This is a genomic window from Streptomyces polygonati, assembly GCF_042650325.1.
Classification (GTDB): Bacteria; Actinomycetota; Actinomycetes; order Streptomycetales; family Streptomycetaceae; genus Actinacidiphila; species Actinacidiphila polygonati.
Genome location: NZ_JBHSBB010000007.1, coordinates 484,278 through 540,900, shown reverse-complemented (window position 1 = coordinate 540,900; position 56,623 = coordinate 484,278). Strand labels below are relative to the sequence as shown.

Genomic DNA, 56,623 nt, shown 5'->3' with positions numbered 1-56,623 from the left:
ACGCTGCTGGACCACCCGGAGGTCCTGCGGACCCAGCTGAAGGCGCTGGCCGCGGCGTCCTCGGGGCTGCCGGCGCGTCTGGAGGTGATGGCGCCGATGGTGGCCGACCGCCAGGACGCCAAGGCGTTCGCCGATGCCTGCCGGGAGGCGGGCCTGTCGGCGAAGTTCGGGGTCATGGTGGAGATCCCGGCGGCGGCGCTGCGGGCGCGGGCGGTCCTGCAGGAGGTGGAGTTCCTGTCGCTGGGCACCAATGACCTGGCCCAGTACACCTTCGCGGCGGACCGGCAGGTCGGTGCGGTCTCCCGGTGGCAGGACCCGTGGCAGCCGGCGCTGCTCGACCTTGCGGCCTTCGCCGCGGACGGCGCGAAGGCGGAGGGCAAGAGCTGCGGGGTGTGCGGCGAGGCCGCCGCGGACCCGCTGCTGGCCTGTGTGCTGGTCGGTCTCGGCATCTCCAGTCTGTCGATGGGTTCGGCGTCGATCCCCTATGTACGCGCGACCTTGGCCCAGCACACGCTGGCCCAGTGCGAGCGTGCGGCCGCCGCGGCGCGGGCGACCGACAGCGCTCAGGAGGCGCGCCAGGCCGCCCAGGCCGCGCTGTCCGGCGAGTAGCCGCTTCCCGGAAACCGGCCAGGGCTGGCGGCCTGGGCGGATGTCCGGGGCTGCCGGCGGGGCGGGGGCTGCGATCCGACATGCTGAGGCGCGGGGGTGAGCCGCCGGGCTCGTACACCCGCGCCGCATCGGACGCCCGAACCGCCGGACCCAGCCCGTCCGGGCCCGAGACCCGCTATCTCCCCGGCGAGTCCCCCGGCAGCGGCGGCGGCAACGGCAGCCCCGCCCGGTACAGCACTCCGTGCTCCGGCGGTACGGGTTCCCCGGTCGCCGGGTCGGTGCAATAGGCGCTGAACACCTCGGCCTCGCTCAGCGGATGCGGCTCGCCCTCGCGCAGCGACCAGCCGCGCACCGTTTCGGTGCCGTCGGGGTCCGTGGTGCGGACGACCAGGCCACCGGAGTGCGCGGAGACCGTGCCGGCGGCCATGATCGTGCAGACCACCAGGGCGTCGGCTTCGGACAGGTTCAGTTCGCCGTCCGGGTCCGCGTCGATCTGCACGGCGGCCAGCAGCGGGGGCCCCTCGTCCGTGGGCAGGCTGCAGACGAGGTGGTGGCCGCCGGGGCCCACCGCTTCGACGATCCGCAGCAGTGTGTGCGAGGCGCGGTCGAAGGCGCAGTGCGCGAGGTCGTCGCCGCAGTCGGGGCAGGGGCCGGCGTCCATGAGGGCGTCGGTGGCGCGCTCCCAGGTGGCCCGCCGGTCGGCCTCACGGGCGAGTTGGGAGCGCAGCAGGGGCATCGGCTGCTGGGTGTAGTGGATCGCCGGGCCGGCCGCGGCGACCTCCGCGACGTAGCCGGTGCGGGTGGCCGGGGAGTCCGGCGGTCGGCGGGTGCTGTCGCAGTAGTGGTCGTATGCCTCGGGGTCGAAGAGCGTGACGGCAACATGGGTGCCCTTGGTGTGCAGGCTGCGCAGCAGGCCGTCCAGGTGGCGCAGATAGCTGTCGTAGTCCTCGAACGGGAAGCTGCGATAGCCGGTCATGCGGGCGAAGTCCTGGTCGTCGAGGATCAGTCCGATGAGGACGGGGGCTTCCCGGCGCAGGGCGCGCCGGTATCGCTCGCGCCCGGCAGTCCGCACCCGGCCCGCGTATCGGCCTCCCTCCCGCCCCGCTCCCGCGACGCCTTTCCGGCGACCGGCCGCGCCGCCGCGGCTGCCCCGCCCCTCCTCCGCCCGCCCGCGCCTGGCGCCCTGCTTCCTGGTGTGTGACATGGGTCCCCCTCTGGTCCGGGCGGCGCGGCACTCTGCCCCGCCGCTCCCCACTGCTCACTCACCGTAATCGGACCCACTGACAACGGGCTCGCGGCCGGGGCTCCCGGCCGTGCTCATGGACCGCAGCGGCCCGAAGCGGAAGGGCGTCGTGCGGCTGACCCGGCGTCAGAGGCGCGTGGCGGGCCTCTTGACGGCGGTACCGCAGGTCAAGTATCCAGATCCCGGGCGGCATTGGTACAGACCAAATGGGAGTCCGGTATGCGAAGAACCCTCACTCTTCTCCTCGCGCTCTTCGGCACACTCGTCCTGTTCTTCGCTCCTCCGGCCTCGGCGGCCGGCGGGGTCGGTGCCACCTTCGCCAAGACCTCGGACTGGGGCAGCGGCTACCAGGCCCAGTACACGATCGCGAACGGCAGCGGTGCCACCACCAGTTCGTGGAAGGTCGAGTTCGATCTGCCGGCCGGCAGCAGCGTCGGCAGCTACTGGGACGCGCTCCTCACCCAGAGCGGCACGCACTACACCTTCACCAACCGCGACTACAACGGCTCGCTGGCACCGGGCGCCTCCGCCGTCTTCGGCTGGGTCAACTCCGGGTCCGGCACGCCGGCCAACTGCAAGCTCAACGGCGGCTCCTGCGACGCGGGCGGCAGCACCGGTGGCGGCGGCGACACCACCGCCCCGTCGGTGCCCGGCGGCGTCACCGTGGGCTCGGCGACGAGTTCCGCACTGACCGTGCACTGGAACGCCTCCACCGACAACTCCGGTTCGGTGGCGGGTTACGAGGTCTCCCGGAACGGCGCGGCCCCCGTCGCCGTGACCGGCACCTCGTACACCGCGACCGGTCTGGCCGCCTCCACCTCCTACGCGTTCCAGGTGCGGGCCAAGGACGCGGCCGGCAACACCTCGGCGTACAGCGCGGCCGTCTCCGGCACCACGAGCGCCTCCACCGGTGGCGGCGGCAATCCGACGCCCGGCGTGATCCGCACCGCGCCGTATGTCGACATGGGCGCCTGGCCGACGCCCAGCCTGACCGCGATGTCCCAGGCCAGCGGTGTGAAGAGCTTCACGCTCGGCTTCGTCACCTCGGCCGGCTGCAAGGCGTCGTGGTTCAACGCCTATGACCCGCGTCAGGCATGGGCCAAGGACCAGATCGACGCGATCAGGGCGGCCGGCGGAGATGTGAAGGTCTCCTTCGGCGGTGCGAGCGGTATCGAACTGGCCCAGGCCTGCTCCTCGGTGGACGCGCTCTCCACCGAGTACGCGGCGGTGGTCGACGCCTACAGCCTCACCTATGTCGACTTCGACATCGAAGGCTCGGCCGTCGCCGAACCCGCCTCCATCGCCCTGCGCTCCCAGGCGCTGGCCAGGCTCCAGCAGACCCACCCGAGCCTGCGGATCTCGCTCACTCTCCCGGTGCTGCCCAACGGCCTGACCTCGGACGGGCTGAACGTCGTCACCTCGGCGAAGAACGCCGGCGTCAACCTCGACATGGTCAACGCGATGGCCATGGACTACTACCAGAGCGTCGACTACGGCGACGCGGCCGTCCAGGCGGCCAACAGCGTCTTCAGCCAGCTCAAGTCACTGTACCCGAGCAAGTCCGACGCCCAGGTGTGGGCGATGGTCGGGGTGACCCCGATGCTCGGCCAGAACGACGACGGGCACATCTACGACCAGGCCGACGCCCGCCAGCTCGTCTCCTTCGCGCAGGGCAAGCACCTGGGCATGCTGTCGTTCTGGGAGGAGGGCCGGGACGCCAACGCGTGCAGCGGCGCGCTGTACAAGTGCACCAACATCGCGCAGGCGCCGTACGAGTTCTCCAAGATCTTCGCGCCGTACAAGGGCTGACACCCGGCCGGCCCGGCTGAACGCAGCTGAGCAAGGCTTCTACGAGCGGCCGCCGGCCCGTTCCGCGGCGAGCCGCTCGTAGAAGCGCAGCACCGTGAGGTCGTCCACCGAACCGGGGTTGACGGCCTTGTCCAGCGGGACGCCCTGCAGCAGCCGCTTGACCGGGATCTCGATGCGCTTGCCGGTGAGGGTGTGCGGGACGCCGGGGGCGGCGATGATCTCGTCCGGTACGTGGCGCGGTGAGAGCTGGGTGCGGATGGCGGCGCGGATCCGGTCCCGGAGCGGCTCGTCCAGCTCCGCGCCCTCGGAGAGGCGGACGAACAGCGGCATCCAGTAGCCGCCGTCGGGCTGTTCGATGCCGATGACGAGCGATTCGCGGATCTCCGGGAGGCGTTCGACGACCTCGTAGATGTCCGAGGAGCCCATCCTGACGCCTTGCCGGTTGAGGGTGGAGTCCGAGCGGCCGTGGATGACGACGGTGCCGCGCGAGGTGAGGGTGATCCAGTCGCCGTGCCGCCAGACTCCGGGGAACATCTCGAAGTAGCTCTCGCGGTAGCGGGCGTCACCGGGGTCGTTCCAGAAGCGGATCGGCATCGAGGGCATCGGGTTGGTGACGACGAGTTCGCCGACCTCGTCGACGACGGGCCGGCCCTGCGCGTCCCATGCCTGCAAGTCGGTGCCCAGGCAGGGGGCCTGGAGTTCGCCGATGTGGACCGGCAGGGTCGGCACGCCTCCGGCGAAGCAGCTGCAGACGTCGGTTCCGCCGCTGACCGAGGCGATCCACAGGTCCTCCTTCACCTCGTCGTGCAGCCAGCGGAAGCCGTCGGGCGGCAGCGGGGAGCCGGTGGTGGCGACGCAGCCGACGGCGGCGAGGCCGAAGTCGCGGCCGGGGTGGACGTCGGCGTTGCGGCAGGCCACGACATAGGCGGCGGAGGTGCCGAAGACGGTGGTGCCGGTCTGTTCGGCCACCTGCCACTGGGCGGTGATGTCGGGGAAGCCGGGACTGCCGTCGTAGAGCACCAGGGTGGCGCCGGCCAGCAGCCCGGAGACCAGGAAGTTCCACATCATCCAGCCGGTGGAGGTGTACCAGAAGAAGCGGTCGCCGGGGCCCAGGTCGAGGTGGAGTCCGGTCTGCTTGAGGTGTTCCAGCAGGATGCCGCCCTGCGACTGGACGATGGCCTTGGGCAGTCCGGTGGTGCCAGAGGAGTACAGGACCCACAGCGGATGGTCGAACTCCACCTGCTCATAGGCGGGTTCGCGGTCGGTGGTGGTCAGTTCGGCCCAGTCGAGGGCGCCTTCGGGGGCCGGGGTGTCCAGGAGCGGGATGTGCACGGTGGCCCGCAACGACGGGAGCCCGGCGCGCAGTTCGGCGACGACGCCGGTGCGGTCGTGGGTCTTGCCGCCGTAGCGGTAGCCGTCCACCGCGATCAGTACGACCGGTTCGACCTGCTGGAAGCGGTCCAGAACGCTGCGGGCGCCGAAGTCGGGGGCGCAGGAGGTCCATACGCCGCCGACGGCCGCGGTGGCGAGCAACGCGACGACGGCCTGCGGGATGTTGGGCAGATAGCCGCTGACCCGGTCGCCCGGGGTGACTCCGAGATCGCGGAGGACGGCGGCCAAGGACGCGACCTGCGCCGCGAGTTCGGCCCAGGTGACGGTACCGGTCTGCTGCCGCTCATCCAGGTGAAGCAGCGCGGGGGACGCGGCCCGCGCCGGGTCGAGGGCCGGACGCAGGGCGTGTTCTGCGTAGTTGAGCCGGGCGCCGGGGAACCAGCGGGCGCCGGGCATGGCACTGTCGGCGAGCACGGTCTCGTACGGCGCGCTGAAGCGGACGTCGTACCACTCGCCGATCGCCTGCCAGAAGACTTCGGGTTCGCGGATCGACCAGGAGTGCAGCACGGCGTAGTCCTCGCCGGGGCGCCCGGACGGGGCGGCGGGTCCGCCGTGCCGGCCGGCCGCCCAGCGGTGGAAGCGGGTGAGCTGCGCGCGGGCGACGCGCTCGGGGCCCGGCGTCCACAGCGGCTGCGGCTCGGCGGCCGGCCGCGGGGTGGCGGCGGGCTCGGGCGTGGTGCTCATCAGGCGGCTCCCGGACGGTACGCGTCGTTGCGTGGCTGCTGGGTCCCGGGCGGGGGTCTCCTGCCGCGGGGGCTGGGCAGGACGATGCCATGTGATCGTCGTACGCGCCAGGGCGGGTCCTGCGTGTCCCCGGCCGGCCGGGGACCGGCTCGGACCACGGCCGGAGAACGGCCGGCGGAAGGCGGGCGGAAGGCCACCGCGGGCCCGCGCGCCGGCGGTGCGACGCGCGTCGATGATCCTGGCGGCCCCCTGGAGGTGAACGCTGGCTGAACGGGCGGCGCCGACGGCGGTTTTGGTGTCAAGGTTGGGGCATGGATGCTCGGGACCTGCTGCGATCGGTTCGGATGGCGGGTTCCGCCAGTGGCCGGCTGGCCGCCCGCTCGGCCTGGCGACGGCAGCGGATCGACACACGTGATCTTCCCCGGCACGGTCCGGAGCGGGCCAGGGTGCCGGGGGCCGCGCTGGACGCCGATCCGGCGCCGGGCGGCGGCACGGTCCGTTTCAGCCGCTCGACTCTGCGGATACGGGTGGCGGTCGGCGGCGCGGTGTTCTGCGGCTGGGACGGCGCGGGCCCGGAGCCGTCCTACGCGCTGGCCGGTGACGGTCCGGCGGCCGACGCCCGCGCGGTGCTGGAGCCGGACAAGGACGGCTGGCGGGTGGTCTCCGAGCGGGTCACCGTGCTGGTCTCCCGGCAGGGCGCCGTGGAGATCCGTACGCCCGGCGGCCTGCTGCTGCGCCGGGAGCTGCCGCCGCGCTGGTGGGACCCGACGGGCCAGGCGGACGGCTGCGCGACGCGCTGGGTCCAGCGCTCCGAGACCCCGGCCGACGCGCGGGTGTACGGGCTGGGCGGCCGGGCGGCCGGTCCCCGGCTGCCGGCCGGCGGCTACCGGCTGTGGAACACCGACCCGGGCGGCTCCTTCGTCCCGGGCGACGACCCGCTGTACATCACCATGCCCGTCCAGTTGGTCGTCGCCGACGCCGGCTGTCATCTGGTCTTCCACGACAGCACCTGGGACGGTCAGGTGACGCTGCGGGACGGCCAGGAGGGCGCCGGCTCGGGCCATGACCGGCCGGGCGGCTGCGAATTGCGGATGGCCGGCGGCCCACTGCGCTACTGGGTGATCGCGGGGACTCCCGCCCGGATACTGTCCGGCTGGACGGCACTGACCGGGCGGCCCGCGCTGCCGCCGCGCTGGGCGCTCGGCCACCAGCACTCCCGGTGGGGCTTCGGCAGCGAGGCGGAGGTCCGGCGGGTGGCGGCCGGCTACCGGGAGCGCGGCCTGCCGCTGTCGGTGCTCCATCTGGACATCGACCATCTCGACGGCAATCGCGTGTTCACCGTCGACCGGCGGAACTTCCCCGATCTGCCGGGCATGGCGAGGGAGCTGGCCGAGCAGGGGGTGCGGCTGGTGTCGATCGTCGACCCGGCGGTGAAGGCGGAGCCGGGCCTGGCCGCCTACGACGGGGGGACGGCCGCCGACGCCTTCGTGCGCGACGCGCACGGCGGGCAGGTGCGGGGAGTGGTGTGGCCGGGTGAGACGGTCTTCCCCGACTTCACTGATCCCCGGGCCCGTGCCTGGTGGGGCGGTCTGTACGCGGAGCGCCTCGCGCAGGGCTTCGCCGGGGTGTGGCACGACATGAACGAGCCGGTGTCCTTCGCGGCGTTCGGGGACGCGACCCTGCCCCGCTCCGCCCGGCACGCGCTGGAGGGCCGCGGCGGCGACCACCGCGAGGCGCACAATGTGTACGCGCTGACGATGGCCAGGGCGGGTTACGAGGGGCTGCTCCGGCTGCAGCCCGAGCAGCGGCCGTTCCTGTTCTCCCGCTCCGGCTGGGCCGGCATGCAGCGCTACGGGGGCAGCTGGTCGGGTGATGTGGCCACCGGCTGGGAGGGGCTGCGGGCCTCACTGGCGCTGGTGCTGGGGCTGGGCCTGTGCGGAGTGCCGTACTCGGGCCCGGATGTGGGCGGCTTCACCGGTACGCCGTCGCCGGAGCTGTATCTGCGGTGGTTCCAGCTGGGCGCGTATCTGCCGTTCTTCCGCACCCATTCGGCGATCGGCGCCGGGCGGCGCGAGCCGTGGGAGTTCGGTGAGGAGGTGCTGGCGCACGCCCGTGCGGCACTGGCCGAGCGGGTGCGGCTGCTGCCGTATCTGGAGACGCTGTCGCATATCGCGCGCGGCACCGGCGCCCCCTACGTACGGCCGCTGTGGTGGTCCTCGCCGGGCGACCGGGCGCTGCGGGAGTGCGGTGACGCGTTTCTGCTCGGTGACGCCCTGCTGGTGGCACCGGTGCTGGAGCCGGGGGTGGTGTCGCGCACGGTGCGGCTGCCGCGCGGTCGGTGGTACGACACGGTGACGGGGGCGGCCTACGGCGGCCGGGGGCAGGTGGTGCTGGACGCGTCGCCGGGCCGGATACCGGTGCTGGCCAAGGCGGGGTCGGTGCTGCCGGTCGCGGGGGCGGACGGTGCGGTGGAGCTGGAGGCGTGGGCGCCGCGGCAGGGCCGTACCGGCAGCGGCGTGGTGTTCAGCGGGGATCCGGAAGGGTGGGGCGCTCCCCGGATGGAGCGCTTCGTCTCCCGGTGGGTGGACGGCGAGGTGGTGGTGGAGCGCGACGGCGGCGGTGCGCCCGGTTACCGGGTGCGGGTGCGCGGCGACGCGTCGTAGTCCCCGGCGAACCAGCGGCGTACCGCCTGGCTGTGCAACTCGAAGCCCAACTCGACCGGCGCGCGAAGCAGTTGATAACCGTCGGTTTCGTCGGTGGGCCGGGAGGGCGGCAGCGCCGCCGCTTCGCGCTCCGGGAGCAGCCCGAACAGCAGCAGATAGCCGCCGGGTTCGTCGGTGAGGGCCTCGGCGAGGGAGACGTCGCCGGCCGGCGCGAGGATGCCGGTCTCCTCGGCCAGCTCGCGGACGACGGCGTGCTCCCAGCTCTCCCCGTGGTCGATGAAGCCGCCGGGCAGGGCGAGTCGGCCGAGCCGGGGCTCGATGGTGCGGCGGATGACGACCAGCGCGGTCCCCGCCGCGTCCCTCACCGGCAGCAGGGCGACGGCGACCGGCAGCGGGTTGCGGTAGGTGACCGTTCCGCAGGTGGAGCAGGTGCGCGGCCAGCCCGCGCCGGCCGGGAACGGAGTTCCGCAGGAGGAGCAGTGGGAGTCCTTCAGCACGGGGTGGACCCTATCCGATCGGGGACGGGCCGACCGGTGTGCGCGGCCGTCCTGAGCCGCTGGCGGGCGGGCCCGGACGACTCCATGAGCACGGGAGCGCCGAGCAGTCGGGAGACGGCGTCGGTCCATTGCCGGGGGTCGCGGCCGGGGGTGTCCCAACGGGCGGGCCGCGCCTCGGACAGCCGCCGGGTGAGTCCGGCCTGGCGCGCGAGGTCGCCGGGCGGGCCCGCCGGGAGCCGTTCCACCAGCCGTCCGTCCATGGCGTAGGCGCGGCAGAGCCGCAGTTCCGGGCAGCGGCCGGGGGCGTCGAGATGGGTGACGGCCAGGGCGTCCACTCCCCCGCACACCTCGACCGCGTAGCGGTGCGCCACCGCGTCGAAGTGGCCGGTGCGGAAGGCTCCTTGCCAGCGGCCGTGCCCGTTGTGGGCTTCCGGCAGCAGGGGTCCGAGTCCGGGGTCCTCGGTGACGAGCGGACCCGGGCCGTGCCGGGTGGTGTAGGTGCGGACGACGCCGAGCCGCAGTGCGCCGTCGGGCGCGCCCGCCTCCGCGAGCAGCGTCTCGGCGTTGGCGAAGGTGGTGGTCGACCAGGTGGTGTACGGGTGGAAGCCGTGCCATTCGTCGAGCAGCACACCCTGGGCTCCCTCGAAGACCAGCGGGCCCTGCCGGGTCAGGCGCCGCGTCACGGCCTCGTCGGTCAGGGTGACGGTCCGCGCGAAGGCGGCGTAGGCATCCGCGCAGGCTTCGACGGGCGGTGCGCCCAGCGGTCCCAGTTCGTCGGTCAGCCGGTCCCGCAGCAGCGTCAGCCGGCGCAGCAGCCGGGGCCGGGAGGCGCAGTCGCCCGCGGTGGGCGCGTCCTCGGGGTGGGCGAGGGCGTAGGCGGCGCTCTCACCGACCCCCATGCCGCAGGAGCCGTGCCGGTCGGCGCCGCGGGCCCGCTCGCGCAGCCGGTTGGCGGCGGCGTGGTACGGGGTGGTGAGCCGGGCCCGGCGGTCGACGCTCAGCAGGGCGTACGGGTCGGGTACGCCGAGGCTCCGCAGATGCTCGGCCTCCGCGCTGAGGGCGAGCGGGTCGACGGACATGAAGCGGGACAGCAGGGTGGGGACGCCCTGGAGGGTGGCGGCGCCGAACTGGGCGAAGGTGTGGTGGCGGCCGTCGGGGGTGACGACGTTGTGGGCGGCCTGGGGGCCGCCGTTGAAGCGGACCACGGCGGTGACCTCGCGGTCGGCCGCGGCGCAGAGGTGGCTCACGGTGGCGCCCTTACCGGCGTCGCCGAAGCCGAGGTCCACGACCAGGGTGTGCACAGGTGCTCCTTCGCCGGGCGCCGGGTGGCGGAGTTCCGCGCGGTCAGCGGTCGTACGCGCGCAGAGCGCGGGCGACGCTGGGAGCGGCTGGGGAGCCGATGTCCGCCAGGTCGGCGAGGCCGGTGGCCAGGTCGATCGCCTCTTCGCCCAGGCCGACGGTGAGGGCGATCGTTTCGCAGACCGCGTCGAGGTCGTCGAGTTCGATCACGTTCTGGCCGAGCAGCGCGCGCCACAGGCTGAGGACTTCGGGGTTGCCGGCGTAGGAGGTGCCGGCCGGGAGGATGTAGAAGACGTGGAAGGTCCGCCGGAGTTCGGCCAGGATGTCCTGGACGGGGATGTCCTGGGAGACGCTCTCGCCGAGGACGGCCCGTATCTCGCGGGCCTTGACCTTGCCGTAGGGCATCTCGTCGCCGATGAGGAAGAGGTAGCCGCGCCGGCCGCGCTTCTCGTAGCAGTCGAGGGCGGTGTGCCGGGCCATGGCGTAGAGCGCGAGTTCGTAGGACTCCGTCATCTGGCCGCCGCCTCCGCCCTCCAGCAGGATGTTGCCGAGGTGGTCGTCCATCCGGTTGTCGGACTCGAACTGGCCGAGTTGCAGCGGCACCCGGTCGCAGGTGGCGTCGCCGACCGCGCCGAACAGGATCTGCGGGTGCTCGGTGTAGCCCTTGCGCAGCAGCAGCCCGAACAGGTCGGGGAGTTTGGTCTGCAGCGTCCGCGGTACGCCGCCCATCGAGCCGGTCACGTCGAACAGCACCGAGATGGCGAGTGAGGTGGGGTGCTCCTCGCTGTCGCGGCTCTCCCGTGTGGTCAGGCCGAAGGGATCGAGGGTCTGATGGGCGCGCCAGTCGCTGCGCGGCGCCGAGGTGGTGACGCGGTCGCTGTAGGCGAAGGCGTCGGTGCCGGAAGCGGCGCGGTAGCGCGCGGCGGCGGCGTAGACATCGGTGGACCAGTTTCCGCTTCCCATGGTGGATTCCCCCTGAAGGCCGGTGGGTTCGGGCGGTGCGTTCGAGCGGGTCGTTCGGGCAGGTCGTTCGGGCAGGTCGTTCGGAGGAGGCGTTCAGACGGTCGGTGCGGTCGGCATGCCGAACGGGCGGAAGGTACGCGGCCCGTAGAGCCGTTCGAGGATCTCGTCGAGTTCGGCGAGGAGCAGCCAGGCGTCCCTCGGCCGGGCCTCGGGCGCGGGCAGCAGGCAGCCGCGCAGGAACGCCCGGAGCGGCGCCGGGGTCTGATGGCCCATCAGTTCCCGGACGCAGGAGGAGGCGAGATGGATGTCGGTGGCCGGCGTGGCCGGTGACCGTTCCAGCGCCTCCTGCGGGTAGCGGTCCCGGTGGCGGTCGACCAGGACGGGCAGGTGGGTGCCGATCGCGGTCGCGTAGCACCAGTCGACCAGGACCAGGCCGTGCGACGGGGGCTGGATGAGGACGTGTTCGGGCAGGACCGCGCCGTGCACCAGTCCGGCGCGGTGGACCCAGCCGAGGCCGGCCAGCAGACGGCGCCACATCCAGGCGGCGTCGCGCGGGTCGAGTCCGTCGGGGTGGACGGCGGCGACTTCGGCGAGGGTGTGGAAGCCCGTGAGCGGCTCCAGGGCGTTGATCACGCGTTCGGCGCCGTCGGCGGCGCGGTCCCGGAAGCTTTCGAGCAGGATGGGGGCGTAGGCGCGGTGGCGCGGTTCGCCGACCGTGTCGAGCCGGGTGAGGACGGCGGCTTCGTGGGCCATCAGGTCGTTGTCGCGGGGCCGGAGCGGGATTTTGAGTACGGCTTCGCGGTGCTCGCCGTCCTGCTCGTAGTGGGCGCCGCGGAGGGTCGCGAGGTCGCCGGTGGCCAGGGCGGGCCCGAGGACGTAGGCGCGGCGCGGGGAGTTCAGGACGGGCAGGTCGGCGGACCGGGAGCGCCAGGCGCGGGTGAGCCGGGCGAAGGCGGCGGCGGCCTCGCCGCGGCGGCCGGGCGGCGCGGCGTCGGGGCGCAGCAGGTGGGCGAGGCACCGGTAGTGCCCGGCCGCGGCGTCGGCGTCGGCCGGGAAGCCGGCCGCGAGTGCGGCGAGCGCGTCGTCGAAGGTGCGGACCGGCTCGTGGACCGGGGTCATCGTACGGTCGCCTCCCGGTCGGGGCGCAGCAGCGCGGGGTGCAGCAAGGTGGCGTCCCCCGCCCGGTAGAGCCGGGCCCGTGGGCCGCCGCGGCTGCCGGGGCGGGTGTCGCTGGCGCCGGTGGACTCCACGAAGCCGGGGACGGAGAGCACTTTGCGGTGGAAGTTGCCGGCGTGCAGCGGCGTGCCCCAGACGGTCTCGTAGACGGTCCGCAACTCGCTGATGGTGAAGCTCTCGCCGAGGAAGGCGGTGGCCAGCGGGGTGTACTCGATCTTGGCCCGGGCCCGCTCCAGCCCGTCGGCGAGGATGTCCCCGTGGTCGAAGGCCAAGGGGGCCCCGTCCGGTGGGGAGGACCGGGGTCGGCGGCCGGCACCACCCCCGTGGGCCCCGGGCCGCCGACCCTGCTCGAAGGGACGCGGGGATGCCGTCTCCGGTTGCCGTACCGAACACACCGCGTCCACCGGGAGCCAGTCGGCGCCGGCCGCGTCGCTGCCCGCCCGCGCGTCGGGCAGCCCCGGGGCGAAGGCGAGATAGGCCACCGAGACGACATGCATCCTCGGGTCGCGGTCGGGGCGGCCGTAGGAACCGAGCTGTTCGAGGTGGACCCGGCCGAGCGAGGCGGCGTCCAGGCCCGTCTCCTCGGCGAGTTCGCGGCCGGCCGCCTCGTCCAGCGACTCGCGGCCGGCCTGTACGAACCCGCCGGGCAGTGCCCACTCCCCCGCGTACGGCGGCCCGCCGCGCCGCACCGCCAGGACGTGCAGCCGGTCGGCGCGCAGCGTCAGGGCCACCACGTCCACGGTGACGGCGACAGGGTCGAAGGCGCGCGGGTCGTACCCGGCGAGGAACTCCGGCTCCGTCTGCTGTGCTTCCATCGCGGCCTCCCCCGGCCCAAGTCTTTCTCACCTTGAGTATTTCTCAGAACGAGAAGAACTTAGCACGCACCCCTGACAACGTCCAGCGGCGGCGCTACGGTGCGGACATGACAGAGCAGACCTTCGGCTCCTTCGAGGAGTTCTGGCCGTACTACGTGGCGATGCACTCCAAGGCAGCGACCCGCTGGGTCCATCTGGCCGGCACGCTCACCGGACTGACCGTCACCGCCTACGGGCTCGCCCGGGGCCGCAAGCGGTACGCGGCGGCCCTGCCGCTGATCGGCTACGGCACCGCCTGGCCCGCGCACTTCCTGATCGAGGGGAACAACCCGGCCTCGTTCGGACACCCGGCGTGGTCACTGCGCGGCGACGTCCGGATGATCACCACCATGCTGGCGGGCCGGGACGAGGAGTTGGCCGAGACCGCCGCCAAGTGGCTCGCGGAGCACGGCGGTTCGAGCGTGCGGGGCCGTACGGCTCCTTGACACGCTTTCTGACATCCCGTCAACCGCGAGAGAACATCAGCTCAGTTGGCGGCGGGCTCGCGATTCTCCGCGGCCAGCTGCGCCGCGTGCTCGACCACGCTGATCAGTACGTTCTTGGCCGACTCGCGCTCCCGCGCGTCGCACATCACCACCGGCACCCCGCTGTCCAGGTCCAGCGCCTCGCGGACATTGTCCGGGTCGTGCAGCTCGGCGCCGTCGAAGCAGTTGACCGCGACGGTGAAGGGGATGCCGCGCCGCTCGAAGTAGTCGACCGCCGCGAAGCAGTCCTCCAGCCGCCGGGTGTCGGCCAGCACCACCGCGCCCAGCGCGCCCTGGGCCAGCTCGTCCCACAGGAACCAGAAGCGGTCCTGCCCGGGAGTGCCGAACAGGTACAGCACCAGGTTGTCGCGCAGGGTGATCCGCCCGAAGTCCATCGCCACCGTCGTGGTGCGCTTGGACTCCACTCCGTCGGTGAGGTCCACCGGGCGGCCCAGCTCGCTCAGCGACTCCTCGGTGCGCAGCGGCCTGATCTCGCTGACCGCGCCGACCAGGGTGGTCTTGCCGGCGCCGAAGCCGCCCGCCACCAGCAGCTTGAGCGCCACCGGCTCGGCGGCGGACAACGTGGAGCGGCGTTCGGAGCGGACGACGGCCATGGTCTCTTCTCTGCTTCTCTAGCGGATACATCGCTGACGGGTGGGGGGGAAACGTCATGACGGCCCGGTGGCGTCCGTCATGACGGCGGCCGGCGCGCTACAGGGCGCGCAGGCCGTTGATCACCTCTCGCAGGATTCTCTCGTCCGGCAGTTCGGCCGGTGGCACCGGCTTGTGGATGTGCACATGCTCGCCCTCCAGCAGATCGCCGACGAGCACCCTCACCACCCCGACCGGCAGGTCGAGGTCCGCGGCGAGTTCGGCCACCGAGGTGGCCTGCAGCTGGCAGCGCTCCACGATGTCCAGATGTTCCGGCGACAGGGAGTGGTCGTCGAGCGCGTTGTCGTCGCCGACCATGCTCCCGCTCACCACCAGGGCGATCAGGTCGATCTTCGCCTCGGCCGCGTGGCTGGTACGTCCGCGCGTCATCGCGTAGGGCCGTACCACCGGCCCTGCCGCGTCGTCGTACCACCGGTCCGATTCAGAAGTCATGACACCCCGTCACCCCGTCACCCCGTCCGTCAGCTCATCGGTGGTCAGCCACTGAGCGCGGTGCCGCCGTCGTGCCGCGGTACGGAGCCCAGGTGGGCTCCCACCCGCTTGACCAGCAGAGCCATCTCGTAGGCGACCTGCCCGACGTCGGAATCCGCGTCGCTGAGGACGGCCAGGCAGCTGCCGTCCCCGGCCGAGGTCACGAACAGGAAGGCCTCGTCCAGTTCCACCATGGTCTGCCGGACACCACCCGCGCCGAAGTGCCGTCCGACGCCCTTGGCCAGGCTGTGGAAGCCGGAGGCGACGGCGGCCAGATGCTCGGAGTCCTCACGGGTGAGGCCCTCGGAGGCGCCGATGGCCAAGCCGTCCCCGGACAGGACCAGGGCCTTGCGGATGCTGGCCACTCGGGCGACCAGATCATCGAGGAGCCAGCTCAGCTCGCGTGTCGGGCTCGATGGTGTGGTCATCGACCGTTCCCCTCAGGTGTCGTTCTCGGTACGGATGTCGAGGTGTCGTCGGAGTCCGCCTCGGCGAGCTCCCGACCGCGCTGCCAGCCGCGCTGGAGTGACGCCATCCGGTCGCGCACCTCGTCCGCGGACCGCTCCCTGACCTCTTCGGCCGGCTGGGCCGGGGGGCTCTGCTGCTGGAGCTGGGGGGCGAGGTTGGCCTGCCGGACCCGGCGCGGAAGCACGGTCCCGCCGCCCGCGGGCTTGCCGCCGGCCTGCGGGGCCGCGGGCCGCGCGGGCGCCGCGGGCCGGGCCGTCGGTCCGGACTGCACCGGCTGGACCGGGGGCAGCGGCTGCGGTGTGGTGTCGACCCGCGGTTCCGGCTCCGGGTCCGGATGGTCCTTGGAGTCGCCCACCGGCCTGCCGTGGTCGGAGACGAGCACCGGGGAGCTGCGGCGGCGCCGGGGCAGCGGCACCGGCTCCTCCAGCTCCGGGTCCTCCTCCAGCAGGGCGGCCGGCTCGTCCGGGTGCGCGGCGTGCTCCTTGTGGGTCTCGCCGCCGGCCCCGTCCAGGCCCCACTGGCGGAAGGTGTGCTCGGTGTCGCCGGCGTGCTTGCCGGACCGCGGCTCGGCGGCGTCGCCGATCCGTACCGACCCGGTGTCGTCGCCGGTCTCGGTGAGCAGCGCGGCCGGGACGAGCACCACGGCGGTGGTGCCGCCGTAGGGCGACTGCCGCAGCGAGACCCGGACGCCGTGCCGCTGGGCGAGCCGGCTGACCACGAACAGGCCGAGGCGGTCGGTGTCGGACAGCTCGAACTCGGGGGTCTCGGCCAGCCGCAGATTCGCTTCGAGCAGCGCGTCCGGTGTCAGCCCGAGACCGCGGTCGTCGATCTCCAGCACGAAGCCGTTGGCCACGGGTTCGCCGTGCAGCCGCACTTGGGTGTGCGGAGGGGAGAAGACCGCGGCGTTCTCGATGAGTTCGGCGAGCAGGTGGGTGAGGTCGGCGACCGCGGCGCCGCTGACCGCCAGCCGGGGCAGGCGGCGTACCTCGATCCGCTCGTAGTCCTCGACCTCGGCGACGGCGGCGCGGACCACGTCCATCAGCTGGACCGGGCGGCGCCACTGCCGGGAGGGCGCGGCGCCGGACAGGATGACCAGGCCCTCGGCGTGCCGCCGCATACGGGTGGTCATGTGGTCCAGCCGGAAGAGGTCGGCGAGTTCCTCGGCGTTCTCGGTACGGCGTTCCATCGCGTCCAGCAAGGTGAGCTGGCGGTGCAGCAGGACCTGGCTGCGGCGGGCGAGGTTCACGAAGACGTCGGAGACGCCCTTGCGCATGTCGGACTGGCGGACGGCGGCCTCGACCGCGGTGCGCTGCAAGGTGTTGAGCGCCTTGCCGACCTGGCCGATCTCGTCGTCCGCGTACTGGAGCCTGGGCACCTCGGTCTCGACGTCGACCTGCTCGCCAGCCGCCAGCCGGCGCATGACGCGCGGCAGCCGGGTGCCGGAGACCTCCTGGGCCTCGCGGCGCAGTCCGGTCAGGTCGCGGATGAGGCTGCGGCCGATCCGCACCGAGACGATGATCGAGGCGATCACCGCGATCAGCCCGAGCCCGCCGGCGATCGCCGCCTCGACGACGTCCGTGGTGGACAGCGGTCCGGCCTGCTTGGTGAAGTCGGAGGTGGTGGTGTTGTTCAGCCTGCCGAGGTCGTCGAAGACGTTGTCGGCCAGCACGGGCCACTGGAGGTGGGCGGCGACCACCGGGGCGTCGTCGGGACCGGCCGCGATCACCTGATCCTGGGCCTTGCGCAGCGCCAGGCCGTTGGCGCTCTGCCAGTAGGCGTCGTAGGGCGCGCGCAGGTCGTCGTCCAGGGCCTGCAGATTGTCGGCGTAGTAGTTGCGCTCGACGGCGACCGCGAAGGCGAAGGAGGTCAGTTCGGTCGCGCTGATGTGGCCGCTGCTGATGGCCACCGTCATCAGGGCGTCCTCGCGGCTGACTTCCTCGCGGGCACGCATCAGGCTGATGCCGGCGCGGCGCTGGGCGTCCCGCGCGCTGTCGGTCATCGGGTTGAGCGTGTCGAACAGGTCGTAGGCCGGATCGAGCAGCGCGTTGTACGCCTCGTAGGTGTCGTTGCGGGCGATGTGCTGGTTGTCCACCCGCTGACGCAGTGAGGTCACGCCCTGGACCGTGGTGAGCAGGATGTCCAGATTGGCGCGGGATGTCGTGTCGAGTTCACCGCGGACGTGCAGGGCGGAGACCTTCGTGCGCAGGGTGGCGACCGCGCTGTCGGTGGCTTGTTCCTGCTTGTTGAAGGCGACCCGGGCCTGGGAGTCACGGGGGTTGGCGACGTAGATGAGGGCGACCTTCCGCTCCTGCTGGAGGCCGCTGATGACCGACTCCGCCGGGTAGGCCACGTTGTTGGCGACCAGCTGGATGTCCGGCCGGCCGAACACCGCGCGGCCGGTGATGGTGGCGGCGAAGGCCCAGATGGCAGTCAGTGACACCAATGGGATCAGCAGCAGCGCCACGATCTTCCGGCGGATCGTCGTACCGCGAAAGCGCATGGCCTCCCCAACGTCTTCCCCGCTCCGGGGGTCGTCTGTCGCGTTTAAACGGCGTGAGCCTACTACTGCATTCGGGTGAACTCGAAAGCGACTCCACCGGGTTGCGACGGTCTGGCCGGAAACGTACCTCCTGAATGCACCGGGATTTTTTGGGGCAGGCACCATGTATGGAGCTCGAGAGCCAATCCGTGTGGGAGGAAGAGCCCGTCGGTACCGCCCGGCTGCCCGATCCGGTGCGGTCGGCGGCGGTACGGGCGGTGCTGATCGTGTCGGTGGCCATGATCGAGGCGGTGATCGAACTGCTGCTGACCGTCGGGCACTCGTGGCTCGGCGCCCCGATGATGCTGTTCACCGTGCTGACGTGTGTGGTGGCCACCTGGTCGGTGCTGGATGTGTGGGTCACCCGGCAGGTGTGGAACCAGCGCGACGGGGTGGAGTCCAGCCCGAGCAGTGCGGCGCGGGCCCTGCGCAGGGAGCGGCGCAGGGCCCGGCGGACGGCGCGGCTGGCGGGGCGGCAGCGGGCCGGTCGGCGCCGGCATCACATCCCGCGGACGTACGGCGCCTGAGGGCGGGGCCGGGGGCTCACCGGCCCATTGGGCGACGGGGGTTACGGGCTTGCCGGCCGTCTCACGGGCCGAGCCCTCGTCGGCTCACGGCCCTGCCGGGGCGGCCTGCTCCGCGGGCCTGCGGAACATCCGGGTCGCGGTGATCTCGCCGTGCACCGGCTCCCCGTGCGGGTCGGGCACCGGCAGGCCGGGCCGCAGATGCTCCTCGACGCTGATGTACTTCAGCCCCGCCCGCAGGTCGGCGTCATTGCGCAGCCGCACCACGAGCGGGAATTCGGCGAGCGCGGTGGTGTCGAACAGCCCGGTGGTGTAGATGAGCTGCACCCCGAGCGCGTCGGCCACCGCCCTCTGCAGCTCCAGCAGGTAGGTGGCGTTGGCCCGGCCGATGGGGTTGTCCAGGAAGAGGGTGCCGGCGTGCCGCTGCCGGTCCCTGCCGCGGTCGTTGCTGCGCAGCGCGGCCATGGTGCAGTAGAGGGCGATGGCGGCGGTGAGCAGCTGGCCGCCGGAGAAGACGTCGCCCATCTGCCCGACCGGGACCCGCTCGGCGCGCAGCACGGCGTCCGGCTTGAGGATCTCCACCGCGATCCCGCGCGGCTCCAGGGCCGAGGCGACCGCCCGCAGCAGCAGCGTCATGCCGTCCCGGCGCAGATCGGAGTTCTTGCGGACCGCGGCGCGGGTCGCCTCGTCGATGACCTCGCCGAGGCGGTCGGCGAGCACGGTCTGGTCGGGCTCCTCGAAGCGGATGCGCAGGAACTCCTGCCCCGACCACTCCCCCAGGCCCTCCGGGAGCCGGGACAGCCGCTGGGCGGAGCGCAGGGTGGCGAGTGCGGACTCCACCAGGCCGCGCAGCCGGTCCACGATGCTGTCCCGGTTGCGCTCCAGCTGGTCGAGCTCGTCGCCGAGCACGCGCAGCCGGGGGGCGAAGGCCGCGGCCCAGGAGGCGGCGTGGTCGGGCAGCGCGGCGGCGGGCAGTTCCCTGATCTGCTGGCGGGCCGGGGTGCGGACCTGTTCGTAGCGGACCGCGTTGGCGTGCCGGATCAGTACGTCGGCGGCCTCGCGCAGCTGGGTCTCGGCGGCGGACAGGTCGGCGGCGCAGCCGCGCAGCCCGCGGCGGGCCTCGGCGGCGGCCGAGCGGGCCTCCTGCGGACTGCCGGCATAGGGCTCGGGCTCGTCGTCGTGCACCGGCGGCTGCGGGCCGTCCCGGAGCAGGTCGCGGAGCATCGCGGTGATCTCGTCGAAGCCGCCGGCCGCGTCCTCGGCGGCGCGGTGGGTACGGACCATGTCCTCGTGGGCCGCCTTCGCGTGGTCCAGCGCGTCGGTACGGGCTGCGAGTTCGGCGTTGGCGGCGCGCAGCAGCTCCTGGGCGTGCTCGGCGTCGCGCGGCCGCAGCTCGTCCGGCAGGTCGGTGTGCGCCTCACCGGACGCCGGGGCGAGCCGCTCGGCGTCGCCCCGCAGCCGGCCGAGCCGCTCGCTGGCGCTGGACTGGCGCGATTCCAGGGTCTGGACGAGCTGCTCGGCGCGGGCTGCGGCGGCCTGCCGGGAGGGGCCGTCGGCGCCGTCCGGGCCTTCCAGAAGGCGGGCGGCGCGGCTGCGGACCTTGTTGGTGAGGCGTTCGAGTTCGGCGAGGGCGGCGTTCTCGGTGCTTTCGGCGCGGGCCTGTTCGGCGCGCAGATCGGCGCCGACGCCGACTTTCTCATAGACCTCGGAGGCCGCGCGGTACGCCTCCCGCAGGGCGGGCAGCGAGGCGGCGAAGGGCGCCGCGGGCCCGCTCTCGGGGGTGTCCTCGGGGGCGCCGGCGATCTCGGCGCGTTCGGCGCGCAGCACGCGGGCGGTGCGGCGGGCGTCGTCGGAGCCGCGCTGGGCGGCCCGGCGGTCCTCGTCGGCGGCCCGGGCCCTCGCCAGGCACGCTTCGGCGCGGGCCTCCGCCTCGCCGGCGTCGGCGGCCAGCTCCCTGTTGCGGCGCTGCCAGTTGGCCCGCTCGCGCAGCCGGTGGGCGAGTCCGGCCAGCGCGTCGGCGCGGCGGCGGGCCTGTTCGGCGGCGGACCGGCGTACGTCGCTCTCGCCGGCCGCCTCGGCCGCGGCGGCCTCGGCCTCGGCGCGCTCGGCACGGATCGCGGCGAGACCGCTACGGGCCCGGTCCGCTGTCTCGCGCGCCGCGTCCACCTGCGCGGCCAGTTCGCCCAGCCGTCCCGGCGGGCAGGAGGAGCGCCACGAGGCCAGCCGGGCGGCGAGTGTCCGGTCGTGCGCCAACCGGGCGGCCAGCGCGCGGATCTCCTCCTCCCGGGCGGTGGCCCTGGCCCGCAGCTCGCGCCGCTCCCCGTCGGCGGCCATCTCGTCATGCATCGCCGGGTTGGGCGGCACCAGGAAGACCTCCGGCGCGCCCCCGGTGGCGGGCGGCGGTGCGAGCAGGGCGGCGGCGGTGCCGACGGCGACGGTGGAACGCGGCAGCAGCGCGGCCTGCTCCAGCACCTCCCTGGCCCGTACATAGGTGTCCGGGTCGGTCACCACCACGCCGTCGACCAGTTCGGGCCGGGACGCGAGGACCACCGCGTGGTCGACCGGGTCCACGGCCTGCGCGAGGTAGCGCCAGCCGGGCAGTGCGGGGATGCCGTGCTCGCCGAGGTACTCGACGGTGGCCAGTACGTCGGGCCCGGGCGGCAGCAGCCCGCCGTCTCCCAGCGCGCCGAGGATCCGGGTGTCGTCCGCGGCGGCGGTGCGCAGCTCGAAGAGCTGGCGCTCGGCGGCGGCCACCGAGTCGTCCAGCAGTTCGCGCAGGGTGTCGGCGAAGCGGTCCAGCTCCGCGGCGGTCAGCGGGGTGTCGGGAGTGCGGTCGGGGGTCGGGTCGGAGGCGGTGCCGGCTCCGCGCCGGTGCGGCTCGGCCGGGTCGGCGGCCTCTTCCGCGGGCTCCGCCGGCGCCGTACGGGGTGCGGAGTCGGCTGCCGGGCGGGCCGCGCCGTCCGGGGTACGCGCTGCCGGGACTCTGCCGGTGGGCGCGGGCGCGGGGAGGCCGAGGAGGTCGGTGAGGCGGGGGTCGGTGGCGAGGGCGGTGGCGGCGACCGCGGCCACCGAGCGGGCCGACTCGGCGCCGGCCAGGGCGTCGGCGGCCCGGGCGGCGGCGAGTTCGGCGCGGGCCTCGGCGGCGGCTGCCTCACGGGCGCGGGCGGTGGCCGCGGTGGCGCTCTCGGCGGCGGCGCGGGCCAGTGCCTCGGCGGTCTTCTCGGCGTCCGAGGCGGCGAGGGCCGCTCTGGCCGGGTCGGCGTCCGGCGCGGAGTCGTCCAGCCATCCGGTCCGTACCGCCTCGGCGGTCTCCTGCTCCACCTCGGTCAGGCGCTGCCCGAGGTGCTCGCTCTCGCTGCGGGCGCGCTGCGCCTCGGTGGCGGCGGCGGTCGCGTCATGGTGGGCGGTCTCGGAGAGCCGCTGGAGCTCGGCCGAGCGCTCCTCCTCCGCGTCCGCCTGCTCCTCCGCGCGGGCGGCGGCGGCGTGCAGGGCCCGTACGAGATGGCCGGCCGCCGTGGTGCGCGCCGCGAGGGCCGGAGCGGCGTCCCGTTCGGCCGCCCGGATCGCCGCGGTGACCCGCTCCAGCCGGTCGCCGGCCGCGCGGTGCCGCAGCACGGTCTCGGCGGTCTGCCAGGCGGCGTGCAGGGTGCGGGCGTCGCCGAGTTCGCGACGCAGCGCGGCCGCGTCCTTGTCGGCGGCGGCCAGCGCGAGTGAGGCGTGGCGGTAGGCGAGTTCGGCGGCGATCCGGGCGCCGCCGCCGCGCGCCTGCTCGGCGTCGGTGACGCGGTGGGCGGCCTGGGCCATGTGCTGGGCCAGCTCGACCGCCCGGCCCCGCTCCTGCTGGGCGCGGGCCGACAGCCGCCGGGCCAGGCCGCGGGTGCGGCGCTCGGACTGCGCGTGCACGCCGCGGGCCCGATCCCGGGTGTCGGCGGCCTCGACGATGCGCTCCAGCAGGTCCAGCGAGCCCGCGGTGAAGTCGCGTTCGGCGGTCAGCTCGGCGCGGCGGCCCAGCTTGCCGGCGAAACTGTGCACCAGGTCGGCGAGGCCGTCGGTGTCGCGGGTGTCGGTGACGGCGCGCAGCAGCAGGTCGGTGAAGTCGGAGTCCTTCTTGACCGCGAACAGGCCGGCCGCCTCGCCCTCGTCGGCGTTCATCTCCCGCTGGTAGCGGAAGAGTTCGGGGTCCAGGCCGAGGTCACCGAGGTGTTCGTTCCACCGGTCGTGGATCTCCTCCCAGAACACTTCCAGATGCGGGTACGCCTTTCCGGCCTCGGTCATCGCGTCCCGGAAGCCCTTCATCGTGCGGCGCCGGCCGCGGGCTCCCGAGGCGCCCTCGGCGCGCGGCCGCACGGTCGTGGCCTCGGCGACCGGCAGGGCGTCCAGGCCGAGTCCGGGGCCCGGCCGGAACGAATACCAGGCCTCGGCGAACTTCCGCGGGTCGGTGGAGACCTGGCGGCCCCGCCATTCGCAGACCTTGCCGACGACGACGAGTTCACCGGTGAGGGTGTGCTGCCACTCCAGGGCGACATGGCCGCAGTCCTCGGCCAGCAGGAATTTGCGCAGCACGCCGGAGCTGGCGCCACCGAGGGTGTTGCGGTGGCCGGGCAGCATCACCGAGAAGATCAGCTTGAGCAGGACGGACTTGCCGCCGCCGTTCTCCAGGAAGAGCACGCCCGCGGGGGCGGGGCGGCGCGGCGGTCCGGACGGCTCGTCGGCGAAGAAGTCGCCCTGGGCGGGGGCCGGTCGCGGCACGGGTTCGCCGACGCCCCGCAGATCGAGCACGGTGTCGGCGTAGCGCGCGCCGGCCGGCCCGATGGAGTAGAGGCGGATGCGGGAAAGCTCGTACATGCGGCGGACTCTCGTATGGGCGGTCGGGACGGCCGGGGGGCCGGTCGGGAGCGGCGGTGGGTCAGGAGTACAGGAGTGGCGGTGGGTCAGGAGGGGGCGTGGAAGGGCAGTCCGGCGTCGACGGCCAGCTCCGGCGCGTCCCCGGCGGCGGCCGGGACGAGGGTGGCGGTGCCGTCGCCGACCGGGACCAGGCCCAGGTCGAGGAGTTCGGCCATGGCGGCGCTGCCCGCCATGTCGCGGACCTGCAACTGGTAGCGGGCGGTGGTGCGGTAGGTGCCGCCGGACTCGTCCCCGGTGCGCTGCAGGAAGCCGGAGTCCACCAGGAAGGCGACGGCCTTGCCGATAATGCCGGTGGTGGAACTAGCCAGCCGCCGGGCGTCCTTGGTCGCGCCGGTGGCGCTGCGGCGGGCCCAGACCCGCCAGGCCGCTTCCAGGCCGGGGGCGTCGGTGGCCGGGTCGGTGTTCCGGCCGGACTCGTCGGCGCTTTCCTCCAGCCGGCGGCAGGCCTGGCGGACGAAGGCGTCCACGCCGTGCACGGTGATACGGCCGACGTAGCCGTCGTCCGCCAGGTCTTCCGGGCGCGGGAACGCGAGAGCGGCGGCGGCGAGATGGGCGAGCCCGTGCAGGAACCGGTCCCCGGCGTCGGAGGCGGCCCGCCGCGCGTAGTCCCCCATCCGCACGGCGAACACGGAGTCCTCGCCGGCTGCGACCGCCATGCCGGCCCGCGGTGACACCTCCAGCACGATCAGTTCGAGTCCGGTGGCCACCGCGTCCGCCAGCCGGGCGAAGGCGGGCTCCTCCCGATAGCGCCGGATCAGCTCGGCGTACTCCGCGTCGCGCGCGGGCACCAGCTTGGGCTGCAGCCCGAACCCCACGAGCCGCGCGGCCTCGGCCACATCACCCGCACTCACCGCGGAGGCCCTGAGCTCCGCCCCTTCCTCCCGGCTCTCACTCACGTCGACCTCTCCTCACCACTGGGCTCCGCCGGCGGGCGAAGACAAACGACACGGGCCGGCTCCGCCGGCGCCTCCGGCAGACGGTGCGGGCGGGGTCGCCCGCACCCGGTCCGGATGACGCGGAGCCGGTGCCCGACTGACCGGGCCCTGCGGCCCGCTGCCCCGAAGACCGCTTCCGCCGTCCCGACCGATCGGCACCGCGCCGGAAGACGCCGCGCGCGCCGACCACACGTCCCGGTGGGGCGGACTCCCCATTGCCCGGCCGGGGGCGTCGGGGAGCCGACGGGCCCTCCGGGCATACCCAGGAGCCGGCCCGGCACCGCCGGGGCCCGCCGTCGTAGCTGATCGCCGCTGCGGCGGAACGAAAGTCCGTTCGGCGACAAGTGCGGGTGGGACGTGCGTGCTCGGGCCCAGCCGGAGCGTCGGGCAGCCGCCGGGACGACAAGAAACCCGGCCCCGCCAACGGGCTGACCCCAACACACCGCGGCCCTGCGGCACCCCGCTCCGAAGCCCACACCGGCACCGCCGGAATCCGCCGTCGCGGGCGACGGCAGGCCCGGGGCGGGGCGGTGGGAGCCGGCGGGCTCGCCGCTGCGGCGGTGGACGGTGGGGTCCGACCCGCCCTGTTCCACCGTGTCCCGGCCGGAAGGCCCGCTCGCCGGGGCGGAAAGAAAGAGAGGGGAGGGGTCATGCCGGCTCCGATGGGTGAGCCGACAGGCGGGCCGTGCCGAGGATGAGGTCGGCGCCGCCGAACTCGGGGTCGGTCAGAGGGGTTCCGTCGTCGACGGCGAAGAGGAGGTGGGGCTCGCCCTGGCGGTGGGCGGTGCCGACGGGTGGGGAGGCGGCGTGGATGGACAGGAGAGCGAGCAGGTAGGGGAGGTCGGGGTCGCGGAGGCGGGCCTCGGCGAGCAGGCCGGAGAGGCGACGGGGGGCGTCGGGCGGAAGGGCCAGGAGTTCCAGCGCGGATTCCAGTTGCTCTTCCGAGAAGCGGGAGTCGTCCGGCGTGGCCACCAGGTCCGGCTCCGGCATCTCTGCTCCGAGGTGCTCGCGCTCGACCGGCGGTGTGAGCAGCGCGTCCACCAGGTCGGTGACCCGCACGGAGGCCGGTGTCCGCAGCCCCGCCCCCCGGGCGAAGAACGCGTCGGTGACCCGCGACGCCTGCTCCACCGGCAGCGGCAGCAGCGGCGCCAGCAGTTGCCCGTACAGATCGAGCCCGGCCCGCGCGGGCGGCGCCGCGAACGCCTGCCGGTCCTGCTCGGCGCGGAACAGCGGCCCGGCCTCCAGCAGCCGCGACTGCAACTGGGTGTGGCGCCGGATGCAGTCCTTGACGATGTCCACCAGCTCGGCGGCCCGGCGCTTGTGCTCGGGCTCCTCCGCCTCGTCCCTGGCCTTCCGGATGTTCGTGAGGATCGCGTTCTCGTGCCGGTAGCGGTCGGCGACGTGGTCGAGCGCCTCGGCGATCATGTCCGGCACCTGCCGCAGCCAGTCCACCGCCCGGACGTTGCGCCGGGTGGCCTCCAGGGTGCGGCGCAGCGTCTCGGCGTACTGCACGGTGCGGTAGCGGGCCTGCTCGGCGGCGAGTTGGGCGTCGGCCAGCCGGCCGCGGCTGATCAGCACCTCCAACTTGACCTCGGCCGCGATCTGGGCGCTGGTGACGTCCGTGTCGAGCGCACCCACCAGGACGTTGACCGCCTCGTCGGTGGTGCGCAGATACAGGGCGCCGCCGGGCGCCGGCACTTCCTCGATCAGCTTGAAGTCGTAGTCGCGCCGGACATAGGCGCCGTCGGCGCCGAACGTGCCGTACACCGCGCGGAACCCGCGGTCCGCGCTGCCGACGTTGATCAGGTTCTCCAGCACCCAGCGGGCCACCCGCTCGTGCTCGGCCGGTGTCCTGGCGGGGGCCTGCGCGGCGATCCGGGGCAGCAGCCTGGTCACTATCTGGTCGTGGTCGGCGCCGGTGTCGAAGTCCATGTTGAGCGTGACCAGGTCGATCGCGGCGAGCGCCACCTCGGCCATCGCGTACACCGAGTACTCGCCGGCCAGATTCGCCTTGCGGGTGTCCAGGTCGTGCAGCGGCGCGGTGCAGGCGAGCGCCTTCAGCCGGCGGGCCAGGCCCTCGTCGGCAGCCGGGCCCGGTGCCGGGCGGACGGCGCCCGGCAGCGAGTACGGGACGGTGGTGGTCACGTCCCACACATTAAGCGGTGCCACCGACAACGCACGAAACGGCACGGACCCCCACGGGGCGGGCATGCCATGATCGTGCCGAAGACGGCAACCCGCGCCAGCGGCAGCGGAAACGACACCGGACGGATCATCATGACGGATGCGGTCATCGATCTCAACGCGGACCTCGGCGAGGGCTTCGGACGCTGGCGGCTGACCGACGACGAGGCACTGCTGTCGGTGGTGACGAGCGCCAATGTCGCCTGCGGCTTCCACGCGGGCGACCCGGCGACGATGCGGCGGGTGTGTGCCTGGGCGGCCGAGCGGGAGGTGCGGATCGGGGCGCAGGTGTCGTACCGCGACCTGGCGGGTTTCGGGCGTCGTGCGATGGACGTGCCGCCGGACGAGCTGGCCGCCGAGGTCGCCTACCAGATCGGCGCGTTGGAGGTGTTCGCCCGCGCGGCCGGCTCGGCGGTGGCGTACGTCAAGCCGCACGGCGCGCTGTACAACCGGACCGTGCACGACGCGGAGCAGGCCGCCGCGGTGGTGGCGGGGGTCCGGCTGGCGGGCGGGCAGCCGGTGCTGGGCCTGCCGGGGTCGCACCTGCTCAGGGCGGCCGGCGAGGCCGGACTGCGGGCGGTGGGCGAGGCGTTCGCGGACCGGGCGTACACCGCGGCCGGCTCGCTGGTGTCGCGCCGCGAGCCGGGAGCGGTGATCGAGGACGGGGACGCGGTGGTGGAGCGGTCGGTGCGGCTGGCCCGGGACGGCCGGGTCACCGCCCTGACGGGTGAGCGCGTCGAGGTCGCCGCCCGGTCGCTGTGCGTGCACGGCGACACGCCCGGCGCCGCGCGGCTGGCCGCCCGCGTCCGCGCCTCGCTGGAGTCGGCCGGGCTGCGCGTGGCGGCGTTCGTATGAGGGGCGTTCAGCCGACGGGCGTTCGTATGACCGACAACCGGGTCGGACGGCCCCCGGCGCGGCCGACGGGAGTCCGGGGATGAAACCGACCGTACGCGTACTGCGGGCCGGTGCCTCCGGCGTGCTCGTGGAGACCGGGGACGGAGAGCGGGCGCAGGCGCTGCACGCGGAGCTGCTGCGGCGGCGGGCGGCCGGCGAGCTGGCCGGGGTCACCGAGATCGTGCCCGCCGCCCGTACCGTACTGATCACCGGCCTGGACGATCCGCGGGCCTTCGCGGTGGAGGTCGCGCGCTGGGACGTACCCCCGGTCGCGGCCGGGCGGGGCCAAGCCCTGGAACTGCCGGTGCGCTTCGACGGGCCGGATCTCGCCGAGGTCGCCGAGCGGTGGGGGGTCACGGTCGGGGAGGCCGTGCGGATCGTCCGGGGCACCGCCTTCCGGGTCGCCTTCTGCGGATTCTCCCCGGGTTTCGGCTACTTGACCGGGCTGCCCGAGCGTCTCCGGCTGCCCCGCCGCGGCACTCCGCGGACCGCCGTCCCCGCGGGTTCGGTCGCGCTGGCGGGCCCCTACGCCGGGGTCTATCCGCGCTCCTCCCCGGGCGGCTGGCAGCTGATCGGTACGACCGGGGTCCCGCTGTGGGACCCGGCGCGGGAGCCGGCCGCGCTGCTGGTCCCGGGCACGGACGTACGGTTCACCGAGGAGGCCCGATGAGCCGGCCGGCACCGTCCCGACGGGTGCTCGAGGTCGTCCGGGCGGGCGCGCTCACCACGGTGCAGGATCTCGGCCGCCCCGGCCACGCGCACCTCGGAGTGCCGCGTTCCGGCGCGCTCGACCTGCCGGCGCACCGGCTGGCCAACCGGCTGGTGGGCAATCCGGAGCGGGCGGCCACGCTGGAGACGACGGTGAGCGGCTGTGCGGTGCGGCCGTCGCGGCCGGTGGTGCTGGCCGTGACGGGCGCGGCCTGCGCGGTCCGGCTGGACGGGCGGCCGGTTGCCTGGGGCGCGGCGGTGCGGGTGCCGGCCGGCGCGCTGCTCGATGTGGGGGCAGCGACCGGGGGGCTGCGGGCCTATGTGGCGGTCGGCGGCGGTGTCGAGGTGCCCGCGGTGCTCGGCAGCCGTTCGACGGATCTGCTGTCCGGACTGGGACCGCGGCCCGCTGCCGACGGCGACGAGCTGCCGGTCGGGCCGGCCGGGGGACGCAGCGCGGGCGCGGACGCGGTCGGGTACGGGGGCCAGGTCCGGGAGTTGGTGCTGCCGCTGACGCCGGGGCCGCGCGACGACTGGTTCACGCCCGGCGCGCTCCGGACCCTGGCCGTCGGCCGCTACGCCGTCTCCCCGGAGTCCAACCGGATCGGGCTGCGCACTCTGGGCCCGGCGCTGGACCGGGCCCGCGACGGTGAACTCCCCAGCGAGGGCATGGTGCTGGGCGCCGTCCAGGTCCCCCCTGACGGCCGCCCCGTCGTCTTCCTGGCCGATCATCCGACCACCGGCGGCTATCCGGTGATCGGTGTCGTGCCCGAGGAGTCGCTTCCGGCCGCCGCCCAGTCACCGCCCGGGACGAGGATCCGTTTCGTGCCGGTGCGTTCCACCCGCTGGGTGTGATCGGCCGGCCCGGACACCAGGCCGAGGTCCGCCAGCGCGCGGGCGGTGGCGTCGGCGGCGGCGAGGTCGAGCAGCGGCGCGGTGCCACGGCTCTCGTGCCGGTACTCCTCCCATGCCAGCCGCATCAGGTCGGGGACCAGATCCGTGCAGCGGTCGGCGACCCAGCGGGTGCCGCGGGTGGCCATCCACCATACGGAGGAGGCGGGTCCGGGCGGCGCACCGTCCGGTTCCGCCCGGGGCGCCGGACCGGTGGCGATCCCGGCCGCGGTGAGCCGGGCGTGGAAGTCGCGGGCGAGCAGCCGGTGTCCGGTCTCGCTCGGGTGCAGCCGGTCGGCGCTGAGGGCGCCGGGGCTGGTGGTCCAGGGTCGGTCGGCGGCGTGGACATGCAGGGCGCCGTGATGCGCGGACAGCACGTGCACGGTGTCGTTGAGCGCCCGCATCCGCCGTTCCAGCGGCCTGGCCAGCGGCCACGGCAGGTTGAGCACGCTGCCGGGGTCGGGCAGGCAGGCGGTGAGCACGTCGGCCCCGGTCGCCCGCAGCATCCCGATCGTGGTGTGCAGGTCCGCGGCGACGGCCTGGATGTCGAAGTTGCCGCGGAGCGTGTCGTTGCCGCCGGCCACGACGGACGCCAGCCGCGGCCGGTGCAGCAGCGCTGCGGTCAGCTGCCGGCCGGCCACGTCACCGGTGCGGGCCCCGCTCCAGGCCGCGTTGACGACCGCGGTGTCCTGCGGCCGCTCGGTGATCCCCCCGGCGAGCAGCGCGGCCCAGCCGCGCCACCCGCCGCCGGGCAGCGGGTCGCCCACCCCTTCGCTGAGCGAGTCCCCGAGCACGGCGAACCGCACCACCGATCGCCCGGCGGTCACGACGGTGTCCGCTGGGAGAGCCGGTCGGGGGCGAGCGCGGCACCGTGCACGGTCAGGAAGGCGTCGACCGCGGCCGGCCAGGTGTACAGCTCGGCCCGGGTGCGGGCCCTCGCCCTGCGCTCCGCGACGGGCTCGGCCAGCAGACGCCGGACGGCGGCGGCGTACTCGTCGGGGGTGTCGGCGGCGGCGCCCGCCGGGCCGACGAGGGTGGGCAGCGCCGAGCGGGAACTGACCACGACCGGGGTGCCGGAGCCGAGCGCCTCCAGGGCGGCCAGGCCGAAGGTCTCCACCGGCCCGGGGGCCAGCGCGACATCGGCGCTGGCCAGTACGGCGGCCAGCTCCGTCCGGTCCGCGACATGCCCGAGGTAGGTGACGGGCAGCCGGGCGGCGCGCGCGTAGGTGGTCAGCCGGGCCCGCAGTGGTCCCTCGCCGGCCACCACCAGCGCCGCGTCGACGCCGGCGGCGCGCAGCCGGGCGAGCGTGTGCAGCGCGGTGTCCGGCTTCTTCTCCGGGGACAGCCGCGAGCACATCACCAGCAGTATCTCGGCGCCCATCGCGTACTTCCGGTGGACCGCCGGGTCGTGGAAGGCGGGGTGCCAGCCCGCGAGGTCCACGCCGAGCGGGGCGCGGACGATGTTGCGGGCGCCGATCCGCTCGAATTCGGCGGCGGCCCAGGCGGTGGTGCACACCACCTTGGTGTACGACCGGGCGGTGCGGCGGTTGAGGGCGTCGGCGGTGCGGCGGGCGGCGCCGACCGGCAGGCCCCAGGTGCCGAGCACCCCGTCGGCGCTCTCGTGGGAGACCATCACCGCCGGGACGCGGTGCCGCCGGGCCCATTCGCCGGTCCAGCGCAGCGTGGTGCGGTCGGAGACCTCCAGCCGGTCGGGCCTGAGCGACTCCAGCACCGCTTCGACCGGGGCGCGGCGGCCCAGCACGCGGTAGCCGCCGGAGCCGGGGATCTCCGGGCCGGGCAGGGTGATCACCCGGCCCTGCGCGGTGAGTTCGTCGGAGGTGGCGGGGCCGGGGACGACCAGCACCGGCTCGTGCCCGGCCGCGGCGTAGCCCTCGCCGAGGTGGCGCAGCGCGGTGCGCAGCCCGCCGGAGACGGGGGTGACGAAGTTGGCCAGCCGGACGATGCGCAGACCGCGCTCCGGTTCGCGGGGGGACAGGGCGTCGTCGAAGGGGGTGGTCATGCCGCTGCCGCCTTGCGTTCGCCGAGGACCTGGTCGTAGTGGTCGAGGAGTTGGTCGCCGACGGCCTCCCAGGTGCGGGAGGCCACCGCCGCCCGGGCGGCGGCGGCGTAGCGGATGCGCAGCCGGGGGTCGGAGTGCAGCATCTGCACGGCGACGCGCAGCGCGGTGGCGTCGCCGGCGGGCACCAGCAGGCCGGTGCGGCCGTGGTCCACCAGGTCGAGCGGGCCGCCGGCCGCGGGGGCCACCACCGGCACGCCGCTGGCCATGGCCTCCTGGACGGTCTGGCAGAAGGTCTCGAAGGGGCCGGTGTGCGCGAAGACGTCGAGTGAGGCGTAGACACGGGCGAGGTCGCCCCCGGTTCTGCGGCCGAGGAAGACCGCGCCGGGCAGCGCGGACCTCAGCGTGGGCAGGCTGGGGCCGTCGCCGACGATCACCACCCGTACGCCGGGAAGCGCGCAGGTCTCGGCGAGCAGTTCGACGTGCTTCTCGGCGGCGAGCCGGCCGACGTAGCCGACGATCAGCTCGCCGCGCGGGGCGAGTTCGCGGCGCAGCGCCTCGTCCCGGTGGGCGGGGTGGAAGCGGACCGAGTCGACACCGCGCGGCCACAGGTGGACCCTCGGCACGCCCTGCTCCTCCAGGGCGGTGACGGAGGCGGTGGAGGGGGCGAGGGTGCGGGCGGCGGCGGTGTGCACCCCGCGGATCCGGCGCCAGGCGGCGGCCTCACCGGCGTTGAGGTAGGTCTTGGCGTAGCCGGCCAGATCGGTCTGGTAGACGGCGACGGCGGGCAGGTGCAGCCGGGTGGCGGCGGCCAGCCCGCGCACCCCGAGCACGAAGGGGCTGGCCAGGTGCACGATCTCGGTGCGGTGGGCGGCGATGGCGGCGGCGGTGCGGCGGCCGGGCAGCGCCACCCGCACCTGCGGGTAGCCGGGCAGCGGCAGGGAGGGGACGCGGATGACCGGGCAGGGGTCCTGGCCGGCTTCCGGTTCGTGCGGTCCGGCCGGCGCTATGACCAGGGGGTCGTGGCCGCGCCGGGCGAGGTGTTCGGCGGTGCGCAGGGCGCAGTGGGCCACACCGTTGATGTCGGGTGGGAAGGACTCGGTGACGATGGCGACTCGCATACGGTGGTTGTCGCCGTATTTGAAGTTGTCAGGGCCACGTGGATCTGTCCCCTAGTGAAACGCACCATGAGCTTTGGGATCACGGCTCATCGCGGGGAACCTCCGGAGCTCAGCCGGCCTCGCACGGCGGTCTGCACCTCGGCCTCCTCGGCGGGGTCCGCGGCCAGCCGGCGCAGCTGGGTGAGCACCCGCACATCGCCCGACGCGGCCCGGTGCGCGGCCAGTTCCCTGGTGCTCTCCTCGCAGTCCCACAGGCACTCGACGGCGAAGCCGGCGCCGAAGCCGGGGTCGGCGGCGGCGAGCGCGCGGGCCGCGGCGCCGCGCAGCTGCGAGGAGGACGTCTCCCGGTAGAGGTGACGCAGTACGGGGGCGGCGCGGCAGGCGGTGAGCTGTCCCTCGTCGCCCGGGACGCCGGCGGCGAGCCGTCCGGTGCCCTCGACCAGGGCGTCGAGCCCTTCGGCGTCGGCGCCGCCGGTCTGCACGGTGCGCCGCAGCGCGGCCAGCACCAGGCCGCCGTCCTGCGGGCCGCCGTGCCGGGCCAGGGTGCGGGCGGCGGCGGAGCCGAGCAGATCGGTGCGGACCGCCCAGAGGCGGGCCCGGGTCATGGCGTCCTCGTCGCGGAGCCGTTCGAAGGACTCCACGGCGGCGCGTTCCACCCGTTCGTCGCCGCAGCCGGCGGCGGCCTCGATCAGGTCGAGGCGCTTGGGGTCGCGGCGGTCGGTGAGATGGCGCAGGGCGGCGGCGCGGGCGGCGGACGGCCCGTGCAGGGCGGCGTCCAGTAGCGTGGGCCGGTCCTCGTTACCGGCCACGGCGGTCAGGCAGCGGGCGGCGGGCTGGTCGCGCTCCACCGAGGGGTGGGCGGCCAGGCCCTGCTGGGCCCAGTCGAGCACGGCGGCCACGCTCCAGCCGGGAGTGGGCCCGGCGGGGCGCAATTGGCGCTGCCAGCGGTCGAAGGACGCCTGTTCCTGGGCGCGGGTGACGCGCCGGGCGGTGTCGGGGTGGACGCTGTCCTCGGCCCACAGCTGCCAGGGCCGCGGTTCGTAGGCCTCGCGCAGGGCGCGGGCCAGGGCCGCCTCGCCCTCGGGACTGTGCGGGAAGCGGGCCACCACGGCCGGGCCGAGGGCGCGCAGGGCCGCCTCGTCGTCGCGGACGGCCAGTTCGTCCAGGGCCCACTCCCAGCAGCCCCCGGTCGCGGCGTAGCGGCGCAGCAGCCGCAAGGCGTCGCGGCGGCCGTATCCGGCCAGGTGCCCGAGGACGGACAGCGCCAGACCGCAGCGGTGCTCGTCGGGGGCGATCAGGTCGTCCGGGTGGAAGAGGTGCTGTTCGATCCCGTCGAGCGGGCCTTCCAGGTCGGAGTACAGGCGCGCGTAGTAGAGGGAGCGCGACTCCACCCGCCAGTCCAGGCGGGGGTCGCGCAGCACGCACTCCTCCAGGGCGGCGAGGGCCTCCGCCCGCGGCGCCGCCAGGGCATGCAGAGGCCCGTCTCCGCGTCCCCTCTGGAGGAGGCCGAGAAGGGTGCCGCTGGGCGCTATGTCTGGGTCGAACATGAGGTCAGCATCCGGTGCGGGGGGAATCGAGGCAACGGGATTTCCGCTGCCCATGCCCGGCATCCTTACCTGAGGCCGTGCGTTCCATACCTACCGGTAGCAAGGATTCCGTGGGGACGGGCGGCGGAAGCCTACCGATTCCGGCGCCGGGATGTCGCTTCCCGGCGGTGGGACGCCGGCCCGCGCGGTGGCCGGGAGGTGGCCGCCGGGTGGCTTGAAGATCGCCGGGCTCTTGGCACATGCCAGGAGCACCACCGGATCGGGTATCGCGGAAACCCTTACGACCCATCGCTCCCTGTGCAACAGTCGTTACCGGTCCTTCCCGTCCGCCACGGCCGCCCAAGCGCCTGCCAGCAGACACGTTCGGAGTGCGTCATGCCGTCCCCTACGCACGCGGATCACACCGCAGCGCAGCCGCCGGATCCCGGTGCGGTGGACGCGCTCATCACCCAGGCGCGCCAGCTGCGCACCCGGGTGGACTCGGTGCTGCGGGACACCGCGGTCGGCGCTGAGGACCCCCGGCTGCGCTGGCAGCGGGCGCTGTGCGATCTGGCCGTCCATCAGCTGGACGATCTGGGCACCCAGCTCGGCCAGCTCAAGGACGGCTTCGTCCTGGAGGCGGCCGGCGACGGCGGCCCGCCGCCCGACCCGGTCCCTGCCCCGGTCCCCGATCCGGTGGCGGTCGGGGCGCTGGGCCGGGCCGGCAGCGCCGAGTGGGATCTGCTGACCGACGAGGTGCAGTGGTCGGACGAGCTCTACCGCATCTTCGGCCGGTCCGCCGAGGAGGGCCCGCTGACCCTGGACGAGCTGCCCTCGTGGCTGTTCTCCGAGGACCAGCAACTGCTGACGGAGATGGTGACCGGGTGCCTCGTCGACGGGCGGCCGATCGACGGCGAGTTCCGCATCGTGCGGGCGGACGCCTCGGTACGCACGGTGCACATGGTCGGTGAGCCGGTGCTCGGCGCCGACGGCGGCACCGCGTCGATGTGGGCGGTGATCCGCGACGTGAGCGATCTGCGCCGCAGCCAGCGCACCCTGCGGGAGACCCGTGACTCCCTGGAGCGGCAGCGGCGGATCGCGCAGACCGAGCGCAGGATGGCGGTCGAGTTGCAGGAGGCGGTCCTGCCCCCCTGGCGCGGCACGCTGAGGTTTCCGCAGGACGGAGGCCCGGTCACGATGGACCTCGCCGCGCATTACCTCCCCTCCGCCAGCAGCGGGCTGATCGGCGGGGACTGGTACGACGCGATGCAGCTCCCGGACGGCTCCTCCTTACTGACCGTCGGCGATCTGACCGGACACGGCGTCGCGGCCACCTCGGGCATGGCGATGCTGCTCGGTGCGCTGCGCGGGATGGCCGTCGCCGGCCTCCAGCCGGGTCCGCTGATGGGCTGGCTCAACGAACTGCTGGACACCTCGCCGCAGCCCGCCCTGGGCAGCGCGCTGTGCTGCCGCTACGAACCGGGCTCCCGGACGCTGCACTGGTCGCAGGCCGGCCATCCCGCCCCGCTGCTCTTCCGGGCCGGCGCCGGACGGATGCTGGCCTCGCCGGACGGGGTGCTGCTCGGCGCCACCTCGGGCGCGAAATACGCCCAGGCCAGCGAGCCGCTGCTGCCCGGCGATCTGCTGCTGCTGCACACCGACGGCCTCGTCCCGCGCCGGGCCGCCGACACCGCCGCGGGCACGCACAGCGGTGCCGACCGTCTGCTGACGATGGCACCGCTGTTCGCCCGGGCGAGATCCGCGCAGGACTGCGTGCGGCTGGTGGCCGAGGAGTTCGGCGTCCCCGAGCGCGAGGACGACGCCTGCGTACTGGTGGCCAGGATCGCCTGAGGGCGCCTGCGGCCCCGGCGGGTGGAGGTCCGGCCGGTGATGGGAGTCCGGCCCGTTCGGCGTCAGGCCGGTGCGACGGCCCTGCCCGGCCGGGAATCGGTCGGAGGCCCGGTCATACGGACATCCTCCCGCTGCCCCTGCCGCCGGGGTTCCTGAACGGAGCCCGGCCGGTGTTCCTGGCCTTGCGGCGGGGCATCACGGCCTCGATCTCCAGCCGCAGGTCCTGGATCCGGCGGTGCCCGGCGTACCGCTCGCTGAGCTGATAGGTGGCGTACAACCGGTCCCAGGTGCGGTGCGAGGAGGTCTGGCCGATGAGCAGCAGCGCCCGGCGGGCATGGGCGTCGGCCTTGTCGGGGTCGCCCTCGATGAAGCAGGCGGCGGCCAGCGAGAGATAGTCGAAGATCGTCGAGCGTTCATGGCCGCCGGTGCGCAGCTCGATCGCCTGCTCGGCGTGGAGCTGCGCGGGTACGGCCGCCGACGGCTCGAAGTCGGCGAGGGTGCGGAAGGCCAGCGCCTGCATGCCGTGCAGATCGGCCTCGTCGAAGTTCTGCATCCAGCTCGCCGGCGCCACGTCGCTCCGGTCGGAGACGAAGAGGTCCTCGGCGTTGCCCAGGGTGCGCCGCACCTCCTGGCCGCGGCCCATGGCCGCCTGCGCCCAGGCCTCGATGGTCTCCAGCATGGCCAGGGTCCGGGGCGGGGCGCTGTCCCCGCCGCCGGTCTTGGCCAGCTTCATCAGGTCCAGCGCCTCCTCCGGGCGGTTGAGGTGCACCATCTGGCGGGCGGCTCTGGACAGCGCCTCGCCGGCCCGCGGCCGGTCGCCGCCTTCCCGGGCGGCGTGCGCGGCGAGCACGAAGTAGTTCTGGGCGGTGCGTTCCAGGCCGACGTCGTGCGACATCCAGCCGGCCAGCACCGCCAGGTTGGCGGCCACTCCCCACAAGCGGGCCTGCAGCTGCGGCGGATGGCGGTAGGAGAGCATGCCGCCCACCTCGTTGAGCTGGCCCACCACGGCCTTGCGCTGCAGGCCGCCGCCGCGGGAGGCGTCCCAGGCCCGGAAGACCTCGACGGAGTGCTCCAGGGACTCGATCTCCTGGAAGCCGACGGGGGCGGCCTCGTAGCGGTCGTGGTCGGAGGGGTCGGCGTGCAGGGGGTCGTCGAAAACGGGGGCGTCGGCCGCGAGGGCCGGATCGGTGTGCAGCCACTCGTACATGGCCGCGCTGAGTACGGAACCGGAGGCGAGCGCGGCGCCCGCGCCCACCAGACCGCGTCGGTTGAGCATGAGGTCCATTCCCGTGAATTCGGTGAGGGCCTCGGCGGTTCGTTCCGGCTGCGACAACGGCAGGCCGTTCCCGGTCTGTCTCTTCCCTGTCTGCCGGCGCCGGTCGAACCCGAGATCCTCGATGGTCACGACACGGCCGAGACGCTCGGTGAACAGCGCCGCCAGCACCTTCGGCACGGGATCGCGCGGCGATTCGCCGGTGTCGATCCAGCGGCGCACCCGCGAGGTGTCGGTCGCCAGCTGCGGGTGGCCCATGGCCGCCGCCTGCCGGTTGACCAGCCGTGCGAGTTCGCCCTTGGACCAGCCGGTGAGGCCGAACAGGTCCGCGAGTCGGGTGTTGGCTTCGCTGCCCACGTCAAGCCCCCAGGTTCCTCGGCACAGTTGACAGTATTCCCGGCGGCATCGGCGCCGCGAGTATTCGCCAGGGTTCGCCAGGGTCCGCCAGATGGTCTGCCACCCGCGCCCGGGTGTCAGGTAGGAAAGCGCCACCCCGCCCGGCAACTGCCGGGCTCCGGCCGGTCCTTCAGGGGACCGGGGCCGGGAGGGTACGGCGCGAGGACGGGCCGTCTCCACCGGCCGGGTCCGCATTCCCCAGGGTGCGGCGCCCGGCCGGCGGGTACGGACTCGGCCCCGCCCGTCACCGCTGTGGTGGCGCCCCTGAACTCGTAGGCACGCGAAGGGATCTGCTCTCCGTCATGTATCCGGCATCGTCCTCCGTGTCCGCCCCGCCCCGCCTCGCCTACCCGTCGGTCGTCGAGCCGGGGCCCAGACCCCGCCAGGTCACCGCGGTCCGGCGCGGTCCGGCGACCGGCTCCCATCCGCTCAGCGGGAGAATCGACTTGACCGGCCCGCAGGGCGCCCAGTTGCGCAGCGCGGTCGCCGCGGTACAGCGCATCTGTCCCGAGTTCACCCCAGTCCAGCTGATGCGCCGCGGCGGCCGTACGGCGCTGCTGATCGGCAGCTCCGGCCGTGCCCCGGCGGTCGCCAAGTGCCTGCTCGACCACTCCCCCGCCTGGGCGGAACGTTTCCGCCATGAGATAGCCGCGTACCGCACCTTCGTACGGCATCGGCCGCCGGTCCGCGCGCCGCGGCTGATCGCCGCCGACCCGGAGAGCTGCGTGCTGGTGATGGAGCGGATGCCCGGCCGGGTGGTGTCGCCCCAGCGGCACCCCTCGCATCCGCCGACCAGGGGCGATGTGCGCGCCGCTCTGTCGGCGTACTCGCGGATCAATATGTGGCGGCCGCCGCCCGGCTCCTTCGACGCCCCGATCGACTATCCGGCGCGGATCAACCGCTACCACGAACTCGGGCTGCTGACCGACCGGGACATGGGCGACCTGCACAAGCTGCTGCACGGACTCAGCCACGCCCAGGGGCAGTTCTGCCACGGCGACGCGCTGCTGTCCAATGTGCTGCTGTCCCCGGCGGGGCCCTCGCTGGTCGACTGGGAGCACGCCGGCTGGTATCTGCCGGGCTTCGACCTGGCGGTGCTGTGGACGGTGCTCGGCGACGACCTCGCCGCGCGCCGGCAGATCAGCAAGCAGGCGCAGGACGCCGGGCCGGCCGCGCGGGACGCGTTCCTGGTGAATCTGATGCTGGTGCTGACCCGGGAGATCCGCACCTACGAGCTGGCCGTGCAGCGCACCATGCGGGCGACCGGTCCGGTGCCGCCGGGCTCGGCCGAGGCGGGCGAGGAGCAGCGGCTGCTGCTGCGGAGGCTGCACGACGACTGCGGGATGGCGCGCGGGGCGGTCAGAGCGGCGGTGGGCACCCGCTGAGCCGGCGCCGACGCGGGCGGACTTTCGCGCCCACGGGCAAGTGACGGGCGGACGGATGTTGACGGACGGCTGACGGGCAACTGACAGGCGGTTGACGGACGTTCCGTCAGCGGATACCTCTGTGATGGCCGATGGACCGGCATCTCATGGAGGAGGACCTGTGCCAGGAACCGCTCCCCCGTCCCACATACGCCGCGCCCGGCGTCTCCCGCGTACGGTGACGGCGGTCGCCGCGGCCGCGGCCCTGCTGCCCCTCTTCGGGACGGCGCAGGCCGCGGAACCGGCGCCGGGCGCCGCGGCCGGCCCGCTCCAGCGGGCCTTCGACGACGCCGCCCGGCGCTATCACGTGCCGCAGAGCGTGCTACTCGGTGTGTCCTACCTGGAGTCCCGCTGGGACGGTCACCAGGGCATGCCGAGCGTCACCGGCGGCTACGGACCGATGCATCTCACCGACGCCCGCACCGCGCTGGAAGACCACCCGGCCGCGGCGGTCGGCGACGGCGGGGACGACGGCCGCGGCGACACCTCCCGGCCGCTGATCACCCGGGTGACCGTCGAGGCGCCCGATGTCGCGGCCCTGCCGGCCGCCCTCACCACCCTGGACCGGGCCGCCACCCTCACCGGCCTGTCCGCGGCGGCGCTGCGCACCGACCCGGCCGCCAACGCGGCCGGCGGCGCCGCCCTGCTGGCCGACACCCAGGCCTCGCTCGGCCTGCCGGAGAGCGCGGACCCCGCCGACTGGTACGCCGCCGTGGCCCGCTACTCCGGCGCCGACGACCGGGCCACCGCGGACTCCTTCGCCGACGACGTCTTCGCGGCGATCCGGCAGGGCCGGAGCAGGACGACCGACGCCGGCCAGCGGGTGGCGCTGACCGCCCTGCCCTCCCTGCGGCCGGCCCCGGGTCAGGCGGCCCGGGTCGGCCTGCGCCCGTCGGACACCGCCGGGACCGAGTGCCCGCCGGGGCTGGGCTGCGAGTGGGTGCCGGCGCCGTACGAGCAGACCGGTGGCGGCGACTACGGCAACCACGACCTCGCCGACCGCCCGTTCGACGAGAAGATCGACACCATCGTCATCCACGACACCGAGGGCTCGTGGGACAGCGCGATGCAGCTGGTCCAGGATCCGACGTATCTGGCCTGGCACTACACCGTCCGGTCGTCCGACGGGCATGTCGCCCAGCATCTGAGGACCAGGGACGTGGGCTGGCACGCGGGCAACTGGTACACCAACGCCAAGTCGATCGGCATCGAGCACGAGGGCTTCCTGGTGGATCCGGACGCCTGGTACACCGAGGCGATGTACCAGGCGTCGGCCCGGCTGGTGAGGTATCTGGCCGCCGAATACCGCATACCGCTGGACCGGCAGCACATCCTCGGCCACGACAATGTGCCGGGACCCACCGCCGACTACATCCCGGGGATGCACACCGACCCGGGTCCGTACTGGGACTGGGGCCACTACCTGGCACTGCTCGGCGCCCCGGTCCGCGCCACGGCCGGCTCCTGGGGCGGCATCGTGACGATCGACCCGGACTACGGCACGAACCAACCGCTCTACACCGGCTGCGTCACCGCGGGCGACACCTGCCCGGCGCACGGCTCGACCGCCGTACGCCTCTACACCGCCCCCAGCCAGGACGCGCCGCTGGTCCGCGACACCGGGCTGCACGGCGCGACCGGGGCGAGCACCACCGGGGTCAACGACATGGGCGCGCGGGCCTCGACCGGCCAGCAGTTCGCGGTCGCCGAGCGGCGGCGTGACTGGACAGCGGTGTGGTATCTCGGCCAGAAGGCGTGGTTCCACGACCCGGCGGCGGACCCGGCGGCGGTGGACTCGGTCGGCCTGGTGATCACCCCGAAGGCGGGTCTCGCCGCCGTCCCGGTCTACGGCCGCGCCTACCCCGAGGCGTCCGCCTTCCCGGCCGGTGTGCCCGTCCAGGCGCTCAGCCCGATGCCGTACCAGGTGCCCGCGGGCCAGCGCTATGTGGTCGGCGGCGCGGTGCACGGCGAGTACTTCTACGCGGTGACCTTCGACACCGCGAGCCACCGGGTGGTGCGCGGCAGCCAGCTCTACTACGAGATCCAGCTCGGCGCGAGGGTGGAGTACGTCAAGGCCGACGACGTGACGCTGCTGCCGTCGGTGCTCGGCGCCCCGCACTGATCCGCGGCGGCGCCCCGGCCCGGGGCGCCGCCGACGCCGGCCGGGCTGCCGCGGACCGGACGTCTAGCTGGCCTGGAACATCTCGGCGGGCAGCGGCTTGAGCAGTTGGTACAGGTCGTCCGTGATGGGCCGGTCCCAGGTGGCGATGGTGACCTGGACGCCGTCGCTGCGGTCGAACTGGGCACAGGCGACCCGCGACTCGGAGATCTTGATCCGCCGGACGATCAGCAGGCTGTCGCCGTGCATCACCGGGGTGTCCTCGGACTCGGTGACCTCGGCGGGCTCGTCGTTGCCGAGCGCGGCCAGCAGCTGGGCCACCTCGAAGGGCACCTGGCCCTCCTCCAGCTCACGGGCCGGTGAGCCGGGCGGCAGATTGCCGATCAGCATCGCCGGGCCGCGCCCGCCGAACAGGTCGTAGCGCAGATAGATGCCCTGACATCGGCCGTCGGGCCCCGGCAGCAGGCCCGCGCCCAGGTCACCGGGCCAGTCCCCCGGGTCCATCGCGAGGACGTCGAAGTCCGGACCGGTGGGCGTGGCTGCGCTACGGCGGCGGAGGAAGGACATACAGCCATCGTACGGGGTGGGCGGGTGCCCCCGGAGCCGGACGCCGGGGGTCGCGGGGGCGCTAGGAAGGTCGCGGGCCGGGTGCCTTTCCCGCTGTGGGGCGGGTGGCGGGCACGCCGGCCGGGCGCAGCGGCGCTATCAGCGCGAGTTCCCGGCGCGCGGTGTCCGCCAGGCCGTCCGCGCCGCACCGCAGCGCGCCCTCCAGGCCGCGGTGCAGCCGGTCGGCGGCCTCGGCCAGTACCCCGGTGCGGCGCAGCGCCGAGCCGTGGGCGACCAGCGCGCGGGCCAGCTGGTACGCCGACGGGGACGTCTCCAGCCGGGCCACGGACTCCGCCAGCAGGTCGAGACCGCGCTCGTCGCCGATCACCTCGGCGGCGATCCGCAGGCTGTGCCCGATCGTGGAGGCGGCGCCGAACTGCCGGGCCCGGGCCACCGCGTCCAGCGCGGTCCGCTCGGCGCGTTCGGGGGCGTCGTGCGACTCGGCGAGCGCGAGGTCCAGCTGCCAGGGGCACCAGGCCGGGTTGCGCATCCCGCGCGGGTCCAACCGGCGCCCGACGGAGGACAGTTCCGCAGCCGCTTCCTTGTACAGGCCCCGGGCGAGCAGGAGTTCGCCGTGCACGGCCTGGGCATCGGGGAAGGTGACAGTGGCCGGGAAGGGCTCCTGGAAGGAGTACTCGGCGGCGAGCGCGGTGGCTTCCGCGGTGCGCCCCCGGGCCAGCAGGATCTCGATCAGCACCGCGACCGAATACCACTGCACGGGAGTGACGCGGCCGACGCGCTCGGCCAGCCGCAGCCCGTCCCGGGCCAGTTCCTCGGCTTCGGCGAGACGTCCGCGCCGGTAGCGGACGTAACCGAGCAGCAGATAGCCGAAGGACAGGTGGGCGCCCCGCCAGCCCTGCCGCTCGAAGTCGGCGATGCCGGTGGCGAAATACTCCTCGGCGCGCTCGGGCTGGTCGGCGTACATATAGGTGATGGCGGCGAGCACCGGCACTTCGAAGCCCCGGTTCTCGTCGGCCCACGGCAGGCCCGCCTCCAGGGCGCGGCCGGCGTGCCGCAGCACGGTGGAGGTGTGCTCGCCGCGCAGGGTGGCGTCCCAGGCGCGCAGCGCGATGATGTAGCGCTCGGTGACGTCGCGGCCGGTGAGCCGGTCCGCGAGCCTGGTCAGCCGCCGGGAGCGGGACGGCGAGTCGGGTTCGTCGGCGCGGAAGGCGTCCCACATGAACTGCTCGGCCTGCATCCGCAGCCGGGTCCGGGCGTCGGTGGCGGTGCGCGCGGCGTGGGTGACCAGTTCGGCGGCCTCGGTCATCCGGTCGCTGTGCGCGAGGGACTGGGAGAGCCGGAAGAGGATGCCGTCGCGCAGCGCCGGGTCGTCGATCGGCTCCTCGAGGGCGGCGCGCAGGTGGTTGACCGTGGTGGACGGCTCCAGCAGCTGGGAGGAGCAGCCCAGCTCGTAGAGCACCGCGGCGCGTTCCTCGGGCGGCGGCGGTTCGCGCAGTGCCCGGGCGAGCAGGGTGCGGGAGGCCTCCGGGGCGCCGGCCCGCAGCGTCTCCCGGGCGGCGGCGCGCAGTTGGTGGACCACCCACGGGTCGCCCTCGGGGTGGGTCTCCAGCAGGTGCCGGGCCGCGGCGGTCGGACCCTGCCCGGCGTCGATGACCGACCAGGCGGCCTGTCCGTGCAGGGCGACGCGTACGGCGTCGGGGATGGCGCGGTAGACGGCGGTGGCGATCAGCGGGTGGACGAACCCGAGGGTCTGGGAACCGGTGAGGATCCGGGCCTCGCGCAGCCGGTCGGCGCAGTCGGCGGCCTCCTCCCGGCCGAGCCCGGCGACGGTGGCGGCCAGCGCGGGATCGGTCTCGGTGCCGAGGACTGCGGCGGCCCAGGCGAGCCGCACCGTCGAAGGGCCGAGCCGTTCCAGCCGGGTGATCAGGCCGCGGCCCTTCACCGCCGCCACCAGGTCCCGTAACAGGTGGGTGCTGGTCTCGTCCGGGCGCAGGCCCCGGTCGCGGACCTTGACGCTCAGTTCGACGGCCTCGAAGGGGTTCCCTGCGGTGACCGCCCAGCACTCGCGGCAGAAGGCGTCGTCGGCGTGTGCGCCGACCGAGTCGCGCACCAGCTCGGTGATGGCGTCGGCGGTGAGGGGTGCCAGGCCGATGGGGCGGTGTCCGGCGCGGCCGGGCAGGCCGCGGAACGCCTCGGCGCCGGCCGGGAGTTCGTCGGGCCGGTAGGCGACCACGATGAGCAGGGCGAGTTCGTCGGCGCGCGGCGCGAACGCGGCCAGCCAGTTGAGGGACTGGGGGTCGGCCCAGTGCGCGTCGTCCAGTACCAGGACCACCGGGGCGTGCTGCACGGTGAGATGGGTGAGCACCCAGTCGAGGCCGTCGCGCAGACCCTGCGGGTCGGGAGCGGGGCCGTCCGCGGTGCACAGGCCGAGGGCGGGGCCGACGATGCCGTACCAGCTGCCCAGGGTGGCGCGGATCTCCGGGTCGGGGCTGCCGGCCAGCCGGGGCTGGAGGAGTTGCCGGGCCACATGGAAGGCGACCTGCTGCTCCTGGTCGCCGCCACGGGCGGACAGTACGGCGCAGCCGCGGGCGGCGGCCCGGCGGCGTACCTCCGCGAGCAGCGTGGTCTTGCCCAGACCCGCCGGGCCGGCGAAGGCCAGCAGTCCGCCGCGCGGGCTGCCGCGGTCACCGGTGAGTTCCGCCAACGCCTCGTCGACGGCCGCGAGTTCGTCCTCACGTTCGAGAAGCGCGCGCCGGTTGCCCCGATGGCGCTGCGTCATGGTGCACCCCCTGCCCTCCGGTGGGCGCGCGCCCGGCGCACGACGTGCCGTACGACCACCGATCCGGTGGGCTCACAGCGTACGCTGTCGGCTGCTGTGTGTGAGGGGTGAACGGCGGTGGAACGGCGAGGAATTCGCCGCGGGCCGCCGTGCCGGTCAGCCACTGGCAGGAGACACGACCGGCACGGCGCCGGCGGCGGCACCGTGGAGGCACCCTTCGGGCCGACCCACAGGGGACACTGCCACGGCTGCCCCCTTCCCACCAGTTCCCATGAGTCCCGCACCGCCTCCAAGCTCCCTTGCGCCCCAGATGCGCCCCCCTTGCCGTCCGCAAGCCGGCCCGCTCGATCGAAGCGGCTCCAGGTCGGCGGGCGGGCCGCGCGCGGTGCGCGGCCGGTGGCTCCTAACCCGGGACCGGGCCGGGTTCGGCGCGGCGGCGGGCCTGGTGGCGGGCCACCCGGGCGCGGTTGCCGCAGGAGGGCTTGCACCACTCCTGGCGGGCGTGTTCCTTGACGAAGTAGCGGACGCAGCGGGGCGCGGGGCAGGCGCGCAGCCGGTCCCGGTCCGGGCCCGCCAGGAAGGCGATGGCCGCGCGGGCGAGGGCGGCGGTGAGCCGGTCGGGAAGGCCCGGGGCGCCGGGCACGGCGCCCCGGGCGGTGGGTGGGCCGTCCGGCGGCCAGTCGAGCCGGGGGGTGACGGGCACCAGCGCCGAGGCCTCGTTCAGGCGGCCGAGGGCCTGTTCGAAGGAGGGCAGCCGGTCCGGGCCGGCGGCGCCGGGCGACCACGGCAGCACGGCCCGGGCGAAGAGCGCGCGGACCGCCGTTCGGACCTCGACCACCGCCGCGAGCGCCGCCGCGTCGACCGGAAAGCCCGCGATGGGCACCGGGCACCCCCGCGCGTCCAGCGCGACCGCGTGCTCGCGCACCCACAGCGCCAGCCCGGCCGGCTCGGCGAGATCGTCGGCGATCCCGCCGCGGCCGTCGTGCCGGATGGTGACGGCGAGATCGAGCGCGAGATCTAGCGAGAGTTGATCAACGTCCATATGCTAATGCTATCGTCGTGATCAACCATTAACAGCGAGGGGGTCTCCGTGTCCGACCTGCGCCAACCGCCGCGCGGCCGTGAGGTGTTCCCGGGCGGGCTGCCGGCGTTCAGCACCACGCAGCCGACCGGTCCGCACGCATTCCTCATCTTTCCGATCTTCCCGATCGACCGCCGGCCAAGCACCGACGAGTGCCCGGAGCGGGGGCGACTGTGGTCGTGACCCCGCGGAGCATCGACCCGGCCGACGTGCAGTCCGCGCTCCACACCGGCCAGCTCCGGCTGCGGAAGCTGCTGACCGGCCTCACCGACGACGCGGTCCGCGAGCCGAGCACCCTGCCCGGCTGGACCCGCGGGCATGTGCTGTCGCACATCGAGGGCATCGGCCTGGCGATGGCCCGGCAGGCGCGGTACGCCCCGCGCGGCCGGCTGATCGAGGTCTACGACGGCGGCCGTCCCGCCCGTGACGCGGCGATCGAGGCCGGGCACCGGCGCAGCGCGGCGCGCTTCCAGGCAGCGCTCACCGACGCGCTCGACGAGGCGGACGCGTCCTGGTCCGCGGTCGGTCCCGACGACTGGCAGCGCCCGGTGAGCTACCGGGACGGCGTGCTGTTCGACGCGGGGCTCGCCTGGTGGCGGGAGTTGGAGATCCACACCACCGATCTCCTGCTCGGCGCCACCGTGGCGGAATGGACGCAGCCGTTCTGCGCGCACCTGGTGGACTTCATGAGCGCCCGGCTGCCGATCGGGGTCGCCCTGACACTCACCGCGACCGACGGCCCCTGGGAGTGGACGCTGGGCACGGGGACGCCGCTGGCGGTCCGGGGCCGGAGCACCGACCTGGCCGCCTGGCTGGCCGGGCGGCACCCGCTCGGCCCGCTGACCGGCGATCCGCTGCCGGCCCTGAACCCCTATCCGTGACGCCCGGCCCGGCCGCCGCACGCGGTGCGGCGGCCGGGCCGATCGCGCCGGGGAACGAGGCGTCAGGTGAGGTCGAACTCGCCGTCACGCGCGCCCAGGACGAAGGCACGCCACTCGGCGGGCGTGAAGATCAGCGCCGGGCCGTCCGGGTTGCGGCCGTCGCGCATGGCGATGTAGCCCTCGACGAAGGCGATCTGCACGTCGCCGGTGCCCTGGCTGCTGGACAGCCACTCCGCGTCCGTCAGGTCGACCTGCGGCTTCTTGCCGTTCGCCAACGGCTGTCCGATGGTGCTCTCCGCCACGTCCGCGCTCCTCCCACATACCACTCCGGGTACCACATGTCGTACGCCTGCAGCCTATCGGCGATGGCCCCGGGCGGATGCGGGAAGACGGAAGCCGCCCCCGGCGTCACTCCCCGGTGTCATGACGCGGGTCATGCCGGGTGCTCTCCTGGGCGAACAACTCCCTTGCGGAGCTTGCGTGTTCGATCACCCGACGCGGGCGTGATCCGCCGGGTAGGGTCCGATCATGACCGCACATGATCACGGTCGCCGGGCCGGCGCCGAACGCGAATCCCCGCTGGCTCCCGGGCTCGACCCCGCCCGCACCGCCCTGGTGCTGATCGACTTGATGGACCGCATCGTCGCGCTGCCGCTGGCCCCTCATCCGGGCTCCGCCGTACTCGACGCGTCGCTCGGGCTGGCCCGGACCTTCCGGGCGGCGGGGGCGCCCGTGGTGGCGGTCCGGGCGCAACGGGCCGGAGTCCCGGACCAGCCGCCGGGCAGCGCCCTGGTGGCGGAGGTCGCCGGGGCCGCCGACCTGGTGGTGGTCAAGCACACCGTCGGCGCCTTCCAGGGCACCGATCTGCACGACCGGCTCAGGGAGCGCGGGGTGCGCACCCTCGTTCTGGCCGGGATCGCCACCAACCTGGGCGTGGAGTCCACCGCGCGGGCCGCCGCCGACCTCGGCTACGGCCTGGTCTTCGCGGCGGACGCGATGTCCGGGATGACGGCCGCCGAGCACGAGGCCTCGGTGGCACTGGACTTCCCCCGCTTCGGCACCGTGGTCCGCGCCGCGCAGGTGGAGTTCGCCGGGGGCTGACCCGGACGGCCGTCGACGGGTCGGGCCGCCGCCCCGGCTACGCGCCCCCGGCGCCCAGCGAGAGTTCGGCGACGACTGCCGCGTGGTCGGACGGCTGGACGCCGTCCACCGGGAGGTGGCCGGCCCGGCGGGCGGAGCGGATCATCCCGCGCCTGCTCGCGTCCGGGACGCCGACGAGGATGTAGTCGATGCAGCTGGGCCCGCGGCCGAAGGTGACCGCTTCCTCGGGGGTCATGTTCCAGGTGCCCCGGGGCAGTTCGGGGTCGGCGAACCGCCAGGCGTCGAGCAGCACCAGGTCGCGGACCGCGGGCGCGGTCTGATAGCCGCGGATCAGCCGCAGTTCGTCGAAGTCGGGTTCGGCGTTGAAGTCGCCGGTCAGCACCGGCGGGTAGGCGCCGTGGGCGCGCTCGCCGATGAAGGCCGCCACCTCGCGCAGCTGCGCGCAGCGCACCGCGGATTCGCCCAGGCCCGAGTTGAGGTGGGTGGTGAAGAAGGGCAGCGGCCCGCCCGGTGCGTCGATCGAGGCGTACAGGGCGGTCTTGCCGTCGTCGCGGAAGTCACCCGCCGGCAGCCGCCGTTCGGCGGTTTCCAGCAGCGGGTGCCGGCTGAGCACCGCCACCCCGACGTCGACCGAGGTGTCGCCGCCGTTGCGCTTGTGCCAGCGGTCCTGGACCGGCGAGCGCGACCAGGTCCAGTGCATACCGAGCCGTTCGGCCAGCCAGCCGGCCAGATTCCCGTCCGGCCCGGTGCCGTCGGCGCTCCCCCACACCTCCTGCAGGCCCAGGACGTCCGGGCGCTCGGCCTCCAGGGTCCGGGCGATCGCCTCGCGGCGCTCCCGCCAGCCGCCGAACCGCCACCAGAGGTTCCAGGTCATCACACGCATCGTGCCGCTCGCGTCGTCCACTCGCCGCCGCTCCTCGCCTCTGCCGGGCCCCGCCCGATCGCACCTGCCGCCCCCGGTGGGACGCCTGCCCCGGCTGATCATCGCGCATGGCGGCGCGCGCCCGGGGTGCCGGGCCCGGGTCGAGGAGCCCGCCGCCGCACCGCCCGAACTCAGAGCCGCTCGGGTGTCTCTTCCCGCTGCTCGCCGACCCGGCGGTACAGAGCCTGTGCCTCGGCGGTGCGCCCGAGTTGGGCCAGGCAGCCGGCCTCGTCGTTGCGGCTGGTGAGGGTGTCGGGGTGGGCCGGGCCGAGGACGCGCTCGCGGGTCTCGGCGACCTCGTGGTAGACGGTGAGCGCCCCGGACCAGCGGCCGAGCCAGCCCAGGCCGACCGCGATCTCCCGTTTGCTGACCAGGGTGTCCGGGTGTCCGGCGCCGAGCAGCCGCTCCCGTACCGCCGCGACATCGCGGGCCTCGGCCAGCGCGCGGTCCCACTGGCCCAGCAGGCCGAGGTTGACACCGAGGGCGTGCCGGGCCCGCAGCGTCTCCAGGTCGGCGGAACCGGCGGTACGGGTCAGGGCCGCGACCAGGTCCTCGTACAGCGCCAGCGCGTCGGCGCTGCGGCCGAGCCGGCCCAGGCAGATGCCGATCTCGTAGCGGGCGGCCAGCGTGTCCCGGTGATCGGCGCCGAGGACGCGCTCACGGATCTCGGCGACCTCGCGGTAGGTCTCCAGCGCCTGCGCCGACCGCCCGGTGCGGGCCAGCGCGTGGCCGACCTCGAATCTGGTCACCAGCGTCCGCTCGTCGTCGGCGCCCAGCACCCGGGCGCGGGCCTCGGCCACCTCGGCGGCGGTGAGATACGCCTCCTCCGCGCGGCCGAGCAGCCCGAGGTTCACGCCGAGGTTGTGCTTGCACTGGAGGGTGTCGGGGTCGTCGGGGCCGGCGGTGCGCTCGCGGGCGGCGAGCACCGCCGAGTACTCCTGGTGTGCCTCCAGGTGGCGGCCGAGCCGGCCGAGTTCGTACGCCGCCTCGTGCCGGGCCACCAGAGTGTCGGGGTCGTCGGGACCGAGCACGCGGCGGCGGGCCTCGGCGACGTACTCGTACATCCGCAGCGCCTCCTCGGTGCGGCCGAGCCGGGTCAGGCAGTGGGCGGCCTCGTGGCGGCTGGCCAGGGTGTCGGGGTGGTCGGTGCCCTGGGCGCGGTCGCGGGCGGCGGCGACGGAGGTGTGCAGGTCGTACGCCTGCCGCCAGTTGCCGATCCGGGCCAGGTCGATGGCCTCGGCGTGCCGGGCGGCCAGCGACGCGAGGGTCTCGGGGCTGGCCTGCTCGGTGACCGGCCGGGTGGACCAGGCGGCGGTCAGTTCGTGGTGCGGCGGGGCGGTGATGCGGTGGGCGCGGGTGGAGCGGGCCGCGCTGCCGGTGGTGAGGCCCCTGGCCCAGCCGGGCAGCGCGGCCGGCACCGGCCGGGTGGTCACCCCGGCCGCCGCCCGCATCGCCTTGAGCCGGCCGCCGACGTCGGCGGCGTCCTGCGGCCGGTGCTCGGGGTCCTTGGCCAGCAGGTCGAGGATGAGCCGTTCGAGTTCCACCGGCAGTTCCGGGCGGCCGACCCGCGGCGGCTCGGGCTGGCTGTCGCGGTGCCCGACCAGGATCGACCAGGCGTCGCCGAGGTCGAACGGCGGGCGCCCGGTAGCCAGTTCGTAGAGCACGCAGCCCAGCGAGTACAGGTCGCTGCGATGGTCGACCTCGGAGGCGTCGATCTGCTCCGGCGACATGTAGTGCGGGGTGCCCATGGCAACGCCGCTGCCGGTGAGGCGGGAGGTGAAGCCGATGTCGTGGCCCAGGCGGGCGATGCCGAAGTCGCAGATCTTCACCGCCCCGTCGGTGAGCCGGATGATGTTGGCCGGTTTCAGATCCCGGTGCACCACCCCCTGGGCGTGGGTGTAGGCGAGCGCGTCGGCGACCTGCTCGGCGATGTCGGTGATGTCCGGGACGGGCAGCGGACTGCGGCCGGCGTCGTCCAGCGTCTGGAGCAGATTGCGCCCGTCGAGCATCTCCATCACCAGGAAGAGCACTCCCTCGTGCTCGCCGAAGTCGTGCACGACGGTGATGCCGCGGTGCTGGAGCGCCGCCGCGACCCTGGCCTCCCGGCGGAATCGCTCCTGGAGGATGCGGGTGAAGCCGGCGTCGCCGGAATGGCCCGCCGGCTTCAGGCATTTCACCGCCACCCGGCGGCCGAGTGATTCGTCCAGCGAGCGCCAGACCTCGCCCATCCCGCCCCGGCCGATCAGTTCGTGCAGCCGGTAACGCCCCTGGATGAGCCTGCCGTTGCCCGCGCTGCCACCCGGTGTCCCGTTGCCCGGATCCTGCTGTCCGCCGCGGTCCCCGTCGTCATGTCCTTCGTGATGTCCAGCCGCCATCGCGCGCCGCCGCCCCCGTGCCTCTCGGTGCTTCCCCGGTCCCAGTATGGCCGCGACCGGCTGCCGGCGGGACAGCGCGTCAGGGCAATTCGGGAGCCGGTCCGGGCGGGCGCCGGGTGGACGGGCGGGTGCCGGGTCCGGCTGCCGGGCCGACACCCCGCCCGCGCGCAGCGGCGATTAGCCGTCCGCGTGGGCGATACTGCGATGGCGCTGGTGGGCGGTTTGTCCACCGGTCCGCGGACGGACGCGAGGACGTACAGAGGGCGTACACACGCATGGCCGACGGGCAGGACAACCACCTCGACAGCGCGGCGGGCGAGCCTCGGCGGCTCCCGCCGGGGACCGACGCGGAAGCCGGCCAGGGGGGCAGCGCGGTGAGGCCGGCCGCCCGGCGCTCGCGCCGCGGCCGGATCGCCCGCTGGGTGACGCTCGGCCTGTCCGTGGCGGTGCTGCTGGCCGCCGGCGCCGGCGCCTTCGTCTACTTCCGGCTGAACGGCAATCTGCGGGAGCTCCCGCTGTTCGGCGGGATCGGGGACGCGGGCGCCGAGCGGCCGGACGCCTTCGGCCGTACCCCGGTCAATGTGCTGGTGATCGGGTCCGACACCCGTTCGGACCCGGCGGACTGCCGGCTCGGGGGCGACTGCGGCCCGGGCCAGAACGCCGATGTGGAGATGGTGCTGCACATCTCCGCCGACCGCTCGCACGCCAGCGTGCTCAGCATCCCCCGCGACACCGTGATGCCGCTGCCGGCCTGCCGCGCTCCCCGGGGCGGCGTCGCGGCCGCGCGGCGCGGCCCGGTCAACTCCACCCTGCAGTACGGCCCGGGCTGCACGGTCGCCGCGGTGCACGCGCTGACCGCCCTTCCCATCGACCACTTCGTGATGGCAGACTTCGCCGGGGTGGTGCGGATGTCCGACGCGGTGGGCGGGGTGCGGGTGTGCGTGGACCGCGACGTCTACGATCCCTTCTCGCGTCTGAAGCTCGCCAGGGGGCGGCATTCGCTGCGGGGCGACGCCGCGCTGGAGTTCCTGCGCTCCCGGCACGCCTTCGGGGACGGCAGCGACCTCGGCCGTACCGACGCCCAGCACCTCTTCCTGGGCGCCCTCGCCCGTCGGATGCGGGCGGGCGGCCGGCTGTCCGACCCCGCGGGCATGCTGTCGACCGCCGACGCGGCGACCAAGGCGCTGACCGTGGACAGCGGACTGGCCGCGATCTCCAAGCTGTACGGGCTCGCCGACGACGTACGCAAGGTGCCGCCCGCCCGCTTCAGCTTCACCACCATGCCCACCCGCCCCGACCCCGACGACCCGAACCGGCTGGTGCCGGGCCCCGCGGCCAGGGGCCTGTTCGCCACCATCGGCGCCGACCGCCCGCTGAGGGTCACCGGCTCCGGGGCGCCCTCGACCGCCGACGCCACCACCTCCCCGAGCGCGTCCCCGGCCGGGAGGGGCGGCCCACCGTCCGACGAGACCTTCGAGGAGCGCGCGGGCCGGGCGGCGGTGTCTCCGCCCGGGCCGACCACCGGTGGCCGCACCGCGGCCGGCGGCGCGTGCGCGAAGGTCTCCACCAGCGCTTCCGTGACGGTCAAGGGCGTCGCGATGACCCCGACGGCGGCCTTCGCCGCCACCCCGCGGATTCCGGTGTCGGCGCGCTGAGCCGCCGGACCGCCAACCGGCCCGCCGATGTCAGAAGAGCACCACCGACCGCAGCACGTCCCCGCGCCGCATGGTCGCGAAGGCCTCCTCCACGTCGCCGAGCCCGATCGTCTCGCTGACGAAGGCCCCCAGGTCCAGCCGCCCCTGCAGGTGGAGGTCGATCAGCACCGGGAAGTCGCGGGAGGGCAGGCAGTCGCCGTACCAGGAGGACTTCAGGGCGCCGCCGCGGCCGAAGACGTCCAGCAGCGGCAGTTTCAGCTCCATCTCCGGGGTGGGGACGCCCACCAGCACGACGGTACCGGCCAGATCCCGGGCGTAGAACGCCTGCTCGTAGGTCTCGGGTCGGCCGACCGCCTCGATCACCACGTCCGCGCCGAAGCCGCCGGTGAGGTCGCGGATCGCCCGCACCGCGTCGGTGGTGCGGGAGTTGACGGTGTGGGTGGCGCCGAGCTTCTCGGCCTGCGCCAGTTTCCGGTCGTCCACGTCGACGGCCACGACGGTGGCGGCGGCGGCCAGCCGGGCGCCCATCACGGCGGCGCCGCCGACCCCGCCGACCCCGATGACGGCCACCGAGTCGCCCCGCCGGACGTCGGCGGTGTTGAGGGCGGCTCCGAGTCCGGCCATCACACCGCAGCCGAGCAGTCCGGCCACCTGCGGCGCGACGGCCGGGTTCACCTTGGTGCACTGGCCGGCCGCCACCAGCGTCTTCTCGGCGAAGGCCCCGATACCCAGCGCGGGCGTGAGTTCGGTGCCGTCGGTCAGCGTCATCTTCTGCCGGGCGTTGTGGGTGTCGAAGCAGTACCAGGGCCTGCCCCGCAGGCAGGCCCGGCAACGCCCGCAGACCGCTCGCCAGTTGAGGATGACGAAATCGCCGGGGGCCACGTCCTCGACGCCCTCGCCGACCTCCTCCACGATCCCCGCGGCCTCATGGCCGAGCAGGAAGGGGAAGTCGTCATTGATGCCGCCCTCGCGGTAGTGCAGATCGGTGTGGCAGACCCCGCAGGCCTGCACCCGGACCACGGCCTCGCCGGGGCCCGGATCGGGGACCACCACCGTCTCGATGGACACCGGCTCGCCCTTGCGCCGGGCCACGACACCCCGCACCTGCTGCGCCATACGGCACCGCCCCTTCCCCCCGGGAACCGCGCCCAGCGGTCCCGATCCGCACAGTGTGGCACCGGCCGCACGCGCTGTCAGGAGCAGGCGTGGCCCGGCCGCCCCTGGCCGGGCCACGCCCGGCCGGCCAGGGGCGGGGCGACGCTCTCAGCGCTGGATCGCCTTGACCTCCAGGAACTCCTCCAGTCCGAAGCGGCCCATCTCCCGGCCGTTGCCGGACTGCTTGTAGCCGCCGAAGGGAGCCAGCGGGTTGAACTGCGCGCCGTTGACGTCGATCTGGCCGGCCCGGATCCGCCGGGCGACGGCCAGGGCGTGCCCGCTCTCGCCGAACACCGCGCCGTTGAGCCCGTAGAGTGTGCTGTTGGCGATCTGCACCGCGTGGTCGTCGTCGGTGTACGGGATGATCGCCAGCACCGGGCCGAAGATCTCCTCGCGGGCGATCACCGACTCGGGGTCGACATCCGCGAAGATCGTCGGCCGTACGTAGAAGCCCTCCCCGAGCCCCTCGATCCGCTCCGGGCCGCCGGTCACGAGCGTGGCGCCGTCCGCGATGCCCCGCTCGATGTAGCCGGCCACCCGCTCGCGCTGCGCCGCGGAGACCAACGGCCCCAACCGGGTGCTCTCGTCGGTCGGATCGCCCACGGTGTACTCACGGGCGGCGTCCAGGGCCAGCGCCACCACCTCGTCGTGCAGTTCGGCCGGGACCAGCATCCGCGACAACGCGCCGCAGACCTGGCCGCTGTTGGCCCAGGCCCCCGCCAGTCCGCGGGTGACGGCGTCCTTGAGGTCGGCGCCGCGCAGGATGATGTTGGCGGACTTGCCGCCCAGTTCCAGCGCGACCCGCTTGACGGTCTGCGACGCGACGGCGGCGACCCGCTTGCCGGCGCGGGTGGAGCCGGTGAAGGACACCATGTCGACGCCCGGGTGCGCGGCGATCGCCTCGCCGACCACCGGCCCGGTGCCGTGCACGACATTGAACGCTCCGGCCGGCAGCCCGGCCCCGGCGGCCGCCTCGGCGAAGGTCCGGGCCGTCAGGGGCGCCACCTCGGACGGCTTGAGCACCACGGTGTTGCCGGCCAGCAGCGCGGGCACCACCTTGGTGACCAGCTGCTGGAGCGGGAAGTTCCACGGGGTGATGGCCCCGACCACGCCGACCGGTTCGCGCACGATCAGCGAGTGGCCGATCTCCTCGGTCCACGGGAAGCCGGCGGCCAGCCCCGCGGTGCCGGCCGTCACCATGACCGGCAGCGGGGCCTGCGCCGTCCGGGAGAGCTGGATCGGCGCCCCCATCTCGGCGGTGATGGTGGCCGCGATCTCCTCGCCGCGGCCGCGCAGACCCTCGGCGACGCGTTCGAGGATCCGGGCGCGTTCGGCGGGCGCGGTCGCCGCCCACCCGGGGAAGGCGGCGGTGGCCGCCTCGACGGCCCGGTCGACGTCGGCGGCCGTTCCGGCGGGTACCGAGGCGATGACGGCGCCGGTGGCGGGGTTGACCACGTCGATCACCGGGCCGGCGCCGGGGACGGCCAGGCCGCCGATCCAGTGGGCGGGGGCAGGGAAGGCGGGAGTACTGGTTTCGGTGTCCATGCCCCTACGGTCACAAGGCCGCGCGGCCCTAACCAGGGACGGACTGTCCGGTGATCCGGGCCACAGCCGGGGAATCCCGCCGACCGGACCGCTGTTTGCGCCAGCACCGACTCCGAGCGGGCTCCGACCGGCGAAAACCGGTTGAAACCGCAGAAATGTGCGGACTCTGGTGGAAACCACCGCCCTACGCACCCGACAGCACAGAAGAGGAACGTCCCCATGGACCGGGCTGAACTCGCCGACTTCCTGCGCACCCGCCGCCAGGCTCTGCAGCCCGAGGACGTGGGACTGCCGCGGGGCAGGCGACGGCGCACCGGGGGCCTGCGGCGCGAGGAGGTGGCGGCTCTCAGCAGCGTGTCGACCGACTACTACAGCCGGATCGAGCAGCAGCGCGGCCCGCGCCCCTCCGAGCGGGTGCTCGAGGGCATCGCACGCGGCCTGCGGCTGTCCCCGGACGAGAGCGACCACCTCTTCCGCCTGGCCGGCTATGTCACCCCGCCGCGGCCGTCCCACGGCGACGAGGTCGGCCCCGGGATACTCCGCGTCTTCGACCGGATGGCCGGCACGCCCGCCCAGATCATGAGCAGCCTCGGCGAGACCCTGCTGCAGAACCGCCTGTCCGTGGCGCTCATGGGCGATCAGACCGGCCACACCGGCATGGCGCGTCATCTGGCCTACCGCTGGTTCACCGACCCCGCCGTACGGCTGCTCCAGCCCGCCGCCGAGCATGCCCGCAGCGGCCGGACCATCGCCGCCCAGCTGCGCGCCGCCGCCACCGGCGAGCGTGCCGACCCGCGCGCCGCCGCCCTGGTCGGCACGCTGCTCTCGGTCAGCGAGGAGTTCGCCGCGATCTGGCGCGAGCACCCGGTCATGGGCCCCTCCTGCGAGCCCAAGCACATCGAGCACTCCCGGCTGGGCACGCTGGAACTGCACGGGCAGGGCCTGCTGGACCCGGACCGGTCGCAGACGCTGCTGGTCTTCACCGCGCAGCCGGGCAGCGAGAGCGACGACAAGCTCCGATCCCTGTCCGCGCTTGCCGACCAGTTGGTGTGACCGCCGGTCGGCGCACAGTGGTCGCGCCGTGCCCGTGACGTTCTCCGATCATCGGCTGATACTGGAATTATGTGTCGGCCGCAGTTCCCGTCGCGGCAGCGAAGGCACCCGCTCCCATCTGGAGGCAGCGATGAAGATGTTGATCAACGTTCCCGAGACCGTGGTGGCCGATGCTCTGCGGGGGTTCGCCGCCGCGCACCCGGATCTCGTCGTGGATGTGGAGCAGCAGGTGATCGTCCGGCGGGGAGCGCCTTACGAGGGGAAGGTCGGGCTGGTGTCCGGCGGCGGGTCGGGGCACGAGCCGCTGCACGGCGGGTTCGTCGGGCGCGGCATGCTCGACGCGGCGTGTCCCGGCGCGATCTTCACCTCGCCGGTGCCCGACCAGATGACCCGGGCCGCCGCCGCGGTGGACAGCGGCGCGGGTGTGCTGTTCATCGTGAAGAACTACACCGGCGACGTGCTCAACTTCGACATGGCCGCGGAGCTGGCCGAGGAGGAGGGCGTCCGGATCGAGAAGGTGCTGGTCAACGATGATGTGGCGGTCATCGACAGCACCTATACGGCGGGCCGCCGCGGCACCGGTGCCACCCTGTTCGTGGAGAAGATCGCCGGCGCCGCCGCCGAGGAGGGCGCGCCGCTGGACCGGGTGACCGCGATCGCCCGCCGGGTCGTCGAGTCGTCCCGGAGCTTCGGGGTGGCGCTGACCGCGGTCAGCACCCCGGAGAAGGGCGGCCCCACCTTCGATCTGCCGGAGGGTGAGCTGGAGCTGGGCGTCGGCATCCACGGCGAGCCGGGCCGGGAGCGGCGGGCCATGATGACCTCCGGCGAGATCGCCGACGCCTCGGTGGAGGCCGTGGTGGACGATCTGCGGCCGGACGCGCCGCTGCTGGTGCTGGTCAACGGCATGGGCGGCACGCCGC

At 74.3% G+C, this 56,623-nt stretch carries 44 protein-coding genes (2 of these 44 only partly in view); 17 read left to right on the top strand and 27 right to left on the bottom strand.

What is annotated here, in order from left to right:
• Positions 1 to 609: the 3' end of a phosphoenolpyruvate--protein phosphotransferase gene (gene ptsP, locus ACFO3J_RS08700; RefSeq protein ID WP_386427774.1), read on the top strand. Its footprint begins 1,062 nt before the window's first position; 609 of the gene's 1,671 nt are visible here — the last part of the coding sequence; its start codon lies off the left edge, out of view; its stop codon occupies positions 607 to 609.
• A 175-nt stretch (positions 610 to 784) separates the two neighbouring features.
• Here the strand turns inward: ptsP and ACFO3J_RS08695 are convergent, their stop codons facing one another.
• Positions 785 to 1,681, bottom strand: coding sequence for a hypothetical protein (locus ACFO3J_RS08695; protein ID WP_386427772.1), 897 nt, complete (start codon positions 1,679 to 1,681; stop codon positions 785 to 787).
• Positions 1,682 to 2,071: 390 nt separating this feature from the next.
• Here ACFO3J_RS08695 and ACFO3J_RS08690 point away from each other — a divergent pair, with 390 nt between their 5' ends.
• A complete protein-coding gene (locus ACFO3J_RS08690; protein WP_386427770.1) occupies positions 2,072 to 3,661 on the top strand; it encodes a cellulose binding domain-containing protein in 1,590 nt (529 codons plus the stop codon).
• Between the two features lie 39 nt (positions 3,662 to 3,700).
• On the opposite strand, the gene ACFO3J_RS08685 is transcribed toward ACFO3J_RS08690, so the two are convergent.
• The gene (locus ACFO3J_RS08685) at positions 3,701 to 5,737 is read right to left on the bottom strand and encodes an acetoacetate--CoA ligase (RefSeq protein WP_386427768.1); all 2,037 of its coding nucleotides are present in this window, start codon (positions 5,735 to 5,737) and stop codon (positions 3,701 to 3,703) included.
• A gap of 311 nt (positions 5,738 to 6,048) precedes the next feature.
• On the opposite strand from ACFO3J_RS08685, the gene ACFO3J_RS08680 reads away from it, so the two are divergent.
• On the top strand, positions 6,049 to 8,400 hold the full coding sequence (locus ACFO3J_RS08680) for a glycoside hydrolase family 31 protein (protein WP_386427766.1): 2,352 nt from the start codon (positions 6,049 to 6,051) through the stop codon (positions 8,398 to 8,400).
• On the opposite strand, the gene ACFO3J_RS08675 is transcribed toward ACFO3J_RS08680, so the two are convergent.
• From ACFO3J_RS08675 to ACFO3J_RS08655, 5 genes are all read right to left on the bottom strand, one after another.
• Entirely contained in the window at positions 8,367 to 8,894 is a 528-nt protein-coding gene (locus tag ACFO3J_RS08675) for an NUDIX domain-containing protein (protein WP_386427822.1), read from the bottom strand. The genes ACFO3J_RS08680 and ACFO3J_RS08675 overlap by 34 nt on opposite strands.
• Complete coding sequence (locus ACFO3J_RS08670) at positions 8,891 to 10,198, bottom strand: adenylosuccinate synthetase (RefSeq protein ID WP_386427764.1); 1,308 nt, start codon at positions 10,196 to 10,198, stop codon at positions 8,891 to 8,893. The genes ACFO3J_RS08675 and ACFO3J_RS08670 overlap by 4 nt, the downstream gene beginning before the upstream one ends.
• 43 nt (positions 10,199 to 10,241) lie before the next feature.
• On the bottom strand, positions 10,242 to 11,159 hold the full coding sequence (locus ACFO3J_RS08665; RefSeq protein ID WP_386427763.1) for a hypothetical protein: 918 nt from the start codon (positions 11,157 to 11,159) through the stop codon (positions 10,242 to 10,244).
• A gap of 93 nt (positions 11,160 to 11,252) precedes the next feature.
• The gene (locus ACFO3J_RS08660; RefSeq protein ID WP_386427761.1) at positions 11,253 to 12,278 is read right to left on the bottom strand and encodes a molecular chaperone DnaJ; all 1,026 of its coding nucleotides are present in this window, start codon (positions 12,276 to 12,278) and stop codon (positions 11,253 to 11,255) included.
• Positions 12,275 to 13,150, bottom strand: coding sequence for an NUDIX hydrolase (locus ACFO3J_RS08655; RefSeq protein WP_386427759.1), 876 nt, complete (start codon positions 13,148 to 13,150; stop codon positions 12,275 to 12,277). The genes ACFO3J_RS08660 and ACFO3J_RS08655 overlap by 4 nt, the downstream gene beginning before the upstream one ends.
• Before the next feature lie 107 nt (positions 13,151 to 13,257).
• Here ACFO3J_RS08655 and ACFO3J_RS08650 point away from each other — a divergent pair, with 107 nt between their 5' ends.
• Entirely contained in the window at positions 13,258 to 13,635 is a 378-nt protein-coding gene (locus ACFO3J_RS08650; protein WP_386427757.1) for an Mpo1-like protein, read from the top strand.
• A 41-nt stretch (positions 13,636 to 13,676) separates the two neighbouring features.
• On the opposite strand, the gene ACFO3J_RS08645 is transcribed toward ACFO3J_RS08650, so the two are convergent.
• From ACFO3J_RS08645 to ACFO3J_RS08630, 4 genes are all read right to left on the bottom strand, one after another.
• Positions 13,677 to 14,288, bottom strand: coding sequence for a GTP-binding protein (locus ACFO3J_RS08645; protein WP_386427756.1), 612 nt, complete (start codon positions 14,286 to 14,288; stop codon positions 13,677 to 13,679).
• Positions 14,289 to 14,385: 97 nt separating this feature from the next.
• On the bottom strand, positions 14,386 to 14,778 hold the full coding sequence (locus ACFO3J_RS08640; RefSeq protein ID WP_386427755.1) for a DUF742 domain-containing protein: 393 nt from the start codon (positions 14,776 to 14,778) through the stop codon (positions 14,386 to 14,388).
• A gap of 44 nt (positions 14,779 to 14,822) precedes the next feature.
• Positions 14,823 to 15,245 (bottom strand): roadblock/LC7 domain-containing protein, encoded by a 423-nt coding sequence (locus ACFO3J_RS08635; RefSeq protein ID WP_386427753.1) that lies wholly within the window; start codon positions 15,243 to 15,245, stop codon positions 14,823 to 14,825.
• Positions 15,242 to 17,785 carry a sensor histidine kinase gene (locus ACFO3J_RS08630; protein WP_386427751.1) on the bottom strand — a complete coding sequence of 848 codons (2,544 nt, stop codon included), beginning with the start codon at positions 17,783 to 17,785 and terminating at the stop codon, positions 15,242 to 15,244. The genes ACFO3J_RS08635 and ACFO3J_RS08630 overlap by 4 nt, the downstream gene beginning before the upstream one ends.
• Positions 17,786 to 17,952: 167 nt before the next feature.
• Here ACFO3J_RS08630 and ACFO3J_RS08625 point away from each other — a divergent pair, with 167 nt between their 5' ends.
• Positions 17,953 to 18,351 (top strand): hypothetical protein, encoded by a 399-nt coding sequence (locus ACFO3J_RS08625; protein ID WP_386427750.1) that lies wholly within the window; start codon positions 17,953 to 17,955, stop codon positions 18,349 to 18,351.
• 84 nt (positions 18,352 to 18,435) lie between these two features.
• Here ACFO3J_RS08625 and ACFO3J_RS08620 read toward each other — a convergent pair whose 3' ends face one another.
• From ACFO3J_RS08620 to ACFO3J_RS08610, 3 genes are all read right to left on the bottom strand, one after another.
• Entirely contained in the window at positions 18,436 to 23,193 is a 4,758-nt protein-coding gene (locus tag ACFO3J_RS08620) for a hypothetical protein (RefSeq protein ID WP_386427748.1), read from the bottom strand.
• Between the two features lie 86 nt (positions 23,194 to 23,279).
• On the bottom strand, positions 23,280 to 24,149 hold the full coding sequence (locus ACFO3J_RS08615) for a hypothetical protein (protein ID WP_386427746.1): 870 nt from the start codon (positions 24,147 to 24,149) through the stop codon (positions 23,280 to 23,282).
• A 687-nt stretch (positions 24,150 to 24,836) separates the two neighbouring features.
• Positions 24,837 to 26,333, bottom strand: a complete 1,497-nt coding sequence (locus ACFO3J_RS08610; protein ID WP_386427744.1) for a hypothetical protein — start codon at positions 26,331 to 26,333, stop codon at positions 24,837 to 24,839.
• Positions 26,334 to 26,465: 132 nt separating this feature from the next.
• Between ACFO3J_RS08610 and ACFO3J_RS08605 the strand changes: the two genes are divergently transcribed.
• From ACFO3J_RS08605 to ACFO3J_RS08595, 3 genes are all read left to right on the top strand, one after another.
• The gene (locus tag ACFO3J_RS08605; RefSeq protein WP_386427821.1) at positions 26,466 to 27,227 is read left to right on the top strand and encodes a LamB/YcsF family protein; all 762 of its coding nucleotides are present in this window, start codon (positions 26,466 to 26,468) and stop codon (positions 27,225 to 27,227) included.
• Positions 27,228 to 27,306: 79 nt separating this feature from the next.
• The gene (locus ACFO3J_RS08600) at positions 27,307 to 27,936 is read left to right on the top strand and encodes a 5-oxoprolinase subunit B family protein (protein ID WP_386427743.1); all 630 of its coding nucleotides are present in this window, start codon (positions 27,307 to 27,309) and stop codon (positions 27,934 to 27,936) included.
• A complete protein-coding gene (locus ACFO3J_RS08595) occupies positions 27,933 to 28,826 on the top strand; it encodes a 5-oxoprolinase subunit C family protein (protein ID WP_386427742.1) in 894 nt (297 codons plus the stop codon). Before ACFO3J_RS08600 ends, ACFO3J_RS08595 begins: the two co-directional genes overlap by 4 nt.
• Here ACFO3J_RS08595 and ACFO3J_RS08590 read toward each other — a convergent pair.
• From ACFO3J_RS08590 to ACFO3J_RS08575, 4 genes are all read right to left on the bottom strand, one after another.
• Positions 28,718 to 29,689 carry an SGNH/GDSL hydrolase family protein gene (locus tag ACFO3J_RS08590; protein WP_386427740.1) on the bottom strand — a complete coding sequence of 324 codons (972 nt, stop codon included), beginning with the start codon at positions 29,687 to 29,689 and terminating at the stop codon, positions 28,718 to 28,720. The two genes, ACFO3J_RS08595 and ACFO3J_RS08590, sit on opposite strands and share 109 nt — an antisense overlap.
• Positions 29,686 to 30,882 (bottom strand): glycosyltransferase, encoded by a 1,197-nt coding sequence (locus ACFO3J_RS08585; protein WP_386427738.1) that lies wholly within the window; start codon positions 30,880 to 30,882, stop codon positions 29,686 to 29,688. Before ACFO3J_RS08585 ends, ACFO3J_RS08590 begins: the two co-directional genes overlap by 4 nt.
• On the bottom strand, positions 30,879 to 32,000 hold the full coding sequence (locus tag ACFO3J_RS08580) for a glycosyltransferase family 4 protein (protein WP_386427737.1): 1,122 nt from the start codon (positions 31,998 to 32,000) through the stop codon (positions 30,879 to 30,881). The genes ACFO3J_RS08585 and ACFO3J_RS08580 overlap by 4 nt, the downstream gene beginning before the upstream one ends.
• 86 nt (positions 32,001 to 32,086) lie before the next feature.
• The gene (locus tag ACFO3J_RS08575) at positions 32,087 to 33,547 is read right to left on the bottom strand and encodes a HEAT repeat domain-containing protein (RefSeq protein WP_386427736.1); all 1,461 of its coding nucleotides are present in this window, start codon (positions 33,545 to 33,547) and stop codon (positions 32,087 to 32,089) included.
• A gap of 375 nt (positions 33,548 to 33,922) precedes the next feature.
• On the opposite strand from ACFO3J_RS08575, the gene ACFO3J_RS08570 reads away from it, so the two are divergent.
• Positions 33,923 to 35,377 (top strand): PP2C family protein-serine/threonine phosphatase, encoded by a 1,455-nt coding sequence (locus ACFO3J_RS08570; protein ID WP_386427734.1) that lies wholly within the window; start codon positions 33,923 to 33,925, stop codon positions 35,375 to 35,377.
• Between the two features lie 112 nt (positions 35,378 to 35,489).
• On the opposite strand, the gene ACFO3J_RS08565 is transcribed toward ACFO3J_RS08570, so the two are convergent.
• Entirely contained in the window at positions 35,490 to 37,007 is a 1,518-nt protein-coding gene (locus tag ACFO3J_RS08565) for a DNA-binding protein NsdB (protein WP_386427732.1), read from the bottom strand.
• Positions 37,008 to 37,348: 341 nt separating this feature from the next.
• Here ACFO3J_RS08565 and ACFO3J_RS08560 point away from each other — a divergent pair, with 341 nt between their 5' ends.
• Positions 37,349 to 38,431: an aminoglycoside phosphotransferase family protein gene (locus ACFO3J_RS08560; RefSeq protein ID WP_386427730.1), complete on the top strand. Its 1,083-nt coding sequence runs from the start codon at positions 37,349 to 37,351 to the stop codon at positions 38,429 to 38,431.
• Between the two features lie 124 nt (positions 38,432 to 38,555).
• The gene (locus ACFO3J_RS08555) at positions 38,556 to 40,592 is read left to right on the top strand and encodes an N-acetylmuramoyl-L-alanine amidase (RefSeq protein WP_386427728.1); all 2,037 of its coding nucleotides are present in this window, start codon (positions 38,556 to 38,558) and stop codon (positions 40,590 to 40,592) included.
• A gap of 63 nt (positions 40,593 to 40,655) precedes the next feature.
• Here the strand turns inward: ACFO3J_RS08555 and ACFO3J_RS08550 are convergent, their stop codons facing one another.
• From ACFO3J_RS08550 to ACFO3J_RS08540, 3 genes are all read right to left on the bottom strand, one after another.
• On the bottom strand, positions 40,656 to 41,156 hold the full coding sequence (locus ACFO3J_RS08550) for a hypothetical protein (protein WP_386427726.1): 501 nt from the start codon (positions 41,154 to 41,156) through the stop codon (positions 40,656 to 40,658).
• 61 nt (positions 41,157 to 41,217) lie between these two features.
• The gene (locus ACFO3J_RS08545; protein ID WP_386427724.1) at positions 41,218 to 43,935 is read right to left on the bottom strand and encodes an ATP-binding protein; all 2,718 of its coding nucleotides are present in this window, start codon (positions 43,933 to 43,935) and stop codon (positions 41,218 to 41,220) included.
• 403 nt (positions 43,936 to 44,338) lie between these two features.
• The gene (locus ACFO3J_RS08540) at positions 44,339 to 44,977 is read right to left on the bottom strand and encodes a CGNR zinc finger domain-containing protein (protein ID WP_386427723.1); all 639 of its coding nucleotides are present in this window, start codon (positions 44,975 to 44,977) and stop codon (positions 44,339 to 44,341) included.
• Positions 44,978 to 45,025: 48 nt separating this feature from the next.
• Here ACFO3J_RS08540 and ACFO3J_RS08535 point away from each other — a divergent pair, with 48 nt between their 5' ends.
• Positions 45,026 to 45,199 (top strand): hypothetical protein, encoded by a 174-nt coding sequence (locus ACFO3J_RS08535; RefSeq protein ID WP_386427722.1) that lies wholly within the window; start codon positions 45,026 to 45,028, stop codon positions 45,197 to 45,199.
• Positions 45,196 to 45,897 (top strand): maleylpyruvate isomerase family mycothiol-dependent enzyme, encoded by a 702-nt coding sequence (locus tag ACFO3J_RS08530; protein WP_386427720.1) that lies wholly within the window; start codon positions 45,196 to 45,198, stop codon positions 45,895 to 45,897. Before ACFO3J_RS08535 ends, ACFO3J_RS08530 begins: the two co-directional genes overlap by 4 nt.
• Positions 45,898 to 45,959: 62 nt before the next feature.
• Here ACFO3J_RS08530 and ACFO3J_RS08525 read toward each other — a convergent pair whose 3' ends face one another.
• The gene (locus ACFO3J_RS08525) at positions 45,960 to 46,199 is read right to left on the bottom strand and encodes a DUF397 domain-containing protein (protein ID WP_093716245.1); all 240 of its coding nucleotides are present in this window, start codon (positions 46,197 to 46,199) and stop codon (positions 45,960 to 45,962) included.
• A 226-nt stretch (positions 46,200 to 46,425) separates the two neighbouring features.
• On the opposite strand from ACFO3J_RS08525, the gene ACFO3J_RS08520 reads away from it, so the two are divergent.
• Complete coding sequence (locus tag ACFO3J_RS08520) at positions 46,426 to 46,998, top strand: isochorismatase family protein (protein ID WP_386427718.1); 573 nt, start codon at positions 46,426 to 46,428, stop codon at positions 46,996 to 46,998.
• A gap of 37 nt (positions 46,999 to 47,035) precedes the next feature.
• Here ACFO3J_RS08520 and ACFO3J_RS08515 read toward each other — a convergent pair whose 3' ends face one another.
• Positions 47,036 to 47,881 (bottom strand): endonuclease/exonuclease/phosphatase family protein, encoded by an 846-nt coding sequence (locus ACFO3J_RS08515; protein ID WP_386427819.1) that lies wholly within the window; start codon positions 47,879 to 47,881, stop codon positions 47,036 to 47,038.
• A gap of 170 nt (positions 47,882 to 48,051) precedes the next feature.
• Complete coding sequence (locus ACFO3J_RS08510) at positions 48,052 to 50,295, bottom strand: serine/threonine-protein kinase (protein ID WP_386427716.1); 2,244 nt, start codon at positions 50,293 to 50,295, stop codon at positions 48,052 to 48,054.
• 275 nt (positions 50,296 to 50,570) lie between these two features.
• Between ACFO3J_RS08510 and ACFO3J_RS08505 the strand changes: the two genes are divergently transcribed.
• A complete protein-coding gene (locus ACFO3J_RS08505; protein ID WP_386427714.1) occupies positions 50,571 to 51,950 on the top strand; it encodes an LCP family protein in 1,380 nt (459 codons plus the stop codon).
• A gap of 30 nt (positions 51,951 to 51,980) precedes the next feature.
• Here the strand turns inward: ACFO3J_RS08505 and ACFO3J_RS08500 are convergent, their stop codons facing one another.
• Together ACFO3J_RS08500 and ACFO3J_RS08495 are read right to left on the bottom strand one after the other, a co-directional pair.
• Complete coding sequence (locus ACFO3J_RS08500; protein ID WP_386427712.1) at positions 51,981 to 53,066, bottom strand: S-(hydroxymethyl)mycothiol dehydrogenase; 1,086 nt, start codon at positions 53,064 to 53,066, stop codon at positions 51,981 to 51,983.
• Between the two features lie 147 nt (positions 53,067 to 53,213).
• On the bottom strand, positions 53,214 to 54,650 hold the full coding sequence (locus tag ACFO3J_RS08495) for an aldehyde dehydrogenase family protein (RefSeq protein WP_386427711.1): 1,437 nt from the start codon (positions 54,648 to 54,650) through the stop codon (positions 53,214 to 53,216).
• Positions 54,651 to 54,869: 219 nt separating this feature from the next.
• On the opposite strand from ACFO3J_RS08495, the gene ACFO3J_RS08490 reads away from it, so the two are divergent.
• Both ACFO3J_RS08490 and dhaK read left to right on the top strand, forming a co-directional pair.
• Positions 54,870 to 55,703, top strand: a complete 834-nt coding sequence (locus ACFO3J_RS08490; RefSeq protein WP_386427709.1) for a helix-turn-helix transcriptional regulator — start codon at positions 54,870 to 54,872, stop codon at positions 55,701 to 55,703.
• Between the two features lie 130 nt (positions 55,704 to 55,833).
• Positions 55,834 to 56,623: the 5' portion of a dihydroxyacetone kinase subunit DhaK gene (dhaK, locus tag ACFO3J_RS08485; RefSeq protein ID WP_386427707.1), read on the top strand. 203 nt of this gene lie beyond the right edge of the window; the window shows 790 of its 993 coding nt (coding positions 1-790); its start codon is at positions 55,834 to 55,836; its stop codon lies beyond the right edge, outside the window.

Coding starts and splice junctions, on each gene's coding strand:
- ACFO3J_RS08665 (WP_386427763.1), bottom strand. CDS start 11,159: ATGGGAAGCGGAAACTGGTCCACCGATGTCTACGCCGCCGCCGCGCGC.
- ACFO3J_RS08690 (WP_386427770.1), top strand. CDS start 2,072: ATGCGAAGAACCCTCACTCTTCTCCTCGCGCTCTTCGGCACACTCGTC.
- ACFO3J_RS08600 (WP_386427743.1), top strand. CDS start 27,307: ATGAAACCGACCGTACGCGTACTGCGGGCCGGTGCCTCCGGCGTGCTC.
- ACFO3J_RS08620 (WP_386427748.1), bottom strand. CDS start 23,193: ATGTACGAGCTTTCCCGCATCCGCCTCTACTCCATCGGGCCGGCCGGC.
- ACFO3J_RS08555 (WP_386427728.1), top strand. CDS start 38,556: ATGGCCGATGGACCGGCATCTCATGGAGGAGGACCTGTGCCAGGAACC.
- ACFO3J_RS08570 (WP_386427734.1), top strand. CDS start 33,923: ATGCCGTCCCCTACGCACGCGGATCACACCGCAGCGCAGCCGCCGGAT.
- ACFO3J_RS08540 (WP_386427723.1), bottom strand. CDS start 44,977: ATGGACGTTGATCAACTCTCGCTAGATCTCGCGCTCGATCTCGCCGTC.
- ACFO3J_RS08495 (WP_386427711.1), bottom strand. CDS start 54,650: ATGGACACCGAAACCAGTACTCCCGCCTTCCCTGCCCCCGCCCACTGG.
- ACFO3J_RS08575 (WP_386427736.1), bottom strand. CDS start 33,547: ATGTTCGACCCAGACATAGCGCCCAGCGGCACCCTTCTCGGCCTCCTC.
- ACFO3J_RS08680 (WP_386427766.1), top strand. CDS start 6,049: ATGGATGCTCGGGACCTGCTGCGATCGGTTCGGATGGCGGGTTCCGCC.
- ACFO3J_RS08550 (WP_386427726.1), bottom strand. CDS start 41,156: ATGTCCTTCCTCCGCCGCCGTAGCGCAGCCACGCCCACCGGTCCGGAC.
- ACFO3J_RS08585 (WP_386427738.1), bottom strand. CDS start 30,882: ATGACCACCCCCTTCGACGACGCCCTGTCCCCCCGCGAACCGGAGCGC.
- ACFO3J_RS08505 (WP_386427714.1), top strand. CDS start 50,571: ATGGCCGACGGGCAGGACAACCACCTCGACAGCGCGGCGGGCGAGCCT.
- ACFO3J_RS08625 (WP_386427750.1), top strand. CDS start 17,953: ATGGAGCTCGAGAGCCAATCCGTGTGGGAGGAAGAGCCCGTCGGTACC.
- ACFO3J_RS08510 (WP_386427716.1), bottom strand. CDS start 50,295: ATGGCGGCTGGACATCACGAAGGACATGACGACGGGGACCGCGGCGGA.
- ACFO3J_RS08645 (WP_386427756.1), bottom strand. CDS start 14,288: ATGGCCGTCGTCCGCTCCGAACGCCGCTCCACGTTGTCCGCCGCCGAG.
- ACFO3J_RS08660 (WP_386427761.1), bottom strand. CDS start 12,278: ATGACCCCGGTCCACGAGCCGGTCCGCACCTTCGACGACGCGCTCGCC.
- ACFO3J_RS08650 (WP_386427757.1), top strand. CDS start 13,258: ATGACAGAGCAGACCTTCGGCTCCTTCGAGGAGTTCTGGCCGTACTAC.
- ACFO3J_RS08605 (WP_386427821.1), top strand. CDS start 26,466: ATGACGGATGCGGTCATCGATCTCAACGCGGACCTCGGCGAGGGCTTC.
- ACFO3J_RS08630 (WP_386427751.1), bottom strand. CDS start 17,785: ATGCGCTTTCGCGGTACGACGATCCGCCGGAAGATCGTGGCGCTGCTG.
- ACFO3J_RS08500 (WP_386427712.1), bottom strand. CDS start 53,066: ATGGCGCAGCAGGTGCGGGGTGTCGTGGCCCGGCGCAAGGGCGAGCCG.
- ACFO3J_RS08580 (WP_386427737.1), bottom strand. CDS start 32,000: ATGCGAGTCGCCATCGTCACCGAGTCCTTCCCACCCGACATCAACGGT.
- ACFO3J_RS08635 (WP_386427753.1), bottom strand. CDS start 15,245: ATGACCACACCATCGAGCCCGACACGCGAGCTGAGCTGGCTCCTCGAT.
- ACFO3J_RS08655 (WP_386427759.1), bottom strand. CDS start 13,150: ATGGAAGCACAGCAGACGGAGCCGGAGTTCCTCGCCGGGTACGACCCG.
- ACFO3J_RS08640 (WP_386427755.1), bottom strand. CDS start 14,778: ATGACTTCTGAATCGGACCGGTGGTACGACGACGCGGCAGGGCCGGTG.
- ACFO3J_RS08560 (WP_386427730.1), top strand. CDS start 37,349: ATGTATCCGGCATCGTCCTCCGTGTCCGCCCCGCCCCGCCTCGCCTAC.
- ACFO3J_RS08490 (WP_386427709.1), top strand. CDS start 54,870: ATGGACCGGGCTGAACTCGCCGACTTCCTGCGCACCCGCCGCCAGGCT.
- ACFO3J_RS08545 (WP_386427724.1), bottom strand. CDS start 43,935: ATGACGCAGCGCCATCGGGGCAACCGGCGCGCGCTTCTCGAACGTGAG.
- ACFO3J_RS08595 (WP_386427742.1), top strand. CDS start 27,933: ATGAGCCGGCCGGCACCGTCCCGACGGGTGCTCGAGGTCGTCCGGGCG.
- ACFO3J_RS08515 (WP_386427819.1), bottom strand. CDS start 47,881: ATGCGTGTGATGACCTGGAACCTCTGGTGGCGGTTCGGCGGCTGGCGG.
- ACFO3J_RS08520 (WP_386427718.1), top strand. CDS start 46,426: ATGACCGCACATGATCACGGTCGCCGGGCCGGCGCCGAACGCGAATCC.
- ACFO3J_RS08685 (WP_386427768.1), bottom strand. CDS start 5,737: ATGAGCACCACGCCCGAGCCCGCCGCCACCCCGCGGCCGGCCGCCGAG.